We start from the raw sequence: 57,671 nt of genomic DNA on the forward strand, positions 1-57,671 counted from the left end.
ACTTTGAACGGAATTGAACGCATTGGCATCAGAGTACAAATGTTAACCGGTCCGGCGAGAAAACGTTGGCTGATACGTTCTTGATCCAGGCGCTGTGCCAGTTCATCACGCAATAGTGACAGCGGCACCGCGTCGCCATACTGCGCACCTAAACCTTCGGCGATAATCGCCTGCCATTGTTGTTCAATCAGCGTCATCGCCGCTTCGGTTTCCGCATCCGGCAGGAAGAAGGCGTTGAGCATATCGCGACAAACCGGCAACCACTCTTCCAGAGGACGCTCCTGCGCCAGCCCGCGACGCCAGATGTTTAGCTGCATTAGCAGTGAAGCCAGATGCCCCACCAGTTCTGCAATTAAGCCGCTCGATTCATCATAAGGTAGAACCGATTGCCACTCGCCCTGCGCGCTCTCCATCGCGTAGCCCAGCAACATGCGCGTCAGGCCAAACCGCCAGGTGTGTTGACCGGTAGCGGGAAGTTCCAGCTCTCGAACGTTGTCGTCATCTATCCCCCAACGAATGCCGGACTCGTTGACCCACTGGCGTAAATAACGCAGCCCTTCTTCGGTGATGTCAAACCGCGCTGCCAGCACCGGCACATCCAGTAATGCCAGCACGTCTTCCGACACAAAGCGGCTGTCTGGCAGCGATAACAGGCTGATAAACGCTTCAAGTACAGGATGCGACTGCCGCGCCCGACGGTCGGAAATGGCGTAAGGCAGGTAACGATCCGCAGGTGCGCTACCAAACACAGCCTGAATAAACGGACTGTAGCTGTCGATATCAGCCACCATCACGATGATGTCGCGCGGAGTAAGTGTCGGGTCTTCCTCCAGCATCGCCAGCAGGCGATCGTGTAAAACTTCAACTTCACGCTGCGGGCTATGGCAAACGTGGAAGGTGATACTGCTATCCAGTGGATCAAGCGGGCGTTTGTTATCGCTACGGGAAAACTCTTCGATGTTCACACCAGCAACGGCGCGGTTTTCCAGTTCCAGAATGTCAGACTGAATATTATGCAGCAGGTTATCTGGCGTCACATCGACAAAAGCGTCCAGCTCCTGGCTGCTCTCCAGGTCAGATAGGAGATAAATGTAGTCGCGCCCAAGCTTGCCCCATGAAGCCAGCAGCGGGTTGCCGACATCCTGTTCACCATCGCTGTTAAAGAGCTGCCCGGCATTTTCGCTGTCGCGAAATAGCGGTAATTCGCGATCTTCAAAACTGTGTCGGCGCTGGCGGGTCAGTAATTTCGCCAGATAAGCAGGATCTTTAATATCGCCCCAGTAATAACGGCAGGGGTTGGTAAACAGGAGATGGATTTCAATATGTTTACCCAGCGCCTGTAGCGCCTGGAGATAAACAGGCGGTAACGCGGAAATACCGCATATAAAGACGCGCGAAGGTAACCCCGGCGGGCAGGTCGTCGCGGACTCCAGCGTTTCGATAAAGCGCTGATAGAGATTGGCGCGGTGCCAGCGCGGTTGCCCAAGTTCGTCGGTATATTCCACCAACGCCTTCCACAACGGCGCTTGCCAGGCCTGTGCTTCTCCCAATCCTTCTACCAGATGTCCTGTTTCCCACTGTGCCAGCCAGTCCGGACGATAGACCAGATACTGGTCAAACAGGTCCGCCGCTTTTGAAGAAAGCTGGAACAGTTTTCGCTTGTCACTATCGTCAGTCAGATAATGCCGCAACAGGGTAAAGTCTTCGCGCTCCAACAGTTGCGGCAGCAGAGTCATCAGTTTCCAGCTCATGCTCTGTTTGTTAAAGGCGCTCTCTTTGGGGATCTCCGGTAACACCCGGACGAACATATCCCAGATAAAGCTCGCTGGCAGCGGAAAATCAATGTTTGCCGCAATACCAAACTTTTGCGACAGGGTCATTTGCAGCCACTGTGCCATACCGGTACTTTGCACCAGAATCATCTCTGGTTCGAAAGGATCGTCCAGCCGTTCGCGTTCGACAATAAACTCCATCAACGCTTCCAGCACGTCCAGACGATTGGAATGGTAGACCCTTAACATAGCGGCTCCTGACTACTGACGATTCGGGCAATGCAGGCGGGTCATCTCGCCTTCTCTGCCCCCGGGTGAAACTAGCGTAACGCTGATGCTGACACATCCCGCCTGCGATGTCTGCATTCGGTTGACCTGCCAGTTAGCAGGTGGCGAAATCGCGCGCAGTTGCGTTTGCTGCCAGCCATGCCGCCAGAGCTGTTGGTACTGGTTTCTGCTGGCAAGACTGTTCATTAATGTTCGCTGGAAACCCGATAACGCAGTGACAATCATCACCATCAACACCATCGCCAACATTACCTCCGGCAGACTAAAGCCTTGTTGATTCCTCAGGGAAGCTGACATAACGCCCTCTCTTTCAGCGGACAAAAATCGCTCCAGCCGCGTGGCGAAAAAACAATGTTTCCATCGATGACTTCGCCTGTTCGCCACAACGAAACGCCTTCATAACCAGCAATCAATAAGGCTTCATTATCTGCCAGTAAACGCAGACAAACCCGGGCACCGGTGGCAGCATACAGTAAGCACTGAACTGCGGGCTGCGTCTGCCAGGAGTGCATTTTTCCCCACTCCAGCGCCGACTGAACGATGGCCTGGCGGCGCAATGACTGACTTTCCATGCTCACGCGAGAAGCAAAACTGCGATCCTGCTGACTCATTCCTTGCAATAGCAAGCTACCCAAAATCAGCAGCATCAGGACCAGAGCCAGTGACGAAACTCCCTTTTCGCGGTTCACAGGTTGGCTCCTGTCACGCTATAGCTGGCATCCACCACGGTTTGCGGATCAGCCTTGCTGGCAGCGTGTATATTAACCGTCAACACCGGCGAGAAGCCGCTGACATCCTGACGTACGACCTGAAAAGTGTCGATAATGATGGCATCCGGATTAGTGACTTTATCCCAGCCCTTACCTTCACAGGATGTCGCACCGCGTAGCGTTTCCAGCACATGCTCCTTCAGACGAAATCCAATCTGGTCGGACTCTTTTACCGGTTCGCGATCCCAGATACCGTTACTGTTCGCATCCCACTGCACAATGACACAGTCACCCTGTCCGACAATTTCCAGCCCTTCGCCCGTACAGCTGCCATGGCAATAACCCGCCCTCTGGAGATGCTTCGCGACGGTAAATACCCGCAGCCAGATTTCATCTTCCAGCGCCAGTTTACGGGTGCTCGTTAAACTTTCACGCTGTAACGCAGGCAGAAAGCGTGCAGCCCCCAGCAACAATACGCTACTGATCGCCATAGCAATCAACACTTCCAGCAGAGAAAAACCTTGCTCTTTTACAGGCATCCTTCTGTTTCTCCTTGCTGACAAAGCCGGAGTCTTCCCCACGGCGAAACCACTAGCCACCACTCGCCCGTTGAGTTTTTGAAGCGAATATGCCCAGCCCATGCGGTATTGCGCAGGCCAAAGAAAGCAAGCGAAGGTGTCAGGTCGCTCATTTCGACTTCGGGCCAGCGCGGCACAAAGACCAATGGTGAACTGCCATGACAGGTATTCGCCCCAGCAACGGAACTCACAAGGCACCATAACGTCCCCTCCCTGATAAGACTGATACTGTGGTCGCGGTTATGCCAGTTGGCATCTTCACGTAAATAGAGCAAATAGTCCCGCGCCTGGCTGGCGGTTTGCCAAAGCCGTTGCGACTGCTGCCAGTATTGCCAGCCATAGAGCCCACTTGCGCTTAGCATGACCAGAATAAGCATCGCGACCAGCGTTTCAATCAGCGTATAACCACGTTGTGTTTTCATGCCGGCAGTATGGAGCGAGGAGAAAAAAAGACGAGGGCCAGTTTCTATTTCTTCGGCGCATCTTCCGGACTATTTACGCCGTTGCAGGACGTTGCAAAATTTCGGGAAGGTGTCTCGAAGAATTTAACGGAGGGCAAAAAAAACCGACGCACACTGGCGTCGGCTCTGGCAGGATGTTTCGTAATTAGATAGCCACCGGCGCTTTAATGCCCGGATGTGGATCGTATCCTTCAATCTCAAAGTCTTCGAAACGGTAGTCGAAGATGGATTCGGGTTTACGTTTGATAATCAACTTCGGCAGCGGACGCGGTTCGCGGCTTAATTGCAGATGAGTTTGATCCATATGGTTGCTGTAGAGATGCGTGTCGCCACCGGTCCAGACAAAATCACCCACTTCCAGATCGCACTGCTGCGCCATCATATGCACCAGTAACGCGTAGCTGGCAATGTTGAACGGCAGGCCGAGGAAGACGTCACAGGAGCGCTGATAAAGCTGGCAAGAGAGTTTGCCGTCTGCCACATAGAACTGGAAGAATGCATGGCACGGTGCCAGCGCCATTTTATCCAGTTCGCCTACGTTCCACGCTGAAACAATAATGCGGCGGGAATCCGGGTCGTTTTTCAGCTGGTTCAGTACCGTAGTGATCTGGTCAATATGACGACCATCCGGCGTTGGCCAGGCGCGCCACTGTTTACCATACACTGGCCCGAGGTCGCCGTTTTCATCGGCCCATTCGTCCCAGATGGTGACATTGTTTTCGTGTAGATAAGCAATGTTAGTGTCGCCCTGCAGGAACCACAGCAGTTCGTGGATGATGGAACGCAGGTGGCAACGTTTAGTTGTCACCAGCGGGAATCCATCCTGCAGGTTAAAACGCATCTGATGACCAAAAATGGAAAGCGTTCCGGTTCCGGTACGGTCGTTTTTCTGTGTGCCTTCGTCGAGCACTTTTTGCATCAGTTCTAAATACTGTTTCATGGTTCCTCAGGAAACGTGTTGCTGTGGGCTGCGACGATATGCCCAGACCATCATGATCACACCCGCGACAATCATCGGGATGGAAAGAATTTGCCCCATGCTGATGTACTGCACCCAGGCACCAGTAAACTGCGCGTCGGGCTGGCGGAAAAACTCAACAATGATGCGAAACGCGCCGTAACCAATCAGGAACAAGCCTGAGACAGCTCCCATTGGGCGCGGTTTACGAATATACAGGTTGAGGATAATAAACAGCACCACACCTTCCAGCAGCAGCTCGTAAAGCTGTGATGGGTGGCGCGGCAGCACACCGTAAGTGTCGAAAATGGATTGCCACTGCGGGTTGGTTTGCAGCAGCAAAATATCTTCTGTACGGGAGCCAGGGAACAGCATGGCAAACGGGAAGTTCGGGTCAACGCGGCCCCACAATTCACCGTTAATAAAGTTGCCCAGACGCCCGGCACCAAGACCAAACGGAATGAGTGGGGCAATAAAATCAGAGACCTGGAAGAAGGAACGTTTAGTACGGCGGGCGAAGATAATCATCACCACGATAACGCCAATCAGGCCGCCGTGGAAGGACATGCCGCCGTCCCATACACGGAAAAGATACAGCGGATCGGCCATAAACTGCGGGAAATTGTAGAACAGAACATAACCAATACGTCCACCGAGGAAGACGCCGAGGAAGCCCGCATAGAGTAAGTTTTCAACTTCATTTTTGGTCCAGCCACTGCCCGGACGATTCGCCCGTCGTGTTGCCAGCCACATTGCAAAAATGAAACCCACCAGATACATCAGTCCGTACCAGTGAAGCGCCACGGGTCCTATTGAGAAAATGACCGGATCAAACTCCGGAAAATGCAGATAGCTACTGGTCATCTGTCACCACAAGTTCTTGTTATTTCGCTGAAAGAGAACAGCGATTGAAATGCGCGCCGCAGGTTTCAGGCGCTCCAAAGGTGCGAATAATAGCACAAGGGGACCTGGCTGGTTGCCGGATACCGTTAAAAGATATGTATATGATCCGCGCTATAACCCCCCGCGAATCAGCCCGCCCATGCCGCGACGCTCCATAAAGGCAGCAACCTGATGGCGAACTTCGGTCGCCAGTTGCGCTTCCAGACTACGCTGCGCAAGATTTTCTGCTTCAGCAAAATCAATGCGCCGCAGCAGGTATTTTACGCGCGCTACAGAACGTCCGTTCATAGACAGATGGCGATACCCAAGCCCAATGAGGATTGCCACGCACATGGGATCGCCCGCCATTTCACCGCACAAACGGAGATCGATTCCATGTATTTCCGCTTCCCGGGCGATCATCGCCAGAGCTCGTAACATTGCAGGATGAAGACTGTCATAAATGTTCGCCACCCGGGTATTGTTGCGATCAACGGCCAGGATGTATTGAGTCAGATCGTTGGTGCCAACAGAGATGAAATCGACCCGCTTTGCCAGATGCGGCAGCATAAATACCATTGACGGCACTTCCAGCATGATGCCGATACGTGGTTTGGGAATTTCGTAACCGATCATCTCCTCGACTTCACGTCCGGCACGTTCAATCAGGCGGCGTGCTTCGTCAACTTCATCGAGGCTTGTGACCATCGGCAACAGAATATTCAGGTTGCCCGTAGCGGCATTAGCACGCAGCATCGCCCGCACCTGGATCAAGAAGATCTCCGGCTGATCGAGCGTAATGCGAATCCCACGCCAACCCAGGCATGGATTCTCTTCGCTGATCGGCATGTAAGGCAGCTGCTTATCTGCTCCGACATCCAGCGTACGCAAGGTGACGGGTTTATCATTAAACATTTGCAGCATCCCCTGATACTGCGCCACCTGTTCTTCTTCCGACGGAAAACCACTTTGCAGCATGAATGGGATTTCAGTGCGATAAAGTCCTATGCCATCAATACGGCTGCCCAGTTTTTCTTCATGTTCCGGGCTTAAACCGGCATTGAGCATGACTTTAATGCGTTCGCCGCTTTTTAACTGGGCGGGTAAATTGACGTCATCTTCCGCCAGACGGCTAAGCTCGATCTCTTCACTAATTAGCCGCTGATATTCTTGCAGCAGTACCGGTTCCGGATCGACCAGCAATTCACCGCGATAACCATCGACGATCAGCGTCCGACGATGCAGTACCGAAGGCTGAATATCCGCGCCCATCACGGTAGGTATCCCCAGCGCACGTACCATGATCGCAGCATGGGAGTTGGCAGCGCCATCGCGCACGACAACACCGACTAAGCGATCCTGGGGCAGCTCAGCAAGCGTTGTCGCTGACAGTTCATCTGCCACCAGAATGAAACGTTCCGGCCAGGCGTTCGGCCCTTGATTAGCGTCATCAAGATGAAACAGCAATCGCTGACCCAGCGCACGTAAATCGCCAGCCCGCTCTTTGAGATAGTTATCGCTTAGCGCGGCAAACTGTTCGGCAAATTTTTCAATGACCGTTTTTACCGCCCACTCTGCCACCGAGCCTTTATCAACCTCGGCAAACAATTCGCGACGCAGCCGGGTATCCGAAAGCAGGTGTGAGTAAAGATCGAAAATAGCCGCCGTTTCTTTTTGTGCACCGGCAGCAAAGCGTTTGCTATAGCGGCGAAACTCGTTAGCCGCCTCTTCCAACGCCCCGGTCAGTCGTTCGCGTTCCAGAGCCGGATCCAGCGTTGATGCCTGATACACCTGTTCCATTAAAGGTAACGTGGCATCCTGCCAGCCTTCGGCAATCGCCACACCAGGTGCTGCCGGTAATGCACGGATTCGCGTCTGGCGATATTGCCCAAACAAGGCAGTCAACTGCGACTGAGAAAGAATAGCTGCCATCTGGGTGGCAAGCGTCACCAGGAAGGATTCTTCACTTTCGTCATACTGGCGCAACTCTCGTTGCTGTACCACCAGTACACCAAGCAACTGGCGACGTTGAATAATTGGTACGCCTAAAAACGCGCGGAAACGTTCTTCTTTTACGGAGGGGATGTATTTGAAGCTGGGGTGCTTTTGCGCATCTGCAAGGTTTATCGGTTCCGCCAGCCTGCCAACCAGGCCGACGATCCCTTCATCAAACGCGAGCGTTACAGTGCGACCGCGTGGTTTTTTCAGTCCCCGGGTCGCCATCAGGTAGTAACAACGTCGATCATGATCGGCCAGGTAGACCGAACAGACCTCGGTATCCATCGCAAGACAGATGTCGGTAACCAGAATATTTAACGCCTCATTCAGGCGTGGTGCGCTGGCTACCTTTTCGACTATTTCGCGCAGGCGAGTGAGCATAATTGGCGTGACTTAACCTCTTTTACGTCGATAAGCAGATGCGTTTTGTGGTTTTGGCGTATTTTCCTGCAGTGACATCACCACACTCGCGAACTCTTTCATTACCCTACGGTAGACATCACGTTTAAATGACACCACCTGTCTGACTGGATACCAGTAACTTACCCATCGCCAGCCGTCAAACTCTGGTGTACTGCTGGTTTGCATATTGATTTCTGCATCGCCGCTCACCAGCTGCAAGAGAAACCATTTTTGTTTTTGGCCGATACAAACCGGCTTCGTGTCCCAACGCACCAAACGTTTCGGTAATTTGTAGCGCAACCAGTTACGCGTTGAAGCAAGGATTCGAACGTCTTTGCGGCTTAATCCTACTTCTTCAAACAATTCACGGTACATCGCCTGCTCTGCGGATTCTCCGGGGTTGATTCCGCCTTGCGGAAATTGCCAGGAGTGCTGACCAAATCGCCGGGCCCACATTACCTGCCCCTGGCGATTACAAATCACGATACCTACGTTTGGGCGGTAGCCATCGTCATCAATCACCGGACTACCTCAAAATAAAGCTTTATATACGAATGATTGTTTCATACTCCAGGAAGACGGTAAACCACTCTCTGCAGGGCATTACACACTAATAACAATTGAATAACTCACAGTTATGTGCAGAGTTATAAACAGAGGAAGGGGTGGATAGCCGTTTTTATTCACCTTTTCTGTGGATAGAGTTGTGAAGAACTACGGAATTACTACGGGAAAACCCGGAGCATTCTGAATAAGACAGATACAGAGATTTTAAAATATTCATTATCAGTCAATGCATTACATGTGATTTGAGTAATAAAAAAGAGTAATTCGTGACCCAGGTCACACCTCTCATTTACGTGTTGGCGAAAGATCAACCAATGCCGTATTTATCCACAGAATGTGCCACTAAGTTAAGCACTGAACCACTAAAAACTGGAGTTTCGTCGCACGTCAAGGCTGTAAATGGAAACAGTAGTGGAGGTTTTTCACAGTTATCCCAGCTTTCTGTGGATAACATGGTGTAAGATCCTGTTTATTTTCAGTGACCAGATTTGGAAAACCCGTTGCAGTGTTGCGCAACTCGTTTACCGGCAACCTAAAAAGCAATATAAATCAGAGAATTGAACAACGCATGTGGAAAAAGTTACACTGCGAATATTCAGCACATAATTGCTGTTTGTTTTTTAACCAAGGTATCATGACATGTCCCAACCTCGCCCACTGCTCTCTCCTCCCGAAACTGAAGAACAATTGTTAGCGCAAGCACAACAACTTTCTGGTTATACATTGGGAGAACTGGCGGCACTTGCCGGGCTGGTTACGCCGGAGAATTTAAAACGCGATAAGGGCTGGATTGGCGTGTTACTGGAGATCTGGCTAGGTGCCAGCGCAGGGAGTAAACCTGAGCAAGATTTTGCTGCTCTGGGCGTGGAACTTAAAACTATCCCTGTGGATAGTCTTGGTCGTCCGCTGGAAACAACATTCGTTTGTGTTGCCCCGTTAACGGGCAATAGCGGGGTGACCTGGGAAACCAGCCACGTGCGCCACAAGCTCAAACGCGTGCTGTGGATACCGGTTGAAGGCGAGCGCAGCATCCCGCTGGCAAAGCGTCGCGTAGGATCACCGTTGCTGTGGAGCCCGAATGAAGAGGAAGACCGACAGTTACGCGAAGACTGGGAAGAATTAATGGATATGATTGTTCTCGGTCAGATTGAGCGGATCACCGCTCGTCACGGGGAATATTTACAGATACGACCGAAAGCAGCGAATGCGAAAGCGCTGACCGAAGCTATTGGTGCCCGGGGCGAACGGATTCTGACGCTGCCGCGCGGATTTTATTTGAAGAAGAATTTCACCAGTGCGCTACTGGCCCGTCATTTTCTGATCCAGTAGCCATCGCTTTGACCTGCCGCTTTCCGGGCATATAATTACCGCTTCATTTTTTTGGCAGGGCTTTTTAGATGTTATTTGCATGGATAACCGATCCTAACGCCTGGCTTGCGCTCGGTACACTGACGCTGCTGGAGATCGTTCTTGGGATCGACAATATTATTTTCCTTTCTCTGGTGGTGGCAAAGCTTCCCACAGCACAACGTGCTCATGCGCGCCGTCTGGGGTTGGCGGGAGCCATGGTCATGCGTCTGGCGCTGCTGGCATCCATCGCCTGGGTTACGCGCCTGACGAATCCGCTTTTTACAATATTCAGTCAGGAAATTTCCGCCCGTGATTTGATCCTGCTTCTGGGTGGCTTGTTCCTTATCTGGAAAGCCAGCAAGGAAATCCACGAATCCATCGAAGGTGAAGAAGAAGGGCTGAAAACACGCGTTTCATCATTCCTCGGCGCTATCGTGCAGATTATGCTGCTGGATATTATCTTCAGCCTCGACTCGGTGATTACCGCTGTGGGTCTGTCAGATCACCTGTTTATTATGATGGCTGCCGTGGTGATTGCCGTAGGCGTGATGATGTTCGCCGCGCGCTCGATTGGTGATTTTGTCGAGCGCCATCCTTCGGTAAAAATGCTGGCGCTCTCTTTCCTGATTCTGGTGGGCTTTACCCTGATTCTGGAAAGTTTCGACATCCACGTACCGAAAGGTTACATCTACTTCGCGATGTTCTTCTCTATTGCGGTTGAAAGCCTCAACCTGATTCGCAACAAAAAGAATCCGCTCTGATACTCCGTACGCTCTCCTGCGGGAGGGCGTACTCACTCCTGTTACCCTCACAGTTTAAGATTTTCCTGCTTTCAAGATATATAACGTCGGTTTATAAACAGACTATTATCATAGGTGGGCCAAATGAGGATAACCGGATGAAAAAATGGGCAGTAATAATTTCTGCAGTCGGACTGGCGTTTGCTGTTTCCGGGTGTTCCAGTGATTACGTCATGGCGACCAAAGATGGCCGTATGATTTTGACCGATGGAAAACCTGAAATTGATGATGATACCGGGCTGGTGAGTTATCACGATCAGCAAGGTAACGCGATGCAAATTAACCGTGATGATGTTTCGCAAATTATTGAACGTTAACAAATAAGGTCAGCATCCGGCTGGCCTTAAGATTTTTCTCTTTCCCTTTTCCCTTCCCTCTGCCATTTTTATATTCCTTATGTCGTGATTATAAAAAGGAAACGGCTATGCAATATCACCGTATACCCCACAGTTCGCTGGAAGTCAGCACGCTGGGGCTTGGCACGATGACGTTTGGTGAACAGAACAGCGAAGCCGACGCCCACGCACAACTCGACTATGCCGTCGCTCAGGGCATTAACCTTATCGACGTTGCCGAAATGTACCCAGTACCTCCGCGCCCCGAAACTCAAGGGCTAACCGAAACCTACGTCGGCAACTGGCTGGCGAAACATGGCTGCCGCGAAAAGTTAATTATCGCCTCCAAAGTGAGCGGACCGTCGCGCAATAATGACAAAGGCATCCGCCCGGATCAGGCGCTGGATCGGAAGAATATCCGCGAAGCGCTGCATGACAGCCTCAAGCGTCTGCAGACTGATTACCTCGATCTCTATCAGGTGCACTGGCCGCAGCGCCCAACCAACTGCTTCGGCAAACTCGGTTATAGCTGGACAGATTCTGCGCCTGCGGTTTCGCTGCTGGATACGCTGGACGCACTGGCAGAGTACCAACGCGCGGGAAAAATTCGTTATATCGGCGTGTCGAACGAAACTGCATTTGGCGTAATGCGCTACCTGCATCTGGCGGACAAACACGATCTGCCGCGTATTGTCACCATTCAGAACCCCTACAGCCTGTTAAACCGCAGTTTTGAAGTAGGTCTGGCAGAAGTCAGCCAGTATGAAGGGGTCGAACTGCTGGCCTATTCGTGCCTGGGTTTCGGCACACTGACCGGGAAATATCTCAATGGTGCAAAACCCGCTGGCGCACGTAATACGCTCTTTAGTAGGTTCACCCGCTATAGCGGTGAGCAAACGCAAAAAGCCGTCGCGGCGTATGTTGATATCGCCAGACGTCATGGCCTGGACCCTGCTCAGATGGCGCTCGCATTTGTACGCCGTCAACCGTTTGTTGCCAGCACTCTGCTGGGCGCAACCACGATGGGGCAGCTGAAAACTAACGTCGAAAGTTTGCATCTGGAGTTGAGCGAAGACGTATTAGCTGAAATTGAAGCGGTGCATCAGGTTTATACTTATCCGGCACCATAAGATTAACGCCGGTTAAAACCGGCGTTAAATATTAATGACGGCGCTGCCAGATCCACAGCGCCGTTATTGCCAGCGCAAACAGCGCACCAAAGCCAATGCCAATGGGCACGACCGGGATGCCTACCATTACCGCCAGCGAGTAAATGCCCAGCATCAACAACATGGCGCTGTTTTCGCCAAGGTTTTGTACTGCAATCGCATTCCCCGCCCCGACGCTTTTTTTACCCCGCTCCTGTAGCAACGCATTGAGCGGAACGACAAAAAAGCCCCCCAGCACGCCAATCAGCATCAACAAAGCATAGGCTGGCAGCAGCTCGTGTTGCAGGGAGAAAATCAGTACCACCACGCCAATCAAAATCCCGGCTGGCATACAGCGTGACACGGTTTCCAGCGTAACTAACTTCGCTGCCGCACCTGCACCAACCACGATACCAATCGCTACCATCGCGTTGAGATAGGTCGGCGTAGCGTTATCGGTAATACCCAGCGCCACCGGTACCCACAGCACCAACAGGAAACGCAGCGTGACACCCGCTCCCCAGAATAAACTGGTGCCCACCAGCGAAAAACGCGTTTCACCATTGCGCCATAGCGAGGTGCAGGCATTCAGGAAACTGCGGGTCATGCTGATGAGATTCCAGGACTGCCCCGGACGCGCCGCCGCCAGTTTGGGAATGTAGATATTGGCAACGACCGCGCCACCGTAGGCCAGTGCGCATGCGGCCAGGGCAACCAGAATATGCCAGTCAGCCAGAACACCACCAGCTACGGAACCGAGCAAAATCGCCGCTATGGTAGACGCTTCCATTAAACCGTTAGCTTTTACTAACTTACTACCCGTGGTTAATTCGCCGAGAATACCGTATTTCGCCGGTGAATAGGCTGCAGCACCAACACCCACCAACGTATAGCCGAGAAACGGATTGATACCAAAGCAGATACTGGCTGCGCCCAGTAGCTTCAGGCCGTTGGCAAACATCATCACCCGGCCTTTGGCGAAGCTATCCGCCACCTGCCCGACAAACGGCGCAAAAAGAATGTAAGCACCTACAAACACCATTTGCAGGATGGGCTGGCTCCACTCCGGATAGAACTGCGCTTTCAGTAACGCCAGAGTGGCAAACAGTAGCGCATTATCGCCAAACGCAGAGAGAAACTGCGCCACGATAACCGCTTTCATCCCCTTCGACCACAACGAAGTGTTAGTGTGCACTGACTCACTCATCGTGTTGTTCCGCTTCGTCTACCCAGCTTTTCAAAGTGACAAAGTCAGGTTTGCCGCTGCCAAGTAATGGCATCTGTTTCAGATAGCGAATATCGCGCGGTACAGCAAGCTCCGGCACGCCGTGCTCGCGGGCATACTGTTGCAACTTATCGCGCGTCAGTTCGTTATCTGTGGTGAAAAGCACCAGTGCCTCGCCTTTGCTGGCATCGCTCTTAATCGCAGTGGCATGGACTTTATCTGGCGAAACACCAAGTGCCAGTTGTTCCACCATTTCCAGCGACACCATTTCGCCTGCAATTTTGGCAAAGCGTTTTGCGCGGCCCTGAATCTGCACAAAGCCCTGCTCATCAAAACGCACGATATCGCCAGTGTCATACCAGCCGCGCTCCATTTCGCCGCGAACATTCTCGGCGGTGGGCACTTCCAGTACACCAGGCTTCTCCACCCGCAGATAGCCGTTCATTATGTTCGGCCCTTTCAGTTGCAGGCGTCCGCCCTCTTCGATACCTGGAACTGACAACAGGCGCGCATCCATTCCAGGTAGAATACGCCCTACCGTACCGGGTTTCGCCGCCATCGGTACGTTGATAGAAACGACAGGCGCGCATTCGGTCACACCGTAGCCTTCAAGGATGCGCAGGCCAAATTTATCCTGCCAAAGCTGTTTAGTACTTTCTTGTAGTTTTTCTGCGCCTGCCACCACATAGCGTAGACGATAGAAGTCATACGGGTTGGCAAAGCGCGCGTAGTGACCGAGGAAAGTCGAGGTACCGAACAACACGGTGCAACTGCGGTCATACACCAACTCCGGCACAATGCGGTAATGCAGCGGGCTTGGATAAAGGAACACTTCTGCACCTGTGAGCAGTGGCGTAAACAGGCCTACCGTCAGCCCAAAGGAGTGAAACAGCGGTAACGCCGACATAAAGCGATCGTTGGTGGTGAAGTCGGCAATCGTTTTAATCTGCTCGACATTCGCCAGAATGCTTTTATGGCTATGGACGACGCCTTTCGGATGGCCTTCAGAACCGGAGGTAAAAAGGATCAGCGCCTCTTCTTCCGGCTGCTGTTTAACCTGTGCCAGACGCGGCATCAGCAAATGAGCGAAGATCCATACTTTGTCGGCAGTGGTGACATCTGCTTTTAAATCTTCCAGATAGACCCAGCGCACCTGAGTAAGTTGCTCCGGCAGATGCCAGAGTTTGCCTTTATCGAGAAACTGACGGGAAGTGAAAATGGTTTTGATTTCAGCCGCCGTAATAGCACTGGTCAACCCTTTTACCCCGGCGGTGTAGTTCATCATTGCGGGAATGCGGCGACGGGCGATGGCCCCAAAAATCACTGCAGCACTGATGCCTGCATTGGGCAGCATTAAGCCGATGCGTTCGCCTTCAACACTGTATTTTTCAAGGATGCGTCCAACAAACAGCGTTTTCGTAAGCAATTTGCGATAGGAGTCCGGGGTAAAGTTAACGTCTTCGACACATTTCTTCCCGGCTCCGAAGCGGTACATTGCGCTCAGTAAAGATTCGTACAGCGTTTCACGCGGGCGCACCGCCATACGCGCTTCCATCATTATTTGATGCAGCATTTCGCCAGCGATTTTGCGACGGTCACGGGCACGCGGCGCATCCGGCATCTCCACCTGCGTTGGTGGCAAAATATGCAGAGTAATTTGCGGGAACAAGCGACGTTTAACCAGACCTTTCAGGCGGCTGAAGTGCGTAAGTTCCGCCCCTTCAATACGCACAGGAATAACCGTTGCACCAGACTTCGCCGCGACAAATCCCGCGCCATCGTAGATTTTCATCAGCGAGCCAGTGGTGGTGATGCGTCCTTCAGGGAAAATCACCACTGGTCGTCCCTGTTCCACCAGACGTACCAGATGTTTAATCGCCATAGGTTGCGTCGGGTCGAGAGGAACAAAGTCGATAAATGATTTCAGCCAACGCATATACCACTGTTGGCTTATTGAGGTGTAAACGGCAAATACCGGACGTACGGGTAAAAACAATGCCAGCAGTATGCCATCAATAAAAGAGACGTGATTAGGCGTAATTAGAACGCGCTCGCCCTTCAGTGCCTTGGTGTCACCCGTAACGCGAACGCGATACAAAACACGGCACAAATTTCGAAAAAAGCTAAAAAGCATTCCAACTCCCTTTGCTCTGATTCAGTAAAAGCGAATGGAGGGAGATTACACGAGATAAAGAACGCGAGCGACAGTAAATTAGGTGCGAAAAAAAACCTGCGCATCCGCGCAGGTTGGTGCAAGAGACTGGGTACGAAGAGCGTACCGAATAATCTCACCAATCAATACCTCTGGGATCTTGATTGTGGTCTGCACAACGACTCTTCGCCAGCGAGAAAACGCAAAGGAATGAAGGGAAATGCAACGAGGTGTGTAAATTGTCGGTTACTGTTACAGATTGATGACCGGCAAAAAAAAACCTGCGCATCTGCGCAGGCTGGTGTAATTCATGTGCTCAACCCGAAGTTGACTTCACCTATCAATACCTCTGGGATCACCACTTTAGCAACCTGAAGCCAAACGCCACCAGCGGTCAATCGCAACAGCGTTTCGCAAAGTGTAACCAAAGGTTTGCAATCTCTTTTTTTGTCTTACTTATTTGCGTTTGGCTCACATTCCCACAATGAAAACACGCCGCCCCTTGAACCAACGGGCGTTTTCCGTAACACTGAAAGAATGTAAGCGTTTACCCACTAAGGTATTTTCATGGCGACCATAAAGGATGTAGCCCGACTGGCAGGCGTTTCAGTCGCCACCGTTTCCCGCGTCATTAATAATTCACCCAAAGCCAGCGAAGCTTCCCGGCTTGCTGTGCATAGTGCAATGGAGTCTCTTAGCTATCACCCGAACGCCAACGCCCGTGCGCTGGCGCAGCAGACCACTGAAACGATCGGTCTGGTCGTTGGTGATGTTTCCGATCCGTTTTTCGGCGCAATGGTGAAAGCGGTCGAACAGGTGGCTTATCACACTGGTAATTTTTTATTGATTGGCAACGGTTACCACAACGAACAAAAAGAGCGTCAGGCCATTGAGCAACTGATCCGCCATCGCTGTGCTGCGCTGGTTGTCCATGCCAAAATGATCCCGGATGCCGATTTAGCCTCATTAATGAAACAAATGCCCGGTATGGTGCTGATCAACCGTATCCTGCCTGGCTTTGAAAACCGTTGTATTGCTCTGGACGATCGTTACGGTGCCTGGCTGGCAACGCGTCATTTAATTCAGCAAGGTCATACCCGCATTGGTTATCTGTGCTCTAACCACTCTATTTCTGACGCCGAAGATCGTCTGCAAGGGTATTACGATGCCCTTGCTGAAAGTGGTATTCCGGCCAATGACCGGCTGGTGACATTTGGCGAACCAGACGAAAGCGGCGGCGAACAGGCAATGACCGAGCTTTTGGGACGAGGCAGAAATTTCACTGCGGTAGCCTGTTATAACGATTCAATGGCGGCGGGCGCGATGGGCGTGCTCAATGATAATGGTATTGATGTACCGGGTGAGATTTCGTTAATTGGCTTTGATGATGTGCTGGTGTCACGCTATGTGCGTCCGCGCCTGACCACCGTGCGTTACCCAATCGTGACGATGGCGACGCAGGCTGCCGAACTGGCTTTGGCGCTGGCGGATAATCGCCCTCTCCCGGAAATCACTAATGTCTTTAGTCCGACGCTGGTACGTCGCCATTCAGTGTCAACTCCGTCGCTGGAGGCAAGTCATCATGCAACCAGCGACTAACCGCAGTTAAAGCAATTCCAGCGCCAGTAATTCTTCAATGGTCTGGCGACGGCGAATCAACCGCGCCTGACCATTATCAAACAGAACTTCTGGTAACAGCGGACGGCTGTTGTAGTTGGATGACATTGATGCGCCATATGCCCCTGTATCATGCAGTACCAGATAATCACCCGCCTTCACTTCCGGCAAGGCGCGGGTTTCGACATTTCCCCCTTCCTGCTGGGTAAAGACATCGCCCGATTCACATAACGGCCCGGCGACGACGGTTTCCACCGTTGGCGCGTGTTCCAGAGAACGACCCTCAGCTGCCAGGGCACTGATATGGTGGTAACTACCGTACATTGCCGGGCGCATCAGATCGTTGAACCCGGCATCAACCAGCACAAAGTGGCGGCTACCCATTTGTTTGACGCTCCGCACTTGAGTAATTAATACGCCAGCCTGCGCTACCAGAAAGCGACCCGGTTCAATTTCCAGTTTCACAGGATGGCCCAAATGGCGGGCGATTTGCTCACGCGCGGCATTCCACAGACCATAATAATGTTCGGTATCAACCGCCTCTTCACCCTGTTGATAAGGAATAGAAAGCCCACCGCCCGCAGAAATAGCCTGTAAATCCTGACCGAACTCGAGGACCTGACGCACCATAGCACCACATACCTGTTCCAGATGGGCATAATCGACGCCAGAACCAATGTGCATGTGAATGCCGACCAGCTGTAGATGATGACGTTGTATCACGTCCAGTGCGGCGGGCAGATCGGTGTACCAGATACCGTGCTTGCTGTTTTCGCCACCGGTATTGGTTTTTTGGCTATGCCCGTGACCAAACCCCGGATTAACACGCAGCCATACCCGATGCCCTGGAGAAACCTGACCCAGTTGGTCGAGCATATCAACAGAACCCGCATTCACCGGAATTTGCAATTCACTGACGCGTTCAAGCGTCGCCTGATCGATAACATCTGCCGTAAAAACAATATCATCGGGGTGCGTTTGCGGATTGTAACCCGCCGCCAGTGCACGCTCTATTTCGCCTAACGAGACGGAATCCACTTTTACGCCCTGCTCACGCATTAAGCGCAAAATATGAATATTGGAACAGGCTTTCTGTGCAAAGCGCACCACATCAAACTGTTTCAGCGCTGCAATCTGCCGACGAATAATTTGCGCATCGTAGACCCACACCGGGCAGCCAAATTCTGCGGGCAAACGCAGCAGATTTTCGGCGGTGAGATCGGTATCAGTGCTGAACAGTGAATGTGGCATAACAAACTCCAGATAAGTGCTTTTTTATGATTACGCCACATCATAAAAAGAATAAAAAATATCGATTTATGTCGAGTCTATGCAAAAATGATATGGATTACCGGATTGCGAGAGAGCGCTAATGGCCGCAGTTAACTTACGTCATATTGAAATTTTTCATGCGGTAATGACCGCCGGAAGCCTGACTGAGGCGGCACACCTGCTACACACCTCACAGCCAACCGTCAGCCGCGAACTGGCGCGCTTTGAGAAGGTGATCGGGCTGAAATTGTTTGAGCGCATACGTGGACGATTACATCCTACCGTGCAAGGACTGCGTCTGTTTGAAGAAGTGCAACGATCCTGGTACGGACTGGATCGCATTGTCAGTGCCGCAGAAAGTCTGCGCGAGTTTCGCCAGGGAGAACTGTCTATTGCCTGCCTGCCGGTCTTTTCGCAATCTTTTTTACCGCAGCTCCTGCAACCCTTTCTGGCACGTTATCCCGATGTCAGCTTAAATATCGTGCCCCAGGAATCACCGCTACTTGAAGAGTGGCTCTCGGCCCAGCGTCATGATTTAGGACTCACTGAAACGCTCCATACGCCTGCGGGAACAGAACGTACCGAATTACTCTCTTTAGATGAAGTGTGTGTGTTACCTCCGGGCCATCCGCTGGCGGTAAAAAAGGTATTAACGCCGGATGATTTTCACAGTGAGAACTACATCAGCCTTTCCCGTACTGACAGCTATCGCCAGTTGCTGGATCAATTGTTTACTGAGAATCAGGTTAAACGACGCATGATCGTAGAAACCCACAGCGCCGCGTCAGTCTGCGCAATGGTACGGGCGGGGGTAGGCGTTTCGGTGGTTAACCCGCTCACCGCACTGGATTATGCGGCAAGCGGTTTAGTGGTGCGGCGGTTCAGCATTGCGGTTCCATTCACCGTCAGCCTGATCCGCCCCCTGCACCGCCCGTCATCAGCGCTGGTGCAGGCGTTTAGTGAGCATTTACAAGCGGGATTACCGAAACTGGTCACTTCTCTTGACGCTATTTTGTCGTCAGCTACGACAGCATAAAAGCAACAGCATCCTCGGCATGGATCGCCGCGGTATCAAACACAGGCAGAACACTGCGCTCTTCTGGCACCAGTAAACCAATTTCTGTGCAGCCAAAAATAACGCCCTGTGCGCCCTGTTCTGCAAGGCGAGCAATCACTTGCGCATAATAAGCGCATGACGCTTCGGTAAATTGCCCCAGACACAGTTCTTCAAAAATAATCTGATTAATTTTCGCCCGTTCATCCGCTTCAGGAATAAGACAGTTGATGGAAAATTGTTCCGTCAGCCGCCCGCGATAAAAATCCTGTTCCATGGTGTAACGTGTACCCAGCAGCGCCACACGAGTCATTCCTGCCCCGGTAATTGCACGTCCAGTGGCATCCGCTATGTGTAAGAAAGGCAGAGAGCAACGAGACTCAATGGCATCCGCCACTTTGTGCATCGTATTGGTGCATAACACAATACCTTCTGCGCCCGCCCGCTGTAAGCCAAGCGCCGCCTCAGCCAGAATATCCCCGGTTTTGTCCCACTCACCGCGACGCTGGCACTCTTCTATTTCATGAAAATCGACGCTATGTAGCAGCACTTGCGCAGAGTGAAGCCCACCAAGCCGCTGTTTAATGCCTTCATTTATCAGACGATAGTAAGGAATAGTGGATTCCCAGCTCATTCCTCCCAGCAAACCAATTGTTTTCATTCCTCTCTCCTGATGTGTGTTACCGCAACAAGGCTGAATAAGGAACGAGACAAACGCCTCAACGGCCAGGTGCCTAATCTCTATTAACGAAAAAAGGGCCGGATGTACAGCACATCCGGCCCGTGAAATCAGACGCCGATATTTCTCAACTTTTCGCCTGCCATCAGTTTGCGCTCGATATGTTCCAGCGTGACATTTTTGGTTTCCGGAATGAGCCAGAAAGTAATGCCCACAAACGCAATGTTCAACGCAGTGTAGAGCCAGAACGTACCGGCAGCGCCAATGCTATCAAGCAGTGTCAGGAAGGTCGCGCCGATAATCATATTCGACACCCAGTTTGTCGTCGTCGAACAGGTGATGCCAAAATCGCGGCATTTCAGCGGCTGAATCTCAGAGCACAGGATCCACACCACTGGCGCGGCGCTCATCGCATAACCGGCAATACACATCATCGTCATGCCAACAGAGAGCCAGGACAAGCCACTGGAAGCCGTACCGTTATCAAACTGCATCAGGCAATAGCCCAGCACCAGAGTGCCTAACGCCATCACGCTGAAACCAATTTTCAGAGCCGGTTTACGCCCTGCTTTATCTACCGTAAAGACCGCAATGAAGGTGGCGAACATAAAGGTCAGCCCCACGACCAGAGTCGCAATCATCTGTTGTTCTGTGGTCGTAAAGCCCGCCATTTTGAAGATACGCGGCGCGTAGTACATGATGATGTTCATACCGGTAAACTGCTGCATCGCCTGCAACAACATACCGAGAAACACAGCACGACGGACGTTACGGTTGATCTTAAACAGTGCCCAACCGCCCTGTTTTAACTTCAGGCTTTCACGAATTTCGTTGAGTTCTTCTCGCGCTTTTTCCGACGTATCGCGCAGCATACGCAACACTTCTTCCGCCTCAATATGACGCCCCTTTTCCGCCAGCCAGCGCGGGCTATTTGGCAGGAAGACCACCAGAATAATCAGCAGGACTGCTGGTAAAGCAAGAACCCCCAACATTGCGCGCCAGTTACCGCTATAACTGAACGCTGTATCGGATAAAAACGCCAGCACGATGCCGAGTGTGACCATCAACTGGTACATACTGATCATCTTACCGCGAACGTTTTCACTTGCCATTTCAGAAAGATACAGAGGAGCGGTGTAAGACGCGATCCCGACAGCAATGCCCAGCACCACACGAGCGGCGATTAACATCTCTACGCTGGTCGCAAAAGCGGACCCTATCGAACCGAGCACAAAAAGGATAGCCCCCGCCATCAGGCTGTATTTACGCCCCAGGCGGAACGACAGCCAACCATTAAACAGCGCACCAATTGCTGCGCCGAGCATCATGCTACTGACCACCCATTCCTGCAAACGACTGGTCAGTACAAAGTGATCGGTAATGAACGGCAACGCTCCGGCGATTACGCCGATATCAAGACCAAATAACAATCCTGCGACCGCAGCAGCTACCGAAACAAACATATTCATACGCCGCGTATCCCGCAAAGAACGTGGCGTTAAAGCAGATTCCGTATTGATAGTAACCATTTTTTCCTGCCAGCAGAGAGTAAGACATAGTGAAAAAATACGTGAACAACTCACACAGGTGTCAGGTCGGAAATAGCATAAATATGGATTAAATTGCTGCGACATGTCGTTATGTGATGGATATTCCAATTTTCAAATTAAGTTGAATTATTGAGATTATTATTAACCAACTAATTTTAAAGCAGATAAAATTCATAAAGTTCATTAATTGATAATTGATATGGATTATTTCATAACCATGATATGGATTATGATGATCTACAGGTATAAAAAACCCTGCCATGCGGCAGGGTCATAAAAGTAAGAAGAATGGATTAACGAGCCAGCCAACCGCCATCCACGGCAATGGTATAACCATTCACATAATCTGAAGCACTGGAGGCAAGAAACACTACCGGCCCCATCAGGTCACTCGGCAGTCCCCAACGGCCAGCTGGAATGCGGTCGAGAATTTCCGCGCTACGTTGTTCATCTGCCCGTAGTTGTTGAGTATTGTTGGTCGCCATGTAACCCGGAGCTATCGCATTAACATTAATGTTGTGTTTAGCCCATTCATTCGCCATCAATCGCGTCACGCCCATCACGCCGCTTTTTGATGCGGTATAAGAAGGCACACGGATCCCGCCCTGGAAGGAGAGCATTGACGCGATATTGATAATCTTGCCGCCATTGCCTTGCGCGATAAAGTGTTTCGCCGCTGCCTGAGACATGAAGAATACGCTCTTGATATTCAGGTTCATGACATCGTCCCAGTCTTTTTCGCTGAACTCGAGAGCATCTTCGCGGCGAATCAATCCGGCGTTATTCACCAGGATATCAATATGACCAAACTCAGCTACCGCGCGATCCAGCAGTGCTGGAATGCCATCAATCTTTCGCAGATCGGCGGTCAGGCTTAAAAAATGACGCCCCAGCGCCGTGACCTGCTTGATGGTTTCAGTCGGTTCAACGATGTTAATGCCAACAATGTCACAGCCCGCTTGCGCCAGCCCCAACGCCATCCCCTGACCCAGTCCAGTATCACAACCAGTGACGACCGCAACTTTACCTTCGAGAGAAAATGCACTTAAAATCATAACAATACCTTATTCGTTTATGCCCACAACTAGCGCAAATCTTTAACGGCCACATGGTCCATATCATCAAAGACCTGGTTTTCACCGACCATGCCCCAGATAAAGGTATAAGCTTTGGTTCCGACACCGGAATGGATCGACCAGCTCGGGGAGATCACCGCCTGCTCGTTATGCATCACAATATGACGCGTTTCTTGCGGCTGCCCCATCATGTGGAAAACGCAGGCGTCATCATCCATATTGAAATAGAAATAAACTTCCATCCGGCGCTCGTGGGTGTGACACGGCATGGTGTTCCACAAGTTACCCGGAGCCAGCTCCGTCAGCCCCATACTCAATTGGCAGGTTTCCAGCACATCCGGGACAAAATATTTGTTAATCGTGCGACGGTTGCTGGTGAGGTTATCGCCTAACGTGACTGGAGATACTTCTTCTGGTGTGACTTTTTGGGTGGGATACGTCGTATGCGCAGGTGCGCAATTGTAATAAAACTTCGCCGGAGTAGCGGTATCAATACTGGCAAAGACAACTTCTTTTGCGCCTTTACCAACATACAGGGCTTCGCGGTGACCGATTTCATAGCATTGACCATCGACGGTAATCGTACCGGCACCGCCAATATTGATAACACCTAACTCGCGACGTTCCAGGAAATAGCTTACCCCGAGTTGTTTACCAACTTCCCCGCCAACGGAAACCGTTTTAGTTACCGGCATAATGCCGCCAACAATAATACGGTCAATGTGGCTGTAAACCATGGTGTACTCATCAGCGACAAATACCTTTTCAACCAAAAATTCATTGCGCAGCCCCTGGGTATCCAGCGTTTTTGCATGCGCACTGTGGATGCTCTGTCTTACGTCCACATCAACCTCCGATAATCAGTGAAGCGTGAAAATAGAAAACGATAGTGAAACGCTGTTTCGTTTTCTCTATAAGGGGATGATATGCCCACGGGATAGGGTTTTCAATTAAAAATAAAACAATGTTTCATTTTTAAGTTAAGGACTGAAAAAAGTGCAGTGTCGATCACGAATATGTCATGAGAATGGAAAAATCAGGGAGCCCTGAAAATGTATGTCGACTCGCCAGCCACCATTATTCAACAGATTAATGACGGCTGATATTTATCGGTAAGGAGGAAATGCAGAGCTATTCGTCACGTTCAATGGTCAATGCCACGCCCTGGCCCCCGCCGATACAAAGCGTAGCCAGTCCTTTGCGGGCATTACGTTTCACCATTTCATGAACCAGAGAAACGAGGATTCGGCAACCGGAAGCGCCTATTGGGTGACCGAGTGCGATCGCGCCACCATTGACATTGACCCGACGCTCATCCCATTCAAGCATCTTGCCAACCGAAAGCGCCTGTGCAGCAAACGCTTCATTAGCCTCGATAAGATCGACATCAGCCAACTGCCAGCCAACACGCTCCAGGCAACGGCGGGTCGCATACACCGGCGCAATTCCCATCAATGCCGGATCTACACCAACGCTGGCAAATGCGCGAATACGGGCAAGCACGGGTAAATTCAACGCTCGCGCTTTGGCTTCGCTCATCATCATTACCGCAGCTGCGCCATCGTTTATGGATGATGCATTACCCGCTGTCACAGAACCGAGACTATCAAATGAAGGATTTAAACGGGCCAAGCCTTCTGCACTGGCGTCAGTGCGTGGCTGTTCATCGGTATCAACAACCAACGCCTGACCGTTACTTTGGGTCATTACCGGGACGATTTCATCTTTAAATCGTCCGGCGTCAATCGCCGCTCGCGCTTTTTGTTGCGAGCTAAGTGCGTAAGCATCCTGCAACTGACGGCTGATGCCATATTCGCGAGCCAGATTTTCGGCGGTGACACCAATATGATAATCATTGAAGGCATCCCACAAGCCGTCATGCACCAGACTATCAACCAACTGGCTATTGCCAAGCTGTGCACCGGTGCGGCTATCAGTCAGAACATGTGGTGCGCGGCTCATGTTTTCCTGGCCACCGGCGATGACAATATCCGCCTCGCCACACTGTATCGCCTGAGTAGCCAGATGCAGTGCTTTAAGCCCGGAACCACAAACGTCATTAATAGTGATTGCAGAAACGCTATTAGGAAGACCACCTTTAATAGCCGATTGCCTTGCCGGATTCTGCCCTGCCCCTGCAGTCAACACCTGACCAAGAATCACTTCATCCACCGCATATGCAGGAACGCCGGTACGTTCTATTAACGCTTTGACGACCAGGCTGCCAAGTTCCACGGCGGAATGACCCGCTAACGCACCACGAAAGCAGCCGATAGGTGTCCGTAACGCCCCGACAATCACAACGTCTTTCATCACAACCTCGCACCAATTAACAGTGCAATAGTAAATGATTGTTAATTACAGTTATCTTAATTGTTTAAAAAAGGTGATTTTTATCACAAAGGAAATACGCCTGAGTAGCAGTCAGAGACATAACTGGCACGTAAGGTTTGCAACCACTAACCCACCAATAGAGAGGTAGATAGGGCGTTAATCTCCCATACTTAACCTGGTTTATGGTAAATTGCCCTCCATTTTGTTTAATTTGTAGATGATACGTTCAGATAATGTCTAATATTTGGTCAAAAGAAGAAACTCTGTGGAGTTTCGCGCTCTACGGCACAGCCGTTGGTGCAGGCACGCTCTTCCTTCCTATTCAGTTAGGTTCGGCGGGGGCTGTGGTCCTGTTTATTACTGCTCTGGTCGCCTGGCCTTTAACATATTGGCCACATAAAGCCTTATGCCAGTTCATCCTCTCATCGAAAACATCAGCAGGTGAAGGGATAACGGGCGCGGTAACACACTACTATGGCAAGAAGATTGGTAATCTGATTACCACGCTGTACTTCATCGCCTTTTTTGTCGTCGTGTTGATATATGCAGTGGCAATTACCAACTCACTTACAGAACAGCTGGCAAAGCATATGGTTATTGATCTTCGCATCCGTATGTTGGTGAGTCTGGGGGTTGTATTAATCCTGAATCTCATTTTTCTGATGGGACGCCATGCCACTATTCGGGTAATGGGATTTTTGGTATTCCCATTGATTGCCTATTTCTTATTTCTTTCTATTTACCTGGTCGGTAGTTGGCAACCTGATCTATTAACAACCCAGGTAGAGTTCAATCAGAATACCCTTCACCAGATATGGATATCGATTCCCGTGATGGTTTTCGCTTTTAGCCATACGCCCATTATTTCTACGTTTGCCATAGACAGACGTGAAAAATATGGCGAACACGCTATGGATAAATGCAAAAAAATTATGAAAGTCGCTTATCTCATCATCTGCATAAGTGTATTGTTCTTTGTCTTTAGCTGCCTGCTTTCTATTCCACCTTCGTATATTGAAGCGGCTAAAGAAGAAGGGGTTACCATTTTATCGGCGCTTTCTATGCTGCCGAACGCCCCAGCATGGTTGTCAATTTCCGGGATTATTGTCGCAGTAGTTGCGATGTCGAAATCATTCCTGGGTACGTACTTTGGCGTTATTGAAGGTGCCACAGAGGTCGTCAAAACAACATTACAGCAGGTTGGTGTAAAGAAAAGTCGTGCATTTAACCGCGCACTATCAATTATGTTGGTATCGCTGATTACCTTCATTGTTTGTTGCATTAACCCGAACGCGATTTCGATGATTTACGCGATCAGCGGCCCGCTCATTGCCATGATACTTTTCATCATGCCTACGCTGTCAACGTATCTCATCCCGGCGCTTAAACCCTGGCGTTCCATCGGAAATCTGATTACCCTGATCGTGGGTATCCTGTGCGTATCGGTAATGTTCTTTAGCTAATATCCGTTGTGGATGGTTCAAAATTGCTTCAATTTTGAACCATCCCAGTTTTCATAATGTTCATTTGTTATTATTCCGCCCTATCACTTCTCTCGTAATATTATATAATTATCAGCTAGTTAAACACACAAAGAGTTCTGAACATCTTAAATAAGACTATTTAAGATACATGACGATTGCATTGCGTAAACGCTTTTTATTTACAAAAAATGGGGAAGTATTACGGCGATTGCGAAAAGTCTGAAGCGCTTGAATTAAGATAATATAGAAAATCAGATACAACAAAAATGGCAGGTAGATGATGTGAAGATAAATTGGAGCGGGCGAAGGGAATCGAACCCTCGTATAGAGCTTGGGAAGCTCTCGTTCTACCATTGAACTACGCCCGCTTCGAGATGCGTAAGGCATTATAAACCTTACGCTCTCCTTAGCAAGTACCACGCTGCTGACTGCTGATTAATTCACCATCAGCATTTTGGCTTGCTGCCCTGAGGCGGCAAGTAACGTAGCGGATCAATTGCCGTTGCACGGTAACGAATCTGGAAATGCAGGCGAACAGATGCCGCATCAGTGCTCCCCATAGTGGCGATTTTTTGCCCAGCTTTCACGCTTTGCCCATTATTTACCAGCATCGTGTCATTATGAGCGTAAGCCGTAATGTAATCTTCACTGTGTTTAATCATGATGAGATTACCGTAGCCACGCAGCTGGTTACCCACATACACCACCTTTCCTGCACCCGCGGCGTAAATAGGTGTACCTCGTGGAGCTGAGATATCAATCCCTTTATTGCCGCCATCTGCTGTCGAATACGGCATGATAACTTTCCCTGTCGTTGGCCATAACCAACAACGTTGCCCTACTGGCGGCCAGGAAGATTTCGGTACCGCTGATGACGGTGTAACCGATGCGGTTTTGGTCGTTGATTTGGCGGTTGATTTACGTGTACTACTGCTACTTTTCGCCCCACCCAGTTTTAGTTTCTGACCTACTTCAATGGTGTAAGGGGGGGAAATGCCGTTCAGTCGCGCCAGTTCTTTTACGCTGGTTCCCGTGGTGCGCGAAATACGATATAGCGTATCCCCCCGTTTCACGGTGTAAACGGAGCCGGAATACGTTCCTGTATCGGATGATTTGCTACCCGAACAGCCCGCCAAAAGCAGTCCAACCGATAACAACATCACGATACCCAGAGATTTTTTATTCAGGCGTCCCGCACTCAAAATCTTTCCTCGCTTAAAAAACAAGACGCCATATCATAGCAGCCAGCCTCTTGATACCCAATCTCTTGCTTCTGGAAAAACGATGTAATAGAGAAAGAGGTTAATTTCATTTGGCAAAGGGAAGTATCATCAGCAAAATATTTGCTGTAGTGGTATCGAAGTTCCTGACTTTTACCCTATTTCCCACCTTGATGCGTAATAATCCTGATTTATCACATTGATTTTATCGCCACTCATATTGATACGTATCACTGTCCCTATTCAGAGTCCTGTTTCGTATCATATCTGTGTTTTTTTAACGTCATCACACTTCCTTCCTCCCCGAACGCTTATCGTCGTTTCTGGCGTAAATCTTGCCTGCTTAGACTAAATCTTTGCCATAAGAACCAAATGTTCAAATCGAGGGGATTTCTATGGAAGCGCGGGAAGCAACCGCTACGGGTGAATCATGCATGCGCGTCGATGCCATTGCTAAGGTCACCGGGCGAGCACGATATACTGACGATTATGTTATGGCGGGCATGTGTTACGCGAAATATGTACGTAGCCCTATCGCACATGGTTATGCCGTAAGTATTAATGATGAACAAGCCAGGAGTTTGCCGGGCGTCCTGGCGATTTTTACCTGGGAAGATGTGCCAGAAATCCCATTCGCCACGGCAGGGCATGCCTGGACACTTGACGAAAACAAGCGCGATACTGCCGATCGTGCCCTGCTAACGCGCCATGTTCGTCATCATGGCGACGCCGTTGCCATCGTCGTGGCCCGCGATGAACTCACGGCAGAAAAAGCGGCGCAATTGGTCAGCATTGAGTGGCAAGAATTACCCGTTATCACCACGCCAGAAGCGGCGCTGGCAGAAGACGCTGCACCAATCCATAACGGTGGCAATTTACTGAAACAAAGCACGATGTCGACGGGTAATGTCCAACAAACAATCGATGCCGCCGACTACCAGGTACAGGGGCACTATCAGACTCCCGTTATTCAACATTGTCATATGGAAAGCGTGACATCGCTGGCATGGATGGAGGATGACTCGCGAATTACCATCGTTTCCAGCACCCAGATCCCGCACATTGTTCGCCGCGTGGTTGGTCAGGCGCTGGATATTCCCTGGTCATGCGTACGAGTCATCAAACCGTTTATCGGTGGCGGTTTTGGTAATAAACAGGATGTACTGGAAGAGCCAATGGCGGCATTCCTGACCAGCAAACTTGGCGGCATTCCGGTGAAAGTTTCCCTTAGCCGTGAAGAGTGTTTCCTCGCAACCCGTACCCGCCACGCTTTTACTATTGACGGGCAAATGGGCGTGAACCGCGACGGAACATTGAAAGGTTATAGTCTGGATGTTCTGTCTAACACCGGCGCTTATGCATCTCACGGGCACTCCATTGCTTCTGCTGGGGGGAATAAAGTCGCTTATCTTTATCCTCGTTGTGCCTACGCTTACAGTTCAAAGACCTGCTATACCAACCTCCCCTCGGCTGGTGCGATGCGTGGTTATGGCGCGCCACAAGTCGTATTTGCCGTTGAGTCTATGCTTGATGATGCCGCGACAGCGTTAGGTATTGATCCTGTTGAAATTCGTTTACGCAACGCCGCCCGCGAAGGAGATGCTAATCCGCTCACGGGAAAACGTATTTACAGCGCAGGGTTGCCGGAGTGTCTTGAAAAAGGCCGGAAAATCTTTGAATGGGAAAAACGCCGTGCAGAGTGCCAAAACCAGCAAGGCAATTTACGTCGTGGCGTTGGCGTCGCCTGTTTTAGCTACACCTCTAACACCTGGCCTGTCGGCGTAGAAATAGCAGGCGCGCGCCTGTTGATGAATCAGGATGGAACCATCAACGTGCAAAGCGGCGCGACGGAAATCGGCCAGGGTGCCGACACCGTGTTCTCGCAAATGGTGGCAGAAACCGTGGGAGTTCCGGTCAGCGATGTCCGCGTAATTTCGACACAAGACACCGACGTTACACCATTCGACCCCGGCGCATTTGCCTCACGTCAGAGCTATGTTGCCGCGCCTGCGCTGCGCAGTGCGGCACTGTTATTAAAAGAGAAAATCATCGCTCACGCCGCAGTCATGCTACATCAGTCAGCGATGAATCTGACCTTGATAAAAGGCCATATCGTGCTGATTGAACGACCGGAAGAACCGTTAATGTCGTTAAAAGATTTGGCGATGGACGCTTTCTACCACCCTGAACGCGGCGGGCAGCTCTCTGCCGAAAGCTCCATCAAAACCACCACGAACCCACCGGCGTTTGGCTGTACCTTTGTTGATCTGACGGTCGATATTGCACTGTGCAAAGTCACCATCAACCGCATCCTCAACGTTCATGATTCGGGGCATATTCTAAATCCGCTGCTGGCAGAAGGTCAGGTACACGGCGGAATGGGAATGGGCATTGGCTGGGCGCTATTTGAAGAGATGATCATCGATGCGAAAAGCGGCGTGGTCCGTAACCCCAATCTGCTGGATTACAAAATGCCGACCATGCCGGATCTGCCACAACTGGAAAGCGCGTTCGTCGAAATCAATGAGCCGCAATCCGCATACGGACATAAGTCACTGGGTGAGCCACCCATAATTCCTGTAGCCGCTGCTATTCGTAACGCGGTGAAGATGGCTACCGGTGTTGCAATCAATACACTGCCGCTGACGCCAAAACGGTTATATGAAGAGTTCCATCTGGCAGGATTGATTTGAGGATAACATCATGTTTGATTTTGCTTCTTACCATCGCGCAGCAACCCTTGCCGATGCCATCACCCTGCTGGCTGACAATCCGCAGGCCAAATTGCTTGCCGGTGGCACTGACGTACTGATACAGCTTCACCATCACAATGACCGCTATCGCCATATTGTTGATATCCACAATCTGGCAGAGCTTCAGGGAATAACACAGGCGGAAGATGGCGCGCTGCGAATCGGCTCCGCGACAACATTTACTCAGCTCATTGAAGATCCCGTAATCCAACGCAATCTCCCGGCGTTATGTGCTGCGGCTGCATCAATCGCCGGGCCGCAGATCCGTAATGTCGCCACCTACGGCGGAAATATTTGCAACGGTGCCACCAGCGCAGATTCTGCCACGCCAACGCTAATTTATGACGCGAAACTGGAGCTCCACTCCCCACGCGGTGTTCGTTTCGTCCCGATTAATGGCTTTCACACCGGGCCGGGCAAAGTGTCTCTTGAGCATGACGAAATCCTTGTCGCCTTTCATTTTCCGCCACAGCCGAAAGAACACGCGGGCAGCGCACATTTTAAATATGCCATGCGCGACGCAATGGATATTTCAACAATTGGCTGCGCCGCACATTGCCGACTGGATAACGGCAATTTCAGCGAATTACGCCTGGCATTTGGTGTTGCCGCGCCAACGCCGATTCGCTGCCAACATGCCGAACAGACTGCACAAAATGCGCCATTAAACCTGCAAACGCTGGAAGCCATCAGCGAATCAGTCCTGCAAGATGTCGCCCCGCGTTCTTCATGGCGGGCCAGTAAAGAGTTTCGTCTGCATCTCATCCAGACGATGACCAAAAAAGTGATTAGCGAAGCCGTCGCCGCGGCGGGGGGAAAATTGCAATGAATCACAGCGAAACAATTACCATCGAATGCACCATTAACGGGATGCCTTTTCAGCTTCACGCCGCGCCAGGAATGCCGCTTTCGGAACTACTCCGAGAACAAGGGCTTCTTAGTGTCAAACAAGGTTGCTGCGTAGGCGAATGCGGTGCCTGTACGGTGCTGGTCGACGGCACTGCGATAGACAGTTGCTTATTCCTTGCGGCCTGGGCTGAAGGAAAAGAGATCCGCACGCTGGAAGGTGAAGCGAAAGGCGGTAAACTTTCTCATGTCCAACTGGCTTATGCGAAATCTGGTGCAGTGCAATGCGGGTTTTGTACGCCGGGCCTGATTATGGCTACCACGGCAATGCTGGCGAAACCACGCGAGAAGCCATTAACCATTACGGAAATTCGTCGTGGACTGGCGGGAAATCTTTGTCGCTGCACAGGGTATCAGATGATTGTAAATACAGTTCTGGATTGCGAGAAAACGAAGTAAAAGGATATCCGGCCTGAATTCAGGCCGGATTCTCAGAGGTTATGTGTTTAACAACTCATATTTCTTAATCTTGCGATAGAGCGTAGCAATGCCGATGCCCAGTTCATCAGCAACTTCCTTCTTGCTGTTATGACGTGAAAGCGCCTCGCGGATCATTTGCTTTTCCATCTCCTCCAGCGCCGTGCCGCCCGCATCATCGAGTGACAGGTGCGCCTCACTGACCTCTGTTACATCACTTTGCTCCGTTGTGCCATTATTCAGCAGATTTGGCGGCAATAGCGTGCTGTCGATAACTTCACCTGAAGGAACAACGTTAACCAGATATTCCATCAAATTGCTTAACTCGCGCAGGTTTCCGGGCCAACGATGCTTACGCAATATTTCGACGACATCAGGAGCAATGCCAGGATAAACCGATCCCAGACGACGGGTATGCAGATGTAAAAAGTAATGCACCAGTAATTCAATATCTTCCTGACGTTCACGCAGCGGTGGAAGAGTTATCGGGATAACATTAAGTCGGTAGAAGAGATCTTCGCGGAATTTACCTTCGGCAATGAACTGGGCCAAATTCTGATTAGTTGCAGAAATGATGCGGATGTCGACTTGTATTGGGCTACTGGCACCAATCGGCAGAATTTCACGCGCCTCAATAGCGCGCAGTAATTTAGCCTGCAACATTAATGGCATATCACCAATTTCATCGAGAAACAGCGTGCCCGTATTCGCCGCCTGAATCAACCCTGTTTTACCGTTGGCAGAAGCGCCAGTAAATGCGCCTTTAACATAACCGAACAGTTCGCTCTCCAGAAGCTGTTCCGGAATCGCGGCACAGTTGATAGCAATAAAGGGTTTATTCCGTCTTCCGCTCAACTTATGGATTGCACGGGCGACGACTTCTTTACCCGTGCCGCTTTCACCAACCACCATAACGCTGGATGGGCTGGGTGCAATACGGCTAATGAGTCGTTTTAATTGCCGCATAACACGGCACTCGCCAACCAATTGTTCAATATGCGGTTCATCAGGTGCATTTGCTACAGAAAAACTGGTATGCGATTGGTGAAACGCCATTAAAAATAGTTGTCGGCCCTGGATGTTATGCAACTGACCAATGATTAATTCACTTTTATCATCCCACGAAACAATATGTTGCATATGACCATGGGTAAAATTACTCTTAAATGTTAATGGTCTGAAACGAACAGGTTTTCCAATAATATTATTTTGTACAACACCGAGTGTTTTTAAAGCTGTCTGATTAACAAATTGAACACGATTATCAGCATCAACCACTAACACGCCCTGATCCATATTATCGATCATGGTCGCGAATATTTTACTGATGTTATCTCCTGGTCCCTGATCCTCCAGAAGTTTAGAAACAAAAATGGTGGATATATGGCGAACGTAATCGGAAAATTCGCGTAAATTATCACTGATATGTTCTTGTTGCTCGTGGGTAACGGCAATCAAACTTATCACCCCAACACAACGATCCTGTAAAATGACAGGCGTACCCAGAAATGCTTTTTCGCGGCAATTTTCTTTACTATCGCAACCTTCACAAAGGGGATCGAAGCGAGACTGTGTCACAACTTTTTCAGTTTTCGTTTCCAGGACGTGGCGGAGCAGGCGTGAGTTGCCGCTCAACTGGCGGCCAAGAAACTTCCCATACGCGCCCGTTCCGGCGACGCGACACAAGTTTTCATCAACGATCTCAACCTCAAGCTGCAAAACGCTGGCAAGCATTCTGGCAAAACGCTGAATTGTCGGTTGAATTTGCATCAATACTGACTGCGTAGTCGCAAGCTCCATAGCTTTACCTTCCAGACTTACTTAAAAGTCGATCATTGAAGACGTTGATGGTTCACAGATCATGATGATATTAACTCAGGCGAAATTGGCTTTGATAAAAACATAAGATTTTTATCACTTTCTAATAAAATTATGGAAGAGATATCACATTTCTATATCAATATGAGAATTACAGCGGCAAGTTTATCAAACTGAAGAGAGATAGCCTGCCTCTTTATCTTATTTCTGATACTTAGCAGCAAATAAATAACGTGATAAAAAAAGCCAAACGTTTTCGTATTTTACAAACAACCGGAAACTGGCATCAATATGTGATCAACCCCACACATTATCCGTCAAATTAGCCTTTCGCAGCCGCGTGGATAATTCTGGCACACTTATTGTTAGTCCCAGGTATAGCTGTGAAAACACCAATCACTTTGGCACGTCACAGTGAAATAAACCACTTTGCCTGTCATTCCACTATCGGGACTTTATGATGAAAACTGTTAATGAGCTGATTAAGGATATCAATTCGCTGACCTCTCACCTGCATGAAAAAGATTTTTTGTTAACGTGGGAACAGACGCCAGACGAACTGAAACAAGTACTGGACGTTGCCGCCGCGTTAAAAGCACTGCGTGCTGAAAACATCTCAACCAAAGTCTTTAATAGTGGATTAGGTATTTCCGTATTCCGCGACAATTCCACCCGTACCCGCTTCTCTTATGCTTCCGCGCTTAACTTGCTCGGCCTTGCACAACAAGATCTTGACGAAGGTAAATCACAAATCGCTCACGGCGAAACCGTGCGTGAAACCGCCAATATGATCTCCTTCTGCGCTGACGCTATCGGTATTCGCGACGATATGTATCTGGGCGCAGGCAACGCCTATATGCGTGAAGTTGGCGCTGCACTTGATAACGGTTACAAGCAGGGTGTGCTGCCGCAGCGTCCGGCTTTAGTGAACCTGCAATGCGATATTGACCACCCGACTCAATCAATGGCTGATCTGGCATGGTTACGTGAACACTTTGGTTCACTGGAAAACCTGAAAGGTAAAAAAATCGCCATGACCTGGGCCTACTCCCCAAGCTATGGCAAACCGCTCTCTGTACCACAAGGCATCATAGGTCTGATGACCCGCTTCGGTATGGATGTCACCCTGGCCCATCCGGAAGGCTACGACCTGATCCCGGATGTCGTTGAAGTTGCTAAAAACAATGCTAAAGCCTCCGGTGGTAGCTTCCGTCAGGTCACCAGCATGGAAGAAGCCTTCAAAGACGCAGACATCGTTTATCCGAAGTCATGGGCACCTTACAAAGTGATGGAAGAGCGTACTGAATTGCTGCGTGCGAACGATCACGAAGGCTTAAAAGCACTGGAAAAACAGTGTCTGGCACAGAACGCGCAACACAAAGACTGGCATTGTACTGAAGAGATGATGGAACTGACCCGTGATGGCGAAGCCCTGTACATGCACTGCCTGCCAGCTGATATCAGCGGCGTATCCTGCAAAGAAGGTGAAGTGACTGAAGGCGTATTCGAAAAATACCGTATCGCTACCTACAAAGAAGCCAGCTGGAAGCCTTATATCATCGCCGCGATGATCCTGTCCCGTAAATACGCCAAACCAGGTGCACTGCTCGAGCAACTGCTGAAAGAAGCGCAAGAACGCGTGAAATAACCCCTCGGGCCGATCAGCTGGTCGGCCCTCTATTTCCAGAGGCCAAAAGGATAGGATATGTCCGTTTTCTCATTGAAGATTGATATCGCCGATAACAAATTTTTCAACGGCGAAACATCACCGCTTTTTTCGCAAAGCCAGGCAAAACTGGCACGCCAGTTCCACCAGAAAATTGCTGGTTATCACCCAACACCGCTTTGTGCGCTGGACGATCTCGCAAACCTGTTTGGTGTAAAGAAAATTCTCGTCAAAGACGAATCAAAACGATTCGGTCTGAACGCCTTCAAAATGCTCGGCGGTGCGTACGCCATCGCTCAATTATTGTGTGAAAAATATCATCTTGATATCGAAACGCTGTCATTTGAGCACTTGAAAAATGCCATCGGCGAAAAAATGACTTTCGCGACTACCACCGACGGCAACCACGGGCGCGGTGTGGCATGGGCAGCACAGCAACTCGGACAGAATGCGGTGATTTACATGCCGAAAGGTTCTGCTCAGGAACGCGTTGACGCCATTCTAAACCTCGGTGCCGAGTGCATCGTCACGGATATGAACTATGACGATACCGTTCGCCTGACCATGCAACACGCGCAGCAGCACGGCTGGGAAGTGGTACAGGACACGGCATGGGAAGGTTACACCAAAATCCCAACCTGGATCATGCAAGGCTACGCAACACTGGCGGATGAAGCCGTCGAGCAAATGCGTGAAATGGGCGTCACCCCGACACACGTTCTGCTGCAAGCCGGTGTCGGTGCAATGGCCGGTGGTGTGCTGGGTTATCTGGTCGACGTCTATAGCCCGCAAAATCTGCACAGCATTATTGTTGAACCTGACAAAGCTGACTGTATTTATCGCTCCGGCGTCAAAGGCGACATCGTCAACGTTGGCGGTGATATGGCCACCATCATGGCGGGCCTGGCCTGCGGCGAACCTAACCCGCTGGGCTGGGAAATCCTACGTAACTGCGCCACCCAATTCATCTCCTGCCAGGACAGCGTTGCCGCATTAGGTATGCGCGTGCTGGGTAATCCGTACGGTAACGACCCGCGCATCATCTCCGGTGAATCCGGCGCTGTCGGTTTGGGCGTTCTCGCAGCGGTTCATTATCACCCGCAACGTCAAAGCCTGATGGAAAAACTGGCGCTGAACAAAGATGCCGTGGTGCTGGTTATCAGCACTGAAGGCGACACCGACGTGAAGCACTACCGCGAAGTTGTCTGGGAAGGCAAACACGCTGTAGCACCTTAATCACCCTATTGGAACTGCTCCCTGCAAAACGGGGAGTAAAAAATCTGGAGAAAAATAATGGCTAAGAATATTCCATTCAAACTGATTCTTGAAAAAGCAAAAGATTACCAGGCAGACATGACTCGCTTCCTGCGCGATATGGTTGCTATTCCCAGTGAAAGCTGCGACGAGAAACGCGTAGTGCATCGTATTAAAGAAGAGATGGAAAAAGTCGGCTTCGATAAAGTTGAAATCGATCCGATGGGCAACGTTCTCGGTTATATCGGTCACGGCCCACGTCTGGTGGCTATGGACGCTCATATCGACACCGTCGGCATTGGCAACATCAAAAACTGGGACTTCGATCCGTATGAAGGCATGGAAACCGACGAGCTGATCGGTGGTCGTGGTACTTCCGACCAGGAAGGCGGCATGGCGTCTATGGTATATGCCGGAAAAATCATTAAAGATCTCGGTCTGGAAGATGAATATACCCTGCTGGTCACCGGTACTGTGCAGGAAGAAGACTGCGACGGTCTGTGCTGGCAATACATTATTGAACAATCCGGCATTCGCCCGGAATTTGTGGTCAGTACCGAACCAACCGACTGCCAGGTATACCGTGGTCAACGCGGTCGTATGGAAATTCGCATTGATGTTCAGGGTGTTAGCTGCCACGGTTCGGCACCAGAACGTGGTGATAACGCCATTTTCAAAATGGGTCCAATTCTTGGCGAATTACAGGAACTGTCTCAACGTCTGGGCTATGATGAATTCCTCGGCAAAGGTACGCTGACTGTTTCCGAAATTTTCTTCACCTCCCCAAGCCGTTGCGCTGTCGCAGACAGCTGCGCAGTTTCTATTGACCGCCGTCTCACCTGGGGCGAAACATGGGAAGGCGCGCTGGACGAGATCCGCGCTCTACCTGCAGTACAAAAAGCGAATGCTGTCGTTTCTATGTACAACTACGACCGTCCATCCTGGACTGGCCTGGTTTATCCAACCGAATGCTACTTCCCGACCTGGAAAGTGGAAGAAGATCACTTCACCGTTAAAGCACTGGTGAATGCTTATGAAGGGCTGTTTGGTAAAGCGCCTGTCGTTGATAAGTGGACCTTCTCAACTAACGGCGTATCCATCATGGGTCGCCACGGCATTCCGGTCATCGGTTTTGGCCCTGGTAAAGAACCGGAAGCGCACGCGCCAAACGAAAAAACCTGGAAATCTCACCTGGTAACCTGTGCCGCTATGTACGCTGCAATCCCATTAAGCTGGCTGGCAACCGAATAATTACTCTTCACTTATTCCCCTCCGGTTCGCCGGAGGGTTTTTGGAGTTTGCTATGCGCGTATTGATAAAAAACGGCATTGTTGTTAATGCAGATGGACAGGCGAAGCAGGATTTGCTGATTGAAAGCGGGATTGTTCGCCAGTTGGGTACCGATATTTCGCCGCAACTCCCTTGCGAAGAAATTGATGCCTCTGGCTGTTACGTTTTCCCTGGCGGCGTGGATGTCCATACGCATTTCAATATTGATGTCGGCATCGCGCGCAGTTGTGATGATTTTTTTACCGGTACCCGCGCTGCTGCGTGTGGCGGTACAACAACCATTATTGACCATATGGGATTTGGCCCAAATGGCTGCCGGTTACGCCATCAACTGGAAGTTTATCGCGGTTATGCCGCCCACAAAGCAGTCATCGACTACAGCTTTCACGGTGTCATTCAACATATTAATCACGCTATCCTCGACGAAATTCCGATGATGGTTGAGGAAGGACTGAGCAGTTTTAAACTCTATTTAACCTATCAATATAAACTCAACGATGATGAAGTGTTGCAGGCATTACGCCGCTTGCATGAGTCCGGCGCGCTGACCACCGTACACCCGGAAAATGACGCAGCTATCGCCAGCAAGCGGGCGGAGTTTATCGCCGCAGGGTTAACCGCGCCGCGTTATCATGCCTTGAGTCGACCTCTGGAATGCGAAGCGGAAGCCATCGCCCGCATGATTAACCTGGCACAAATTGCCGGTAACGCCCCGCTCTATATCGTGCACCTGTCTAACGGCTTAGGTCTGGATTATCTGCGTCTTGCCCGTGCGAATCACCAGCCAGTCTGGGTTGAAACCTGCCCACAATATCTCCTGTTGGACGAACGCAGTTACGATACAGAAGATGGCATGAAGTTCATTCTTAGCCCACCGCTGCGTAACGTACGCGAGCAGGACAAACTGTGGTGTGGCATCAGCGATGGTGCGATTGACGTGGTGGCAACCGATCACTGCACCTTCTCGATGGCTCAACGCCTGCAAATTTCTAAAGGCGATTTCAGCCGCTGCCCAAATGGCTTACCCGGTGTGGAGAACCGCATGCAACTGCTGTTCTCCAGTGGCGTGATGACGGGACGTATCTCACCGGAGCGTTTTGTTGAGTTAACCAGTGCAATGCCCGCCAGGCTGTTTGGCCTGTGGCCGCAAAAAGGGATATTAGCGCCCGGTTCCGATGGTGACGTGGTGATTATCGACCCACGTCAGAGCCAACAAATTCAGCATCGCCATCTCCACGACAACGCCGACTACTCGCCCTGGGAGGGGTTTACCTGTCAGGGCGCGATTGTCAGAACATTATCCCGTGGTGAAACGATTTTCTGCGACGGCACCTTTACAGGCAAAGCCGGGCGAGGTCGTTTCCTGCGACGCAAACCGTTTGTCCCTCCCGTGCTCTAACCACTGCCAGGGATCTATACACAATCAAGAATGATGAGTGAGGAAAAATGAGTAAGAAAATTGTTCTCGCCCTGGGCGGGAATGCGCTGGGCGATGACCTGGCTGGGCAAATGAAAGCGGTAAAAATTACTTCTCAGGCAATTGTTGATTTAATTGCCCAGGGACATGAGGTCATCGTCACTCATGGCAACGGGCCACAGGTGGGCATGATTAACCAGGCCTTTGAAGCTGCAGCAAAAACTGAAGCGCACTCGCCAATGCTGCCGATGTCTGTCTGTGTTGCCTTAAGCCAGGGTTATATTGGTTACGATCTACAAAACGCCTTAAGAGAAGAACTGCTTTCTCGTGGCATTAATAAACCTGTAGCAACGCTGGTTACCCAGGTCGAAGTCGATGCTAACGATCCGGCATTCCTCAACCCAACCAAGCCGATCGGTTCGTTCTTTACCGAGCAAGAAGCAGAGCTACTGACAAAACAGGGTTACACTCTGAAAGAAGATGCGGGTCGCGGCTATCGCCGTGTCGTTGCTTCGCCAAAACCGGTTGATATCATTGAAAAAGAAACGGTTAAAGCTCTGGTAGATGCCGGACAGGTGGTGATCACCGTTGGCGGTGGTGGTATCCCTGTTATTCGTGAAGGTAACCATCTGCGTGGTGCCAGCGCGGTTATCGATAAAGACTGGGCCAGCGCCCGTTTAGCAGAAATGATTGATGCCGATATGCTGATCATTCTGACTGCGGTAGAAAAAGTGGCCATTAACTTCGGAAAAGAGAATGAACAGTGGCTCGATCGCCTGTCGTTAAGTGATGCTGAACGCTTTATCGAAGAAGGTCATTTTGCGAAAGGTTCTATGCTGCCTAAAGTGGAAGCTGCCGCCTCGTTTGCTCGCTCTCGCGCAGGTCGTGAAGCACTGATTACCGTATTGAGCAAAGCGAAAGAAGGGATTGAAGGCAAAACCGGAACGGTGATTTGTCAGTAATTTAAAGGCCGGATGGGTAATACCATCCGGCCATTTTCATTTAAGCCACTTCCAGCACTTCTTTTGTCGCTTTAACGCCCTGATGCATCAACATCATTAACGCCTCAAGTACGCCGCCGCCAATCGCCCGGGCTTTATCAGAAACGCTGGTGAAATCAGCCGTTTCACCACGAGGATCGATATCACCAATTTTAAAACCACCGACCACGGCCAGCCCGTCGTTCAACAAGCCACGCACCATCCCCGTCAACGGTGCTTTAATTTCATGCTCACCAATCCAGGCAATGACATCGCCCTCTTTCACCAGATCGCCTAATTTCACGTTGGATCGCATAATGCCTGCAGCAGGAGCGCGGATCACTCGTCGGGTGGTATGCCCCATAATATTGCCGGGAACACCGGTATTCTCCTGCGCACAACCTGAGTAAATCACCTGACCGAGCCAGTGCCCGCGATTTGTTTCAATTACCGCATGACAATCCTTCCCTGCAGTAAAGCCCGGCCCAAGCGCGATTGTTACTGGTGCCATATCTGCCCGCGTACCCAAATTCTGTTTCGCCAGAATAGCGTCCACCACGCAAAGCGGTTTCAGTTCATCAAGCAATGAACAGGTGGGATCTACCATCACAGGGATGAATCCGCGTTCGGTAAGTTTCATCGCTTCCGCAGAGCTGGTTGCCAGGCGGGCGGTGACGCCTTCGACCGTCATTTCGCCATCGAACACGGCCTGGGCAAACGCCACGGTACAACGAATCACTGTCGGTTTTTCCACTTCCAACATGATCACTTTAAAACCCGCATGATACAGACGTAGCGCTACACCACTGGCGATATCCCCCGCACCGCGAATCACCACCAGCTGGTGTCCGGAAGGATGAGAAGGCTTCATCATCAGCCCACCCGGCGCGTTATTTTTCACCTGTAATATTTCTGCCAGCACGCTGATGGCGATCTCCTGCGGCGTTTCCGCACCTATGTTGTAACCAACGGGCGCATGTAAACGGGCAATATGTTCTTCAGCCACGCCTTTCTCACGCAATTGGCGCAGGAAAAGCTGAACCTTGCGGCGACTTGCCAGCAACCCCAGCCATGCAATGGGTTGTTCAATGAGTTTGTCGAGGGCTTCACGATCCTGATTATTCGTGGCAATCAGGACAAAATTATCAGGGCGAATATCCAGTGCTTCCACTGCCGCACCAAACGACTCAGCATGGAGAAGCGTGGTTGATGGTGGGAATAGTTCAGGATTGAGGCTTTCGCGATAAATATCAGCAACGGCGATATCAAATCCTAATAGCGCCGCACTCTGGGCTATCGCCCGGTTGACATGCCCCGCACCAATCAACACCAGACGTGGACGCATACCATGGACGCTGATAAATACTGACATTGCACCTCCACAATCTGACCCGACAGCATCCGCACCGTTACGAGCCATACGTCCATGGAATAATCGCGGCTTACGTTCCTGCAATGCCTGAAGCGACTCTTCAATCACCTTCCGTTCAACCATTCCGCCACCAATTGTACCGACGATAGAACCATCGGCGCGCACTAACATTTGTGCAGAATGGCGGGGGGTTGAGCCTCGGCTATCAACAATTTGCGCCATCGCAAACGGACAATTTTGCTCTTCGAGTTTTGCAGCCTCTGTGAAAATATTCATACCAACCTCAATGGATATCCTTTCAGTAACCCGGAATACCCGGGCCGCTAATTCACAAATCTGCGCGCGATTGCAGGATGTTCTTGTATATCGCCCAGCCAGATTGCCTCTACGTTGTGTTGTTGCAGCGGTTGAAGGAGCTCGCTTTGCGCAATCGCATTCTCACATTGAGAAAAACGGTTAATGAACCAGACTCGCCGACAACCTTGTGGTACGTTTTTAAACGCCCCCTGAGGGTGGCGAACCAGCGCAACGAGATCGCTCAGTTGCAAGGGTGCAGCAGGTGTTAACCCAGTAATATCAGCAAACTGCGACCAGCGATGGACATTTTCTGTGCTCACTTTCGCACCCAAAATATGTCCTCCCATCACAGCAATCACGCAGCAACTGCTTTTAGGTATGCAAGGTTCGTGCTCATCAGGCGCTTTTAACGGCATTCCACGCGAGCCATCTGCCTCAATGAGAATTACGTCACACTCTGGTCGTTGTACCAGTGCATCAATCGCTTCTGGCGTAAATCCCTGCACTTTTCCCTGGTTCGCTTTCCAGCAGTGAAAACAAAATGAAATGGGGGATATAAAAGACGCATGAGGAAGCATGGCGGGATCACGACAGAAAACCACGGGCCAGTGAGATGTTGGCATAAACATATGTGTCGTCGTAGTGATTAATACACGCCTGCCACTCGCCTGGAACAGTTCTGCCAGCCAAAAAAGCAAGCTGGTTTTCCCCCCAGCACCAACAATAGAAATCACAGTGGGACGTTTCTGCGCGCCTAAATCAATGAATAATGCCGATGGGTCAATTATACTTTTCACGCGTCTTTATGGACCTCTCTGGGATAAATTACCCTCAACGTAATCCATCAGGAAGTAACGCAATTATCAGGCGTTATTAGCTCCTGTAAATAATGGAATCACTATGTCAGCCATCGACTGTATAATTACCGCCGCAGGATTATCATCAAGAATGGGGCAATGGAAAATGATGTTACCCTGGCAACAGGGAACAATTCTTGATACAAGTATCAAAAATGCGTTGCAGTTTTGTAGCCGAATTATTTTAGTCACCGGCTATCGTGGTAATGAACTGCACGAACGTTATGCGAACCAGAGCAATATCACTATTATCCACAACCCAGATTATGCGCAGGGTTTACTGACATCAGTAAAGGCCGCAGTACCCGCGGTGCAAACAGAACATTGTTTTCTCACCCACGGAGATATGCCAACCCTCACCATCGATATTTTTAGAAAAATCTGGTCGTTACGAAATGATGGCGCAATACTGCCACTCCATAATGGCATCCCCGGCCATCCGATTTTAGTGTCAAAACCATGCCTGATGCAGGCAATCCAGCGACCCAATGTCACCAATATGCGTCAGGCACTCCTTATGGGAGAACATTATTCCGTCGAAATAGAAAATGCAGAAATAATTTTAGATATTGATACTCCGGACGACTTTATTACAGCGAAGAAAAGGTATACTGAAATTTAGAAAACGTAGTTAAACGATTGCGTTCAAATATCTAATCCCTCCAGCACTCTTTATCATAATGATAAGGAATCACTGATTTTGAGAAAAGAGAAAAAGTGATAAATGGGCTGGCAATAATAATTTTCAGGAGTGATTTTAATTCTCATTTGGCACCTGTGAGTTCATTCACAAAAAGCCATTAAGTTTCGAGCCGCCTCACATTTTTTTATATTTCCCGCCAAACCTGGCAAGAGTGGTGCGATTGTTGCTCTATCCCCCTAAACCACCGGATTTCTCAACACCGGTCACTCAATGATATCTGTATAAGCTAAGGAGAGGGTTATGGGGGATATTATGCGTCCCATTCCGTTTGAGGAACTTTTGACGCGCATATTTGATGAATACCAACAACAACGCTCAATCTTTGGTATTCCCGAGCAACAGTTTTACTCACCCGTAAAAGGTAAAACTGTTAGCGTCTTCGGTGAAACCTGTGCCACTCCCGTCGGCCCTGCCGCTGGCCCGCACACGCAACTTGCGCAAAACATCGTCACCTCCTGGCTGACTGGCGGACGCTTCATCGAACTAAAAACCGTCCAAATTCTTGACCGCCTGGAGCTGGAAAAGCCCTGTATCGATGCCGAAGACGAGTGCTTTAACACCGAATGGTCTACCGAATTTACCCTGCTTAAAGCCTGGGATGAATACCTCAAAGCCTGGTTTGCCCTGCACCTTCTCGAAGCGATGTTCCAGCCTTCTGATTCCGGTAAATCGTTCATCTTTAATATGAGCGTCGGTTACAACCTCGAAGGTATTAAGCAACCGCCGATGCAGCAGTTCATCGACAATATGATGGACGCATCTGACCATCCGAAATTCGCTCAATACCGCGATGCACTTAATAAGCTACTCCAGGATGAGGCATTTTTAGCCCGCCACGGATTGCAGGAAAAACGCGAAAGCTTGCAAGCCTTACCCGCTCGCATCCCCACCAGCATGGTACAAGGGGTTACCCTCTCCACCATGCACGGCTGTCCTCCGCATGAAATCGAAGCCATTTGCCGCTACATGCTGGAAGAAAAAGGGCTCAACACCTTTGTGAAACTCAACCCGACCTTACTGGGGTACGCGCGTGTTCGTGAGATCCTCGATGTCTGCGGTTTCGGTTACATCGGCTTAAAAGAAGAGTCATTTGATCACGACCTCAAGCTGACGCAAGCACTGGAAATGCTGGAACGCCTGATGGCACTGGCAAAAGAAAAATCACTCGGCTTTGGCGTAAAACTGACTAACACTCTCGGCACCATTAATAACAAAGGCGCACTGCCCGGTGAAGAGATGTATATGTCAGGCCGTGCGCTGTTCCCGCTCTCCATCAACGTTGCAGCAGTTCTCTCTCGCGCCTTTGACGGCAAACTGCCCATTTCTTATTCCGGTGGTGCCAGTCAGCTGACTATCCGCGATATTTTTGATACTGGTATTCGCCCTATTACTATGGCAACCGACCTGCTGAAACCTGGCGGCTATCTGCGCTTAAGTGCCTGCATGCGCGAGCTGGAAGGCTCAGATGCCTGGGAGCTTAACCACGTTGACGTCGAACGACTGAACAGACTGGCAGCAGACGCGTTAACCATGGAATACACCCAGAAACACTGGAAGCCAGAAGAGCGTATTGAAGTGGCTGAAGACCTGCCGCTGACCGATTGCTACGTTGCCCCCTGTGTTACTGCCTGCGCTATCAAGCAAGATATTCCGGAATACATCCGTCTGCTTGGCGAACACCGCTATGCCGACGCGCTGGAACTCATCTATCAACGCAACGCCCTGCCCGCCATTACCGGTCATATTTGCGATCACCAGTGCCAATACAACTGTACCCGCCTGGATTACGACAGTGCGCTGAATATCCGCGAACTGAAAAAAGTCGCCCTGGAAAAAGGTTGGGATGAATATAAGCAACGCTGGCACAAACCAGCCGGTTCTGGTTCACGCCATCCGGTAGCCGTGATTGGTGCAGGTCCGGCGGGTCTGGCCGCAGGTTACTTCCTTGCCAGAGCGGGCCATCCGGTTACGCTGTTTGAACGAGAAGCCAATGCGGGCGGCGTGGTGAAAAATATCATTCCTCAGTTCCGTATTCCTGCAGAGTTAATTCAGCACGATATCGATTTTGTTGCCGATCACGGCGTGAAATTTGAGTACGGTTGCTCACCCGATTTGACCGTTGAACAGTTAAAAAATCAGGGCTTCCACTATGTTCTGATTGCCACCGGTACCGATAAAAATAGCGGTGTGAAACTGGCGGGCGACAACCAAAATGTCTGGAAATCACTCCCCTTCCTGCGTGAATACAACAAGGGCACCACACTCAAGCTGGGCAAACATGTGGTCGTTGTCGGGGCGGGTAACACCGCAATGGACTGCGCTCGTGCGGCGTTACGCGTTCCAGGCGTAGAAAAAGCAACGGTCGTTTACCGTCGTTCACTGCAAGAGATGCCAGCATGGCGCGAAGAGTATGAAGAAGCGTTGCACGACGGCGTGGAGTTCCGTTTTCTGAATAATCCGGAACGTTTCGATGCTGATGGCACCTTAACCTTGCGCGTTATGTCGCTTGGCGAACCTGATGAGAAAGGTCGTCGCCGTCCGGTTGAAACCAACGAAACAGTAACGCTGCATGTAGACAGCCTGATCACCGCCATTGGTGAACAGCAGGATACTGAAGCCCTGAATGCAATGGGCGTGCCGCTGGACAAAAACGGCTGGCCAGACGTCGACCATAATGGCGAAACGCGTCTGACTGACGTCTTTATGATCGGCGACGTACAGCGCGGACCATCCTCCATTGTCGCTGCTGTCGGAACCGCGCGTCGGGCGACCGATGCCATCCTGAGTCGGGAAAATATCCGTTCCCACCAGAACGATAAATACTGGAATAACGTCAATCCGGCGGAAATCTATCAACGTAAAGGCGATATCTCTGTCACTCTGGTGAACAGTGACGATCGTGATGCGTTTGTCGCCCAGGAAGCCGCACGCTGCCTTGAATGTAACTACGTTTGCAGCAAGTGTGTGGATGTCTGCCCGAACCGCGCCAACGTATCCATTGCGGTCCCTGGCTTCCAGAACCGTTTCCAGACGCTGCACCTCGACGCTTACTGTAACGAATGCGGCAACTGCGCTCAGTTCTGTCCGTGGAACGGTAAACCGTACAAAGACAAAATCACCGTCTTCAGCCTGTCGCAAGACTTTGATAACAGCAGCAACCCTGGCTTCCTTGTGGAAGATTGCCGGGTACGAGTACGTCTGAATAACCAAAGCTGGGTGTTAAACATCGACAGCGAAGGTCAGTTCAACAACGTACCACCGGAGCTGAACGATATGTGCCGTATCATCAGCCATGTCCACCAGCATCATCATTATCTGCTGGGCCGCGTGGAGGTGTAATCATGTTGATTCTGAAGAATGTCACCGCAGTGCAGTTACACCCGGCGAAAGTGCAGGAAGGCGTTGATATCGCCATCGAAAATGATGTGATTGTCGCTATCGACGATGCCCTGACGCAACGCTACCCCGATGCCAGCTACAAAGAGATGCATGGTCGGATTGTGATGCCGGGAATTGTCTGCTCGCACAACCATTTTTACTCGGGGCTGTCCCGCGGAATTATGGCAAACATCGCCCCCTGCCCGGATTTCATCTCAACGCTGAAAAATCTCTGGTGGCGACTCGATCGCGCCCTTGATGAAGAGTCGCTCTATTACAGCGGACTGATTTGTTCCCTGGAAGCGATTAAGAGTGGATGTACATCGGTTATCGATCACCATGCCTCTCCGGCGTATATCGACGGGTCGCTCTCCACATTGCGCAACGCATTTTTAAAAGTTGGCCTGCGCGCGATGACCTGTTTTGAAACTACTGACCGTAACAACGGCATCAAAGAGTTGCAGGAAGGTGTAGAAGAAAACATCCGCTTCGCCCGTCAGATTGATGAGGCGAAGAAAGCAGCAACCGAGCCGTATCTGGTGGAAGCTCATATCGGCGCTCACGCGCCGTTTACCGTGCCGGATGCCGGTCTGGAGATGCTGCGTGAAGCCGTGAAAAGCACAGGTCGTGGTTTGCATATTCACGCTGCGGAAGACCTTTACGACGTTTCCTACAGTCACCATTGGTACGGCAAAGACCTGCTGGCACGACTGGCGCAATTCGATCTCATCGACAGCAAAACGCTGGTCGCTCATGGGCTGTACTTGTCGAAAGATGACATCGCCCTACTCAATCAGCGCGATGCGTTCCTGGTGCATAACGCCCGTTCAAACATGAACAACCATGTCGGCTACAACCATCACCTTAGCGACATCCGCAATCTGGCGTTGGGAACGGACGGCATTGGTTCGGACATGTTTGAAGAGATGAAATTTGCCTTCTTTAAACATCGCGATGCGGGTGGCCCACTGTGGCCTGACAGTTTTGCCAAAGCACTGGCTAACGGCAACGAACTGATGAGCCGCAACTTTGGCGCGAAATTTGGGCTTCTGGAAGCCGGTTACAAAGCCGATTTAACCATTTGCGATTACAACTCGCCGACGCCGCTGCTGGCAGACAATATCGCCGGGCATATCGCTTTCGGTATGGGCTCAGGCAGCGTTCACAGCGTGATGGTCAATGGTGTGATGGTCTATGAAGACCGTCAGTTTAACTTCGATTGCGATTCCATTTATGCGCAAGCCAGAAAAGCCGCTGCCAGTATGTGGCGTCGGATGGATGCGCTGGCATAAATAACAGCTCCCCTCTTCTTTCAGAGAAGAGGGGAAATTAAGGAAAGACGATGATTGAACAATTTTTCAGACCCGACTCAGTCGAACAGGCGCTGGAACTGAAGCGCCGCTACCAGGATGAAGCCGTCTGGTTCGCCGGGGGCAGCAAACTCAACGCTACACCAACCCGTACCGATAAAAAGATTGCCATTTCCTTGCAGGATCTGGAGCTGGACTGGATTGACTGGGATAACGGTGCACTACGAATTGGCGCAATGTCTCGCTTGCAGCCACTGCGTGATGCGCGATTTATTCCTGCAGCACTGTGTGAAGCCCTCGGTTTTGTTTACTCACGCCATGTTCGTAATCAGTCGACCATTGGTGGTGAAATCGCCGCCCGGCAGGAAGAGTCGGTGCTGCTTCCCGTCCTGCTGGCACTGGATGCTGAACTGGTTTTTGGCAACGGCGAAACGCTGTCAATCGAGGACTACCTGGCCTGCCCATGCGATCGCCTGTTAACCGAAATTATCATTAAAGATCCGTATCGCACCTGTGCGACTCGCAAAATTAGCCGTTCTCAGGCAGGTTTAACCGTCGTGACGGCAGCCGTTGCAATAACAGACCACGACGGTATGCGAATTGCGCTGGATGGCGTAGCCAGTAAAGCACTGCGTCTGCATGATGTTGAAACTCAAAATCTGGAAGGCAATGCACTTGAACAGGCTGTCGCCAACGCCATTTTCCCGCAGGAAGATTTGCGGGGCAGCGTGGCCTATAAACGCTATATCACGGGAGTTCTGGTAGCCGACCTGTATGCCGACTGCCTACAGGCTGGGGAGGAAGCCGTATGATCATCCACTTTACTTTAAATGGCGCGCCTCAGGAGCTAACCGTTAATCCAGGCGAAAACGTGCAAAAGCTGTTGTTTAACATGGGAATGCACTCTGTACGCAACAGTGATGATGGTTTTGGGTTTGCCGGTTCTGACACAATTATCTTTAACGGTAATATCGTTAACGCGTCCTTGCTTATCGCCGCACAGTTAGAGAAGGCAGATATTCGTACCGCAGAATCTCTGGGCAAATGGAACGAGTTAAGTCTGGTTCAACAGGCCATGGTTGATGTTGGCGTGGTGCAGTCTGGTTATAACGATCCAGCTGCGGCTCTGATTATCACCGATCTTCTCGATCGCATCGACGCACCTACCCGCGAAGAGATCGACGACGCACTCTCAGGTCTGTTTAGCCGCGATGCTGGCTGGCAGCAATACTATCAGGTCATTGAACTGGCGGTTGCACGTAAAAATAATCCGCAGGCCACCATTGATATCGCTCCGACTTTCCGTGACGACCTTGAAGTCATTGGCAAGCATTATCCTAAAACTGATGCCGCGAAAATGGTGCAGGCAAAACCCTGCTATGTTGAAGACCGCGTAACGGCTGACGCCTGCGTCATTAAAATGTTACGTAGCCCACACGCTCACGCACTGATTACTCATCTGGATGTCAGCAAAGCTGAAGCCTTACCGGGCGTCGTTCACGTTATTACTCACCTGAATTGCCCGGATATTTACTATACCCCGGGTGGTCAGAGCGCACCGGAACCATCACCGCTTGACCGCCGTATGTTCGGCAAGAAAATGCGTCACGTCGGCGATCGCGTTGCTGCGGTAGTAGCCGAAAGTGAAGACATTGCGCTCGAAGCACTGAAGCTCATCGACGTTGAATATGAAGTGCTTAAGCCGGTAATGTCGATTGACGAGGCAATGGCGGAAGATGCGCCTGTCGTGCACGATGAACCGGTGGTGTATGTTGCTGGTGCGCCAGATACTCTGGAAGATGATAACAGCCATGCAGCCCAGCGCGGCGAGCATATGATCATCAACTTCCCGATCGGTTCTCGCCCACGCAAAAATATCGCTGCCAGTATTCATGGTCATATTGGCGATATGGACAAAGGCTTTGCCGATGCCGATGTGATCATTGAGCGAACCTATAACTCAACGCAGGCGCAGCAGTGCCCGACTGAAACACATATCTGCTTTACCCGTATGGACGGCGATCGTCTGGTGATCCACGCCTCCACCCAGGTACCATGGCACTTACGCCGCCAGGTCGCGCGCCTCGTGGGCATGAAACAACATAAAGTTCATGTCATTAAAGAACGTGTAGGCGGCGGTTTTGGCTCTAAACAGGACATCCTGCTGGAAGAAGTGTGCGCCTGGGCAACTTGCGTGACCGGGCGTCCGGTACTTTTCCGCTACACCCGTGAAGAAGAGTTTATTGCTAACACCTCTCGTCACGTAGCGAAAGTCACCGTCAAACTGGGCGCGAAAAAAGATGGTCGCCTGACGGCAGTGAAGATGGATTTCCGCGCCAACACGGGTCCTTACGGTAACCACTCACTCACCGTACCGTGTAACGGACCGGCGCTGTCGCTGCCGTTATATCCATGCGATAACGTCGATTTTCAGGTCACCACCTACTACAGCAACATTTGCCCAAATGGTGCTTATCAGGGTTATGGCGCGCCGAAAGGTAACTTCGCTATCACCATGGCGTTAGCGGAACTGGCGGAACAATTGCAGATCGACCAACTGGAAATTATTGAACGTAATCGTGTACACGAAGGGCAGGAGTTGAAAATTCTCGGTGCGATTGGTGAAGGTAAAGCGCCGACATCCGTTCCTTCCGCCGCCAGCTGCGCACTGGAAGAGATCCTGCGTCAGGGTCGCGAGATGATCCAATGGTCTTCACCAAAACCGCAAAATGGTGACTGGCACATCGGTCGCGGCGTCGCCATTATCATGCAGAAATCGGGTATCCCGGATATCGATCAGGCTAACTGCATGATCAAACTGGAATCAGACGGTACCTTTATCGTTCATTCTGGCGGTGCGGATATTGGTACTGGCCTGGATACTGTGGTGACGAAACTGGCAGCAGAAGTGCTGCACTGCCCCCCGCAGGACGTGCATGTTATCTCCGGTGATACCGATCATGCGTTGTTTGATAAAGGCGCATATGCCTCGTCCGGTACTTGCTTCTCGGGTAACGCTGCGCGTTTGGCAGCGGAAAATCTGCGGGAGAAAATCCTGTTCCACGGCGCGCAAATGTTGGGTGAGCCAGTGGCAGATGTTCAACTAGCAACGCCGGGCGTCGTTCGCGGCAAGAAAGGCGAAGTTAGTTTCGGAGAGATAGCCCATAAAGGCGAAACCGGCACCGGCTTTGGTTCACTGGTGGGAACTGGCAGTTATATCACGCCTGATTTCGCCTTCCCGTATGGCGCAAACTTCGCTGAAGTTGCCGTCAACACGCGTACGGGTGAAATCCGCCTGGATAAATTCTACGCCTTGCTGGACTGCGGTACACCGGTCAATCCAGAGTTAGCGCTGGGACAAATCTACGGTGCCACCCTGCGTGCTATCGGCCACAGTATGAGCGAAGAGATCATTTATGACGCCGAAGGTCACCCGTTAACGCGTGATTTACGCAGTTACGGCGCACCGAAAATTGGTGACATTCCGCGTGATTTCCGCGCTGTGCTGGTGCCGAGCGACGATAAAGTCGGCCCATTCGGGGCGAAATCGATCTCGGAAATCGGTGTAAATGGCGCCGCTCCGGCGATTGCTACCGCAATTCACGATGCCTGCGGCATCTGGTTACGCGAATGGCATTTCACACCGGAGAAAATACTCACCGCGCTGGAAAAAATATAAGTAATAAATGGCCGCTTCGGCGGCCTGTTTCTCTGTTTGAACGATGACTAAATAGTGACTGCGAAAATGAGATAAGCCGTTCTCAAGGCGTCCTGCGCCCCAAATTCGTGGGAATTTATTTTACTAATTCAGATGATCAAATTTACTTTAAAAGGAGTGAAGGGATGTCTGATATAAACCATGCAGGTTCTGACCTTATATTTGAACTGGAGGATCGCCCTCCCTTTCATCAGGCTCTCGTAGGTGCCATTACCCATCTGTTGGCAATTTTCGTGCCGATGGTAACCCCCGCGTTAATCGTGGGTGCGGCCTTACAGCTTTCCGCTGAAACAACTGCCTATCTTGTTTCTATGGCGATGATCGCCTCTGGTATTGGTACCTGGTTACAAGTAAACCGCTACGGCATCGTCGGTTCTGGTTTACTTTCAATTCAGTCAGTCAATTTTTCATTTGTTACGGTCATGATTGCGCTGGGCAGCAGCATGAAAAGCGACGGTTTTCACGAAGAGTTAATCATGTCGTCGCTCCTCGGCGTCTCCTTCGTTGGCGCATTTCTGGTTGTCGGCTCTTCTTTTATCCTGCCCTATTTACGTCGGGTTATTACGCCTACCGTCAGCGGCATTGTGGTGCTGATGATCGGCTTAAGCCTGATTAAAGTCGGCATTATTGATTTTGGTGGAGGATTTGCAGCCAAAAGCAGCGGTACGTTCGGCAATTACGAACATCTCGGCGTTGGCTTATTGGTTTTGATTGTGGTGATCGGCTTTAACTGCTGCCGCAGTCCGTTGCTACGCATGGGTGGGATCGCCATTGGGCTATGTGTCGGCTATATCGCATCGTTATGCCTGGGCATGGTGGATTTCAGCAGTATGCGCAATTTGCCGTTAATCACCATCCCGCATCCGTTCAAATACGGCTTTAGTTTTAGCTTCCATCAGTTCCTGGTGGTTGGCACGATTTATCTGCTTAGCGTGCTGGAAGCTGTCGGCGATATCACCGCCACGGCAATGGTTTCCCGCCGTCCCATTCAGGGGGAAGAGTATCAGTCCCGACTGAAAGGCGGCGTGCTGGCAGATGGTCTGGTTTCTGTTATCGCCTCCGCTGTCGGTTCATTACCATTAACCACGTTTGCGCAAAATAATGGGGTTATTCAGATGACTGGCGTCGCTTCACGTTATGTCGGGCGAACCATCGCGGTAATGCTGGTTATCCTCGGCTTATTTCCGATGATTGGCGGCTTCTTCACGACCATTCCCTCAGCAGTTCTGGGAGGCGCAATGACGTTGATGTTTTCCATGATTGCCATCGCAGGGATTCGCATCATCATCACCAACGGTTTAAAGCGCCGAGAAACACTTATTGTCGCCACGTCTTTAGGTTTAGGGCTTGGCGTCTCCTACGATCCCGAAATTTTTAAAATATTGCCAGCCTCTATTTATGTATTAGTTGAAAACCCTATTTGTGCTGGCGGGTTAACTGCGATTTTATTAAATATTATCCTCCCTGGTGGCTACCGACAGGAAAACGTTCTGCCTGGTATTACCTCAGCGGAAGAGATGGATTAACAGTAAAGGAGTCAATGATGTCAGGAGAACACACGTTAAAAGCGGTACGAGGCAGTTTTATTGATGTCACCCGTACGGTCGATAACCCGGAAGAAATTGCCTCTGCGCTGCGGTTTATTGAGGATGGTTTATTACTCATTAAACAGGGAAAAGTGGAATGGTTTGGCGAATGGGAAGACGGAAAGCATCAAATTCCTGACACCATTCGCGTGCGCGACTATCGCGGCAAACTGATAGTACCGGGCTTTATCGATACACATATCCATTATCCGCAAAGTGAAATGGTGGGGGCCTATGGTGAACAATTGCTGGAGTGGTTGAATAAACACACCTTCCCTACTGAACGTCGTTATGAGGATTTAGAGTACGCCCGCGAGATGTCGGCGTTCTTCATCAAGCAGCTTTTACGTAACGGAACCACCACGGCGCTGGTGTTTGGCACTGTTCATCCACAATCCGTTGATGCGCTGTTTGAAGCCGCCAGTCATATCAATATGCGTATGATTGCCGGTAAAGTGATGATGGACCGAAACGCACCGGATTATCTGCTCGACACTGCCGAAAGCAGCTATCACCAAAGCAAAGAACTGATTGAACGCTGGCACAAAAATGGTCGTCTGTTGTATGCGATTACGCCACGCTTCGCCCCTACCTCATCTCCTGAACAGATGGCGATGGCGCAACGCCTGAAAGAAGAATATCCGGATACATGGGTACATACCCATCTCTGTGAAAACAAAGATGAAATTGCCTGGGTGAAATCGCTTTATCCTGACCATGATGGTTATCTTGATGTTTACCATCAGTACGGCCTGACCGGTAAAAATTGTGTCTTTGCTCACTGCGTCCATCTCGAAGAAAAAGAGTGGGATCGTCTCAGCGAAACCAAATCCAGCATTGCTTTCTGTCCGACCTCCAACCTTTACCTCGGCAGCGGCTTATTCAACTTGAAAAAAGCATGGCAGAAGAAAGTCAAAGTGGGCATGGGAACAGATATCGGTGCCGGAACAACTTTTAACATGCTGCAAACGCTGAACGAAGCCTACAAGGTATTGCAATTACAAGGCTATCGCCTCTCGGCATATGAAGCGTTTTACCTGGCCACGCTCGGCGGAGCGAAATCTCTGGGCCTTGACGATTTGATTGGCAACTTTTTACCTGGCAAAGAGGCTGATTTCGTGGTGATGGAACCCACTGCCACTCCGCTACAGCAGCTGCGCTATGACAACTCTGTTTCTTTAGTCGACAAATTGTTCGTGATGATGACGTTGGGCGATGACCGTTCGATCTACCGCACCTACGTTGATGGTCGTCTGGTGTACGAACGCAACTAATAATAAAACTTTAACATCCTCGTGAGGACATCATTATGTCTGGAGACATCCTACAAACACCGGACGCACCAAAGCCACAGGGCGCGCTGGATAATTATTTTAAAATTACCGCTCGTGGCAGTACCGTTCGTCAGGAAGTACTGGCTGGCTTAACGACCTTTCTGGCCATGGTTTATTCCGTTATCGTCGTTCCGGGAATGCTGGGCAAAGCAGGTTTTCCTCCCGCAGCTGTGTTTGTTGCCACCTGTCTGGTCGCGGGCTTCGGCTCGTTGCTGATGGGGTTATGGGCCAATTTGCCAATGGCGATTGGTTGCGCTATTTCCTTGACGGCGTTTACCGCATTCAGTCTGGTACTCGGGCAACAAATTAGCGTTCCTGTCGCACTGGGCGCAGTCTTTCTGATGGGCGTCATCTTCACCGCTATTTCCGTAACCGGTGTGCGTACCTGGATCTTACGTAATTTGCCGATGGGGATCGCTCACGGTACAGGTATCGGTATCGGCCTGTTTCTGCTGCTGATTGCTGCTAACGGTGTGGGAATGGTTATCAAAAACCCGATTGAAGGCTTGCCAGTGGCGCTCGGTGCGTTTACCTCCTTCCCGGTGATGATGAGCTTACTGGGGCTGGCGGTCATCTTCGGTCTGGAAAAGTGCCGCGTACCCGGCGGGATCTTGTTGGTGATTATTGCAATTTCGATCATCGGCTTAATCTTTGACCCAGCGGTGAAGTACCACGGTCTGGTGGCGATGCCAAGCCTGACTGGCGAAGATGGTAAGTCTCTGATTTTCAGCCTCGATATTATGGGCGCACTCCAGCCAACTGTACTTCCGAGTGTACTGGCATTGGTGATGACCGCAGTGTTCGACGCCACTGGCACCATCCGTGCCGTCGCCGGTCAGGCGAATTTGTTGGATAAAGACAACCAGATCATCAACGGCGGCAAAGCCCTGACCAGTGACTCAGTAAGTTCAATATTCTCCGGCCTGGTGGGCGCAGCGCCCGCGGCGGTTTATATCGAATCAGCGGCAGGAACCGCCGCCGGGGGGAAAACCGGTTTAACCGCAGCCGTTGTTGGTGCGTTGTTCCTGATGATTCTGTTTTTATCACCGTTGTCGTTTCTGATCCCCGGTTATGCTACTGCCCCCGCTCTGATGTACGTGGGTTTGCTGATGTTAAGCAACGTCTCGAAGCTGGATTTCAACGATTTTATTGACGCAATGGCTGGCCTGGTGTGTGCCGTGTTCATCGTTCTGACTTGTAATATCGTTACCGGTATTATGCTGGGCTTTGTAACACTGGTGGTGGGTCGCGTCTTTGCGCGCGAATGGCAAAAGCTGAATATTGGTACGGTGATCATTACTGCCGCACTGGTCGCGTTTTACGCGGGTGGTTGGGCAATCTAATAGATTCTCCGCGCCTTTCCGCGCGGAGATTTCTTTCAGAGAGGATTCTCACCGCTGGCAACAATACGCTGCTGGCGGACTCGCCTGAGTTCTCTTTCAGTCAGCAACTGCAACGCCTGTGTCGGGCAAGATTCAACGCAGGCTGGCCCCTCTTCCCGCTGTTCACAGAGATCGCATTTCACGATTTGTTGCCGGGTATCACCCGGCAATGACTGAATGGTGATCATCCCAAACGGGCACGCGCTAACGCAACTCTGACAGCCAATACAACGGGCAGAATTGGCCTGCACCACCTGCTCGCCCATCGTCAGCGCCCCCACGGGACAAGCGCCAACACAAGGGGCGTTTTCACACTGATGGCACATCACCGGCGCACTGATGCTATCCAGCCGTTGTACCTTCAGCCGGGGTAAAAAGATATCGGCATTCAACTCCTGTTCTGAAGGGTGAGCGACCACACAGGCCACTTCACAAGTACGGCAGCCAATACAGTCAGCCGGATTAACGATAATTAACGATTTCATCACGATGCCTTCGTATCAAACAGAGTTAACATATCGCGCGCCGCCTGCCTTCCTGCGGCCATTGCAGTGACAACCAGATCCGCGCCATGAACTGCATCACCACCAGCAAAGACTTTTTTCAGATGCGTCTGGGTGGGTAAATACCCGACGTCGCCGGTTTGAATCAGGCCCCATTTATCGAGTTTAATTCCGCTGCCCTGCAACCACGGCATGGTATGTGCCTGGAAACCAAAGGCCATAATGAGAACATCGGCGGGCAATTCAAACTCTGAACCCGCAACCGGACGAGGACGACGGCGACCATCCGGCCCCGGCTCACCCATGGCGGTACGAATCAGGCCCACCGCAGTTAAACGCCCATCTTCGTCACAAGCGATATATTGCGGCTGAACATTGAACTGAAACTCAACACCTTCCTCACGGGCATTGACCACCTCTTTGCGCGAACCCGGCATACTGACTTCATCACGACGATACGCACAGGTCACGCTGGCAGCATTAAGGCGGATGGAAGTCCGCAAACAATCCATTGTCGTATCGCCACCGCCCAATACCACAACTCGCTTACCTTCCACATCCGTCAGCGGATACTCTGCAGACTCCGGCAATCCCATGAGCTGGCGGGTATGGGCGGTCAGGAACGGTAACGCCTGAATGACACCAGGCGCATCTTCATGCGGCAGATCTGCTCGCATCATCCCGTAAGTCCCCACGCCGAGGAAAACAGCATCATATTCCGCCGTTAATTCGTTGAAAGAGATATCGCGGCCAATTTCACAGTTGAGATGGAAATCGATTCCCATTGCGATGAATATCTCTCGCCGCTGGCTTAATAC

Annotated in this window: 47 protein-coding genes and 1 tRNA gene (2 of these 48 only partly in view); 23 read left to right on the plus strand and 25 right to left on the minus strand. The window is 50.8% G+C overall.

Translation table 11 applies throughout. The features are described 5' to 3' along the window. The 10 genes from recC to ygdT all read right to left on the minus strand — a co-directional run. Window positions 1–2,021, minus strand: partial view of an exodeoxyribonuclease V subunit gamma gene (recC, locus tag ACJHYO_RS01100; protein ID WP_000946904.1) — the 5' portion only. Its footprint begins 1,348 nt before the window's first position; only the first 2,021 of its 3,369 coding nucleotides appear in the window; the start codon lies at window positions 2,019–2,021; its stop codon lies off the left edge, out of view. 12 nt (window positions 2,022–2,033) lie between these two features. After that, the gene (locus tag ACJHYO_RS01105) at window positions 2,034–2,357 is read right to left on the minus strand and encodes a prepilin-type N-terminal cleavage/methylation domain-containing protein (RefSeq protein WP_001276486.1); all 324 of its coding nucleotides are present in this window, start codon (window positions 2,355–2,357) and stop codon (window positions 2,034–2,036) included. After that, a complete protein-coding gene (locus ACJHYO_RS01110; RefSeq protein ID WP_001078373.1) occupies window positions 2,342–2,749 on the minus strand; it encodes a DUF2509 family protein in 408 nt (135 codons plus the stop codon). Before ACJHYO_RS01110 ends, ACJHYO_RS01105 begins: the two co-directional genes overlap by 16 nt. Beyond that, on the minus strand, window positions 2,746–3,309 hold the full coding sequence (locus tag ACJHYO_RS01115; RefSeq protein WP_001144329.1) for a prepilin peptidase-dependent protein: 564 nt from the start codon (window positions 3,307–3,309) through the stop codon (window positions 2,746–2,748). Before ACJHYO_RS01115 ends, ACJHYO_RS01110 begins: the two co-directional genes overlap by 4 nt. After that, on the minus strand, window positions 3,300–3,770 hold the full coding sequence (locus tag ACJHYO_RS01120) for a prepilin peptidase-dependent protein (protein WP_000857041.1): 471 nt from the start codon (window positions 3,768–3,770) through the stop codon (window positions 3,300–3,302). Before ACJHYO_RS01120 ends, ACJHYO_RS01115 begins: the two co-directional genes overlap by 10 nt. Window positions 3,771–3,954: 184 nt before the next feature. Beyond that, on the minus strand, window positions 3,955–4,749 hold the full coding sequence (gene thyA / locus ACJHYO_RS01125) for a thymidylate synthase (protein ID WP_000816232.1): 795 nt from the start codon (window positions 4,747–4,749) through the stop codon (window positions 3,955–3,957). Between the two features lie 6 nt (window positions 4,750–4,755). Beyond that, window positions 4,756–5,631 (minus strand): prolipoprotein diacylglyceryl transferase, encoded by an 876-nt coding sequence (gene lgt / locus ACJHYO_RS01130; protein WP_000204658.1) that lies wholly within the window; start codon window positions 5,629–5,631, stop codon window positions 4,756–4,758. A gap of 150 nt (window positions 5,632–5,781) precedes the next feature. Continuing rightward, window positions 5,782–8,028: a phosphoenolpyruvate--protein phosphotransferase gene (gene ptsP / locus ACJHYO_RS01135; RefSeq protein ID WP_000957911.1), complete on the minus strand. Its 2,247-nt coding sequence runs from the start codon at window positions 8,026–8,028 to the stop codon at window positions 5,782–5,784. Window positions 8,029–8,040: 12 nt separating this feature from the next. After that, complete coding sequence (gene rppH, locus ACJHYO_RS01140) at window positions 8,041–8,571, minus strand: RNA pyrophosphohydrolase (protein ID WP_000564489.1); 531 nt, start codon at window positions 8,569–8,571, stop codon at window positions 8,041–8,043. A 352-nt stretch (window positions 8,572–8,923) separates the two neighbouring features. Beyond that, complete coding sequence (gene ygdT / locus ACJHYO_RS01145) at window positions 8,924–9,070, minus strand: protein YgdT (protein WP_000953278.1); 147 nt, start codon at window positions 9,068–9,070, stop codon at window positions 8,924–8,926. 185 nt (window positions 9,071–9,255) lie between these two features. On the opposite strand from ygdT, the gene mutH reads away from it, so the two are divergent. The 4 genes from mutH to ACJHYO_RS01165 all read left to right on the plus strand — a co-directional run bounded on the left by mutH (window position 9,256) and on the right by ACJHYO_RS01165 (window position 12,231). Then, complete coding sequence (gene mutH, locus ACJHYO_RS01150) at window positions 9,256–9,945, plus strand: DNA mismatch repair endonuclease MutH (protein ID WP_000082183.1); 690 nt, start codon at window positions 9,256–9,258, stop codon at window positions 9,943–9,945. Between the two features lie 68 nt (window positions 9,946–10,013). Beyond that, the gene (locus tag ACJHYO_RS01155) at window positions 10,014–10,727 is read left to right on the plus strand and encodes a TerC family protein (protein ID WP_000895624.1); all 714 of its coding nucleotides are present in this window, start codon (window positions 10,014–10,016) and stop codon (window positions 10,725–10,727) included. Between the two features lie 137 nt (window positions 10,728–10,864). After that, complete coding sequence (ygdR, locus tag ACJHYO_RS01160; RefSeq protein ID WP_000758655.1) at window positions 10,865–11,083, plus strand: lipoprotein YgdR; 219 nt, start codon at window positions 10,865–10,867, stop codon at window positions 11,081–11,083. Window positions 11,084–11,190: 107 nt separating this feature from the next. Beyond that, window positions 11,191–12,231, plus strand: coding sequence for an NADP(H)-dependent aldo-keto reductase (locus ACJHYO_RS01165; RefSeq protein ID WP_085455514.1), 1,041 nt, complete (start codon window positions 11,191–11,193; stop codon window positions 12,229–12,231). Between the two features lie 31 nt (window positions 12,232–12,262). On the opposite strand, the gene lplT is transcribed toward ACJHYO_RS01165, so the two are convergent. Together lplT and aas are read right to left on the minus strand one after the other, a co-directional pair. Next, the gene (gene lplT, locus ACJHYO_RS01170) at window positions 12,263–13,456 is read right to left on the minus strand and encodes a lysophospholipid transporter LplT (protein ID WP_000004599.1); all 1,194 of its coding nucleotides are present in this window, start codon (window positions 13,454–13,456) and stop codon (window positions 12,263–12,265) included. After that, on the minus strand, window positions 13,449–15,608 hold the full coding sequence (gene aas, locus ACJHYO_RS01175) for a bifunctional acyl-ACP--phospholipid O-acyltransferase/long-chain-fatty-acid--ACP ligase (RefSeq protein WP_000899026.1): 2,160 nt from the start codon (window positions 15,606–15,608) through the stop codon (window positions 13,449–13,451). Before aas ends, lplT begins: the two co-directional genes overlap by 8 nt. 585 nt (window positions 15,609–16,193) lie before the next feature. Between aas and galR the strand changes: the two genes are divergently transcribed. Then, the gene (galR, locus tag ACJHYO_RS01180; protein ID WP_000201041.1) at window positions 16,194–17,225 is read left to right on the plus strand and encodes an HTH-type transcriptional regulator GalR; all 1,032 of its coding nucleotides are present in this window, start codon (window positions 16,194–16,196) and stop codon (window positions 17,223–17,225) included. Window positions 17,226–17,231: 6 nt separating this feature from the next. Here galR and lysA read toward each other — a convergent pair whose 3' ends face one another. Then, window positions 17,232–18,494 (minus strand): diaminopimelate decarboxylase, encoded by a 1,263-nt coding sequence (gene lysA, locus ACJHYO_RS01185; protein WP_001120722.1) that lies wholly within the window; start codon window positions 18,492–18,494, stop codon window positions 17,232–17,234. 121 nt (window positions 18,495–18,615) lie between these two features. Here lysA and lysR point away from each other — a divergent pair, with 121 nt between their 5' ends. Continuing rightward, window positions 18,616–19,551, plus strand: coding sequence for a DNA-binding transcriptional regulator LysR (gene lysR, locus ACJHYO_RS01190; RefSeq protein WP_000741812.1), 936 nt, complete (start codon window positions 18,616–18,618; stop codon window positions 19,549–19,551). Here the strand turns inward: lysR and ygeA are convergent. From ygeA to ACJHYO_RS01215, 5 genes are all read right to left on the minus strand, one after another. Continuing rightward, window positions 19,538–20,230, minus strand: a complete 693-nt coding sequence (ygeA, locus tag ACJHYO_RS01195) for an amino acid racemase (RefSeq protein WP_085455515.1) — start codon at window positions 20,228–20,230, stop codon at window positions 19,538–19,540. The two genes, lysR and ygeA, sit on opposite strands and share 14 nt — an antisense overlap. 128 nt (window positions 20,231–20,358) lie before the next feature. Beyond that, entirely contained in the window at window positions 20,359–21,777 is a 1,419-nt protein-coding gene (gene araE / locus ACJHYO_RS01200) for an arabinose-proton symporter AraE (RefSeq protein ID WP_000256438.1), read from the minus strand. 314 nt (window positions 21,778–22,091) lie between these two features. Beyond that, a complete protein-coding gene (kduD, locus tag ACJHYO_RS01205) occupies window positions 22,092–22,853 on the minus strand; it encodes a 2-dehydro-3-deoxy-D-gluconate 5-dehydrogenase KduD (RefSeq protein WP_085455516.1) in 762 nt (253 codons plus the stop codon). Window positions 22,854–22,882: 29 nt separating this feature from the next. Then, window positions 22,883–23,719: a 5-dehydro-4-deoxy-D-glucuronate isomerase gene (gene kduI / locus ACJHYO_RS01210; RefSeq protein WP_085455517.1), complete on the minus strand. Its 837-nt coding sequence runs from the start codon at window positions 23,717–23,719 to the stop codon at window positions 22,883–22,885. 286 nt (window positions 23,720–24,005) lie between these two features. Further along, a complete protein-coding gene (locus ACJHYO_RS01215) occupies window positions 24,006–25,187 on the minus strand; it encodes an acetyl-CoA C-acetyltransferase (protein WP_000656025.1) in 1,182 nt (393 codons plus the stop codon). Between the two features lie 254 nt (window positions 25,188–25,441). Between ACJHYO_RS01215 and ACJHYO_RS01220 the strand changes: the two genes are divergently transcribed. Next, window positions 25,442–26,671, plus strand: coding sequence for an amino acid permease (locus ACJHYO_RS01220; RefSeq protein ID WP_000065950.1), 1,230 nt, complete (start codon window positions 25,442–25,444; stop codon window positions 26,669–26,671). A 315-nt stretch (window positions 26,672–26,986) separates the two neighbouring features. Here ACJHYO_RS01220 and ACJHYO_RS01225 read toward each other — a convergent pair. Then, a tRNA-Gly gene (locus ACJHYO_RS01225) sits at window positions 26,987–27,060 on the minus strand. Window positions 27,061–27,138: 78 nt separating this feature from the next. Next, complete coding sequence (actS, locus tag ACJHYO_RS01230; protein ID WP_001272558.1) at window positions 27,139–27,894, minus strand: amidase activator ActS; 756 nt, start codon at window positions 27,892–27,894, stop codon at window positions 27,139–27,141. Between the two features lie 413 nt (window positions 27,895–28,307). Between actS and xdhA the strand changes: the two genes are divergently transcribed. From xdhA to xdhC, 3 genes are read left to right on the plus strand one after another with little or no spacing between them, the layout of a single operon-like run. Next, on the plus strand, window positions 28,308–30,605 hold the full coding sequence (gene xdhA, locus ACJHYO_RS01235) for a xanthine dehydrogenase molybdenum-binding subunit XdhA (RefSeq protein ID WP_021524482.1): 2,298 nt from the start codon (window positions 28,308–28,310) through the stop codon (window positions 30,603–30,605). 10 nt (window positions 30,606–30,615) lie between these two features. Continuing rightward, a complete protein-coding gene (gene xdhB, locus ACJHYO_RS01240) occupies window positions 30,616–31,494 on the plus strand; it encodes a xanthine dehydrogenase FAD-binding subunit XdhB (protein ID WP_000459207.1) in 879 nt (292 codons plus the stop codon). Further along, window positions 31,491–31,970 (plus strand): xanthine dehydrogenase iron sulfur-binding subunit XdhC, encoded by a 480-nt coding sequence (xdhC, locus tag ACJHYO_RS01245; RefSeq protein ID WP_001016595.1) that lies wholly within the window; start codon window positions 31,491–31,493, stop codon window positions 31,968–31,970. Before xdhB ends, xdhC begins: the two co-directional genes overlap by 4 nt. 39 nt (window positions 31,971–32,009) lie before the next feature. Here xdhC and ACJHYO_RS01250 read toward each other — a convergent pair whose 3' ends face one another. Then, a complete protein-coding gene (locus tag ACJHYO_RS01250; RefSeq protein ID WP_410232393.1) occupies window positions 32,010–33,788 on the minus strand; it encodes a sigma 54-interacting transcriptional regulator in 1,779 nt (592 codons plus the stop codon). 478 nt (window positions 33,789–34,266) lie between these two features. On the opposite strand from ACJHYO_RS01250, the gene ygeW reads away from it, so the two are divergent. The 5 genes from ygeW to arcC are packed head-to-tail and all read left to right on the plus strand — an operon-like array spanning window position 34,267 to window position 40,395. Beyond that, window positions 34,267–35,454, plus strand: a complete 1,188-nt coding sequence (ygeW, locus tag ACJHYO_RS01255) for a knotted carbamoyltransferase YgeW (RefSeq protein WP_250304070.1) — start codon at window positions 34,267–34,269, stop codon at window positions 35,452–35,454. Window positions 35,455–35,511: 57 nt separating this feature from the next. Further along, window positions 35,512–36,708, plus strand: a complete 1,197-nt coding sequence (dpaL, locus tag ACJHYO_RS01260; protein WP_000110478.1) for a diaminopropionate ammonia-lyase — start codon at window positions 35,512–35,514, stop codon at window positions 36,706–36,708. A gap of 57 nt (window positions 36,709–36,765) precedes the next feature. Further along, window positions 36,766–37,977 (plus strand): YgeY family selenium metabolism-linked hydrolase, encoded by a 1,212-nt coding sequence (locus ACJHYO_RS01265; RefSeq protein ID WP_001107125.1) that lies wholly within the window; start codon window positions 36,766–36,768, stop codon window positions 37,975–37,977. A 52-nt stretch (window positions 37,978–38,029) separates the two neighbouring features. Then, window positions 38,030–39,415, plus strand: coding sequence for a D-phenylhydantoinase (gene hyuA, locus ACJHYO_RS01270; protein ID WP_001264432.1), 1,386 nt, complete (start codon window positions 38,030–38,032; stop codon window positions 39,413–39,415). A 47-nt stretch (window positions 39,416–39,462) separates the two neighbouring features. Beyond that, window positions 39,463–40,395 (plus strand): carbamate kinase, encoded by a 933-nt coding sequence (gene arcC / locus ACJHYO_RS01275; protein WP_000037984.1) that lies wholly within the window; start codon window positions 39,463–39,465, stop codon window positions 40,393–40,395. Between the two features lie 40 nt (window positions 40,396–40,435). Here arcC and yqeB read toward each other — a convergent pair whose 3' ends face one another. Both yqeB and yqeC read right to left on the minus strand, forming a co-directional pair. Then, entirely contained in the window at window positions 40,436–42,061 is a 1,626-nt protein-coding gene (gene yqeB / locus ACJHYO_RS01280; protein ID WP_001020384.1) for a selenium-dependent molybdenum cofactor biosynthesis protein YqeB, read from the minus strand. 47 nt (window positions 42,062–42,108) lie between these two features. Further along, on the minus strand, window positions 42,109–42,879 hold the full coding sequence (gene yqeC, locus ACJHYO_RS01285; RefSeq protein ID WP_000835685.1) for a selenium cofactor biosynthesis protein YqeC: 771 nt from the start codon (window positions 42,877–42,879) through the stop codon (window positions 42,109–42,111). A 103-nt stretch (window positions 42,880–42,982) separates the two neighbouring features. Here yqeC and mocA point away from each other — a divergent pair, with 103 nt between their 5' ends. The 8 genes from mocA to ghxQ all read left to right on the plus strand — a co-directional run bounded on the left by mocA (window position 42,983) and on the right by ghxQ (window position 56,311). Beyond that, window positions 42,983–43,561, plus strand: a complete 579-nt coding sequence (gene mocA / locus ACJHYO_RS01290) for a molybdenum cofactor cytidylyltransferase (protein WP_001272860.1) — start codon at window positions 42,983–42,985, stop codon at window positions 43,559–43,561. 321 nt (window positions 43,562–43,882) lie between these two features. Beyond that, entirely contained in the window at window positions 43,883–46,981 is a 3,099-nt protein-coding gene (gene ygfK, locus ACJHYO_RS01295) for a putative selenate reductase subunit YgfK (protein ID WP_085455518.1), read from the plus strand. Between the two features lie 2 nt (window positions 46,982–46,983). Then, entirely contained in the window at window positions 46,984–48,312 is a 1,329-nt protein-coding gene (gene ssnA / locus ACJHYO_RS01300; RefSeq protein ID WP_000906236.1) for a putative aminohydrolase SsnA, read from the plus strand. A 50-nt stretch (window positions 48,313–48,362) separates the two neighbouring features. Continuing rightward, window positions 48,363–49,142 (plus strand): molybdopterin-dependent oxidoreductase FAD-binding subunit, encoded by a 780-nt coding sequence (gene ygfM / locus ACJHYO_RS01305; RefSeq protein ID WP_085455519.1) that lies wholly within the window; start codon window positions 48,363–48,365, stop codon window positions 49,140–49,142. After that, window positions 49,139–52,009 carry a molybdopterin-dependent oxidoreductase Mo/Fe-S-binding subunit gene (locus ACJHYO_RS01310; RefSeq protein ID WP_085455520.1) on the plus strand — a complete coding sequence of 957 codons (2,871 nt, stop codon included), beginning with the start codon at window positions 49,139–49,141 and terminating at the stop codon, window positions 52,007–52,009. The genes ygfM and ACJHYO_RS01310 overlap by 4 nt, the downstream gene beginning before the upstream one ends. Window positions 52,010–52,173: 164 nt before the next feature. Continuing rightward, window positions 52,174–53,574: a xanthine/proton symporter XanQ gene (gene xanQ, locus ACJHYO_RS01315; protein ID WP_001280192.1), complete on the plus strand. Its 1,401-nt coding sequence runs from the start codon at window positions 52,174–52,176 to the stop codon at window positions 53,572–53,574. Between the two features lie 17 nt (window positions 53,575–53,591). Continuing rightward, window positions 53,592–54,908 carry a guanine deaminase gene (gene guaD / locus ACJHYO_RS01320; protein ID WP_001296347.1) on the plus strand — a complete coding sequence of 439 codons (1,317 nt, stop codon included), beginning with the start codon at window positions 53,592–53,594 and terminating at the stop codon, window positions 54,906–54,908. 35 nt (window positions 54,909–54,943) lie between these two features. Next, window positions 54,944–56,311 (plus strand): guanine/hypoxanthine transporter GhxQ, encoded by a 1,368-nt coding sequence (gene ghxQ / locus ACJHYO_RS01325; protein WP_000012160.1) that lies wholly within the window; start codon window positions 54,944–54,946, stop codon window positions 56,309–56,311. 35 nt (window positions 56,312–56,346) lie between these two features. Here the strand turns inward: ghxQ and ACJHYO_RS01330 are convergent, their stop codons facing one another. Further along, a complete protein-coding gene (locus ACJHYO_RS01330) occupies window positions 56,347–56,835 on the minus strand; it encodes a 4Fe-4S dicluster domain-containing protein (RefSeq protein WP_000838414.1) in 489 nt (162 codons plus the stop codon). Further along, a protein-coding gene (gene ygfT / locus ACJHYO_RS01335) for a formate-dependent uric acid utilization protein YgfT (protein WP_001608514.1) crosses the window boundary here: on the minus strand, window positions 56,835–57,671 show its final stretch. Its footprint extends 1,083 nt past the window's final position; the window shows 837 of its 1,920 coding nt (coding positions 1,084–1,920); its start codon lies off the right edge, out of view — the gene reads right to left on this strand; the stop codon is at window positions 56,835–56,837. The genes ACJHYO_RS01330 and ygfT overlap by 1 nt, the downstream gene beginning before the upstream one ends.

Origin of the sequence: Escherichia sp. WS1118, from assembly GCF_046487695.1 — a bacterium.
GTDB classification, from domain to species: domain Bacteria; phylum Pseudomonadota; class Gammaproteobacteria; order Enterobacterales; family Enterobacteriaceae; genus Escherichia; species Escherichia coli.

Bases quoted from the DNA above. Each gene is read 5' to 3' on its own strand.
- ACJHYO_RS01115 (WP_001144329.1), bottom strand. From the start codon at position 3,309: ATGCCTGTAAAAGAGCAAGGTTTTTCTCTGCTGGAAGTGTTGATTGCT.
- kduD (WP_085455516.1), bottom strand. From the start codon at position 22,853: ATGATTTTAAGTGCATTTTCTCTCGAAGGTAAAGTTGCGGTCGTCACT.
- yqeB (WP_001020384.1), bottom strand. From the start codon at position 42,061: ATGAATATTTTCACAGAGGCTGCAAAACTCGAAGAGCAAAATTGTCCG.
- ACJHYO_RS01120 (WP_000857041.1), bottom strand. From the start codon at position 3,770: ATGAAAACACAACGTGGTTATACGCTGATTGAAACGCTGGTCGCGATG.
- xanQ (WP_001280192.1), top strand. From the start codon at position 52,174: ATGTCTGATATAAACCATGCAGGTTCTGACCTTATATTTGAACTGGAG.
- ACJHYO_RS01165 (WP_085455514.1), top strand. From the start codon at position 11,191: ATGCAATATCACCGTATACCCCACAGTTCGCTGGAAGTCAGCACGCTG.
- ygdT (WP_000953278.1), bottom strand. From the start codon at position 9,070: ATGTTATCCACAGAAAGCTGGGATAACTGTGAAAAACCTCCACTACTG.
- xdhC (WP_001016595.1), top strand. From the start codon at position 31,491: ATGAATCACAGCGAAACAATTACCATCGAATGCACCATTAACGGGATG.
- ptsP (WP_000957911.1), bottom strand. From the start codon at position 8,028: ATGCTCACTCGCCTGCGCGAAATAGTCGAAAAGGTAGCCAGCGCACCA.
- ssnA (WP_000906236.1), top strand. From the start codon at position 46,984: ATGTTGATTCTGAAGAATGTCACCGCAGTGCAGTTACACCCGGCGAAA.
- ACJHYO_RS01250 (WP_410232393.1), bottom strand. From the start codon at position 33,788: ATGGAGCTTGCGACTACGCAGTCAGTATTGATGCAAATTCAACCGACA.
- ACJHYO_RS01220 (WP_000065950.1), top strand. From the start codon at position 25,442: ATGTCTAATATTTGGTCAAAAGAAGAAACTCTGTGGAGTTTCGCGCTC.
- lysA (WP_001120722.1), bottom strand. From the start codon at position 18,494: ATGCCACATTCACTGTTCAGCACTGATACCGATCTCACCGCCGAAAAT.
- ACJHYO_RS01330 (WP_000838414.1), bottom strand. From the start codon at position 56,835: ATGAAATCGTTAATTATCGTTAATCCGGCTGACTGTATTGGCTGCCGT.
- ACJHYO_RS01215 (WP_000656025.1), bottom strand. From the start codon at position 25,187: ATGAAAGACGTTGTGATTGTCGGGGCGTTACGGACACCTATCGGCTGC.
- lgt (WP_000204658.1), bottom strand. From the start codon at position 5,631: ATGACCAGTAGCTATCTGCATTTTCCGGAGTTTGATCCGGTCATTTTC.
- ygdR (WP_000758655.1), top strand. From the start codon at position 10,865: ATGAAAAAATGGGCAGTAATAATTTCTGCAGTCGGACTGGCGTTTGCT.
- ygeA (WP_085455515.1), bottom strand. From the start codon at position 20,230: ATGAAAACAATTGGTTTGCTGGGAGGAATGAGCTGGGAATCCACTATT.
- mutH (WP_000082183.1), top strand. From the start codon at position 9,256: ATGTCCCAACCTCGCCCACTGCTCTCTCCTCCCGAAACTGAAGAACAA.
- aas (WP_000899026.1), bottom strand. From the start codon at position 15,608: ATGCTTTTTAGCTTTTTTCGAAATTTGTGCCGTGTTTTGTATCGCGTT.
- lplT (WP_000004599.1), bottom strand. From the start codon at position 13,456: ATGAGTGAGTCAGTGCACACTAACACTTCGTTGTGGTCGAAGGGGATG.
- ACJHYO_RS01310 (WP_085455520.1), top strand. From the start codon at position 49,139: ATGATCATCCACTTTACTTTAAATGGCGCGCCTCAGGAGCTAACCGTT.
- ygfM (WP_085455519.1), top strand. From the start codon at position 48,363: ATGATTGAACAATTTTTCAGACCCGACTCAGTCGAACAGGCGCTGGAA.
- ygfK (WP_085455518.1), top strand. From the start codon at position 43,883: ATGGGGGATATTATGCGTCCCATTCCGTTTGAGGAACTTTTGACGCGC.
- araE (WP_000256438.1), bottom strand. From the start codon at position 21,777: ATGGTTACTATCAATACGGAATCTGCTTTAACGCCACGTTCTTTGCGG.
- guaD (WP_001296347.1), top strand. From the start codon at position 53,592: ATGTCAGGAGAACACACGTTAAAAGCGGTACGAGGCAGTTTTATTGAT.
- dpaL (WP_000110478.1), top strand. From the start codon at position 35,512: ATGTCCGTTTTCTCATTGAAGATTGATATCGCCGATAACAAATTTTTC.
- ACJHYO_RS01155 (WP_000895624.1), top strand. From the start codon at position 10,014: ATGTTATTTGCATGGATAACCGATCCTAACGCCTGGCTTGCGCTCGGT.
- ghxQ (WP_000012160.1), top strand. From the start codon at position 54,944: ATGTCTGGAGACATCCTACAAACACCGGACGCACCAAAGCCACAGGGC.
- ACJHYO_RS01105 (WP_001276486.1), bottom strand. From the start codon at position 2,357: ATGTCAGCTTCCCTGAGGAATCAACAAGGCTTTAGTCTGCCGGAGGTA.
- arcC (WP_000037984.1), top strand. From the start codon at position 39,463: ATGAGTAAGAAAATTGTTCTCGCCCTGGGCGGGAATGCGCTGGGCGAT.
- ACJHYO_RS01265 (WP_001107125.1), top strand. From the start codon at position 36,766: ATGGCTAAGAATATTCCATTCAAACTGATTCTTGAAAAAGCAAAAGAT.
- lysR (WP_000741812.1), top strand. From the start codon at position 18,616: ATGGCCGCAGTTAACTTACGTCATATTGAAATTTTTCATGCGGTAATG.
- galR (WP_000201041.1), top strand. From the start codon at position 16,194: ATGGCGACCATAAAGGATGTAGCCCGACTGGCAGGCGTTTCAGTCGCC.
- mocA (WP_001272860.1), top strand. From the start codon at position 42,983: ATGTCAGCCATCGACTGTATAATTACCGCCGCAGGATTATCATCAAGA.
- xdhB (WP_000459207.1), top strand. From the start codon at position 30,616: ATGTTTGATTTTGCTTCTTACCATCGCGCAGCAACCCTTGCCGATGCC.
- hyuA (WP_001264432.1), top strand. From the start codon at position 38,030: ATGCGCGTATTGATAAAAAACGGCATTGTTGTTAATGCAGATGGACAG.
- xdhA (WP_021524482.1), top strand. From the start codon at position 28,308: ATGGAAGCGCGGGAAGCAACCGCTACGGGTGAATCATGCATGCGCGTC.
- thyA (WP_000816232.1), bottom strand. From the start codon at position 4,749: ATGAAACAGTATTTAGAACTGATGCAAAAAGTGCTCGACGAAGGCACA.
- ygeW (WP_250304070.1), top strand. From the start codon at position 34,267: ATGAAAACTGTTAATGAGCTGATTAAGGATATCAATTCGCTGACCTCT.